Origin of the sequence: Mesorhizobium sp. M0030 (genome assembly GCF_040323695.1) — a bacterium.
Lineage (GTDB): Bacteria > Pseudomonadota > Alphaproteobacteria > Rhizobiales > Rhizobiaceae > Mesorhizobium.
Genome location: NZ_JAMYVE010000010.1, coordinates 55,451 through 107,140 on the forward strand (window position 1 = coordinate 55,451; position 51,690 = coordinate 107,140).

65 protein-coding genes (2 of these 65 only partly in view) are annotated in these 51,690 nt (G+C 63.0%); 33 read left to right on the forward strand and 32 right to left on the reverse strand.

Annotated features, from left to right (window positions below; translation table 11 throughout):
* The 3 genes in view from NKJ80_RS20075 to NKJ80_RS20085 are tightly spaced (at most 14 nt apart) and all read right to left on the reverse strand, a layout consistent with a single transcriptional unit that may run on beyond the window.
* Positions 1 to 43 carry the start of a demethoxyubiquinone hydroxylase family protein gene (locus tag NKJ80_RS20075; RefSeq protein WP_352498179.1) on the reverse strand. It extends 539 nt beyond the left edge of the window, so 43 of the gene's 582 nt are visible here — the first part of the coding sequence; its start codon is at positions 41 to 43; its stop codon lies beyond the left edge, outside the window.
* A gap of 14 nt (positions 44 to 57) precedes the next feature.
* Positions 58 to 672, reverse strand: a complete 615-nt coding sequence (locus tag NKJ80_RS20080) for a glutathione S-transferase family protein (RefSeq protein ID WP_023751448.1) — start codon at positions 670 to 672, stop codon at positions 58 to 60.
* Positions 673 to 682: 10 nt separating this feature from the next.
* Positions 683 to 1,894: an NADP-dependent isocitrate dehydrogenase gene (locus NKJ80_RS20085; protein WP_023669114.1), complete on the reverse strand. Its 1,212-nt coding sequence runs from the start codon at positions 1,892 to 1,894 to the stop codon at positions 683 to 685.
* Between the two features lie 209 nt (positions 1,895 to 2,103).
* Between NKJ80_RS20085 and NKJ80_RS20090 the strand changes: the two genes are divergently transcribed.
* The 3 genes from NKJ80_RS20090 (at position 2,104) to murI (ending at position 4,576) form a co-directional block, all read left to right on the forward strand.
* Positions 2,104 to 2,952: an RNA methyltransferase gene (locus tag NKJ80_RS20090; RefSeq protein ID WP_023716001.1), complete on the forward strand. Its 849-nt coding sequence runs from the start codon at positions 2,104 to 2,106 to the stop codon at positions 2,950 to 2,952.
* Positions 2,953 to 3,033: 81 nt separating this feature from the next.
* The gene (locus tag NKJ80_RS20095) at positions 3,034 to 3,642 is read left to right on the forward strand and encodes a DUF805 domain-containing protein (RefSeq protein ID WP_023684873.1); all 609 of its coding nucleotides are present in this window, start codon (positions 3,034 to 3,036) and stop codon (positions 3,640 to 3,642) included.
* 145 nt (positions 3,643 to 3,787) lie between these two features.
* On the forward strand, positions 3,788 to 4,576 hold the full coding sequence (gene murI / locus NKJ80_RS20100) for a glutamate racemase (RefSeq protein WP_023684874.1): 789 nt from the start codon (positions 3,788 to 3,790) through the stop codon (positions 4,574 to 4,576).
* Positions 4,577 to 4,658: 82 nt separating this feature from the next.
* On the opposite strand, the gene NKJ80_RS20105 is transcribed toward murI, so the two are convergent.
* The gene (locus NKJ80_RS20105) at positions 4,659 to 4,793 is read right to left on the reverse strand and encodes a hypothetical protein (protein WP_352498180.1); all 135 of its coding nucleotides are present in this window, start codon (positions 4,791 to 4,793) and stop codon (positions 4,659 to 4,661) included.
* Positions 4,751 to 6,040 (reverse strand): ribonuclease catalytic domain-containing protein, encoded by a 1,290-nt coding sequence (locus NKJ80_RS20110; RefSeq protein ID WP_352498181.1) that lies wholly within the window; start codon positions 6,038 to 6,040, stop codon positions 4,751 to 4,753. Before NKJ80_RS20110 ends, NKJ80_RS20105 begins: the two co-directional genes overlap by 43 nt.
* Before the next feature lie 162 nt (positions 6,041 to 6,202).
* Between NKJ80_RS20110 and NKJ80_RS20115 the strand changes: the two genes are divergently transcribed.
* Positions 6,203 to 6,391 carry a DUF3008 family protein gene (locus NKJ80_RS20115; RefSeq protein ID WP_023684876.1) on the forward strand — a complete coding sequence of 63 codons (189 nt, stop codon included), beginning with the start codon at positions 6,203 to 6,205 and terminating at the stop codon, positions 6,389 to 6,391.
* An 83-nt stretch (positions 6,392 to 6,474) separates the two neighbouring features.
* Here NKJ80_RS20115 and NKJ80_RS20120 read toward each other — a convergent pair whose 3' ends face one another.
* Positions 6,475 to 6,675 carry a hypothetical protein gene (locus tag NKJ80_RS20120; protein ID WP_023690200.1) on the reverse strand — a complete coding sequence of 67 codons (201 nt, stop codon included), beginning with the start codon at positions 6,673 to 6,675 and terminating at the stop codon, positions 6,475 to 6,477.
* Positions 6,676 to 7,061: 386 nt separating this feature from the next.
* Between NKJ80_RS20120 and rpsD the strand changes: the two genes are divergently transcribed.
* The 4 genes from rpsD to NKJ80_RS20140 all read left to right on the forward strand — a co-directional run bounded on the left by rpsD (position 7,062) and on the right by NKJ80_RS20140 (position 10,023).
* A complete protein-coding gene (rpsD, locus tag NKJ80_RS20125; RefSeq protein ID WP_023669107.1) occupies positions 7,062 to 7,679 on the forward strand; it encodes a 30S ribosomal protein S4 in 618 nt (205 codons plus the stop codon).
* Positions 7,680 to 7,786: 107 nt separating this feature from the next.
* Positions 7,787 to 8,674, forward strand: coding sequence for a tRNA 2-thiocytidine(32) synthetase TtcA (gene ttcA / locus NKJ80_RS20130; RefSeq protein ID WP_023669106.1), 888 nt, complete (start codon positions 7,787 to 7,789; stop codon positions 8,672 to 8,674).
* Entirely contained in the window at positions 8,664 to 9,491 is an 828-nt protein-coding gene (locus tag NKJ80_RS20135; protein ID WP_023684879.1) for an inositol monophosphatase family protein, read from the forward strand. Before ttcA ends, NKJ80_RS20135 begins: the two co-directional genes overlap by 11 nt.
* Before the next feature lie 85 nt (positions 9,492 to 9,576).
* Positions 9,577 to 10,023, forward strand: a complete 447-nt coding sequence (locus tag NKJ80_RS20140) for a UCP034077 family protein (RefSeq protein WP_502902211.1) — start codon at positions 9,577 to 9,579, stop codon at positions 10,021 to 10,023.
* Here the strand turns inward: NKJ80_RS20140 and NKJ80_RS20145 are convergent.
* The gene (locus NKJ80_RS20145) at positions 9,997 to 11,265 is read right to left on the reverse strand and encodes a multidrug effflux MFS transporter (RefSeq protein ID WP_023684881.1); all 1,269 of its coding nucleotides are present in this window, start codon (positions 11,263 to 11,265) and stop codon (positions 9,997 to 9,999) included. The genes NKJ80_RS20140 and NKJ80_RS20145 overlap by 27 nt on opposite strands.
* A 118-nt stretch (positions 11,266 to 11,383) precedes the next feature.
* Positions 11,384 to 11,719, reverse strand: coding sequence for a Grx4 family monothiol glutaredoxin (gene grxD / locus NKJ80_RS20150; RefSeq protein WP_023669102.1), 336 nt, complete (start codon positions 11,717 to 11,719; stop codon positions 11,384 to 11,386).
* A gap of 160 nt (positions 11,720 to 11,879) precedes the next feature.
* On the opposite strand from grxD, the gene NKJ80_RS20155 reads away from it, so the two are divergent.
* Positions 11,880 to 12,689 (forward strand): phosphodiester glycosidase family protein, encoded by an 810-nt coding sequence (locus NKJ80_RS20155; RefSeq protein ID WP_023706456.1) that lies wholly within the window; start codon positions 11,880 to 11,882, stop codon positions 12,687 to 12,689.
* 12 nt (positions 12,690 to 12,701) lie between these two features.
* On the opposite strand, the gene NKJ80_RS20160 is transcribed toward NKJ80_RS20155, so the two are convergent.
* The 3 genes from NKJ80_RS20160 to purL all read right to left on the reverse strand — a co-directional run bounded on the left by NKJ80_RS20160 (position 12,702) and on the right by purL (position 15,787).
* The gene (locus NKJ80_RS20160) at positions 12,702 to 12,935 is read right to left on the reverse strand and encodes a BolA/IbaG family iron-sulfur metabolism protein (RefSeq protein ID WP_010909092.1); all 234 of its coding nucleotides are present in this window, start codon (positions 12,933 to 12,935) and stop codon (positions 12,702 to 12,704) included.
* A 99-nt stretch (positions 12,936 to 13,034) separates the two neighbouring features.
* Entirely contained in the window at positions 13,035 to 13,559 is a 525-nt protein-coding gene (locus tag NKJ80_RS20165; protein ID WP_023706458.1) for a hypothetical protein, read from the reverse strand.
* Positions 13,556 to 15,787 carry a phosphoribosylformylglycinamidine synthase subunit PurL gene (gene purL / locus NKJ80_RS20170; protein ID WP_023706459.1) on the reverse strand — a complete coding sequence of 744 codons (2,232 nt, stop codon included), beginning with the start codon at positions 15,785 to 15,787 and terminating at the stop codon, positions 13,556 to 13,558. The genes NKJ80_RS20165 and purL overlap by 4 nt, the downstream gene beginning before the upstream one ends.
* A gap of 188 nt (positions 15,788 to 15,975) precedes the next feature.
* Between purL and NKJ80_RS20175 the strand changes: the two genes are divergently transcribed.
* Positions 15,976 to 16,140: a hypothetical protein gene (locus NKJ80_RS20175; protein ID WP_023669098.1), complete on the forward strand. Its 165-nt coding sequence runs from the start codon at positions 15,976 to 15,978 to the stop codon at positions 16,138 to 16,140.
* 30 nt (positions 16,141 to 16,170) lie between these two features.
* Here NKJ80_RS20175 and NKJ80_RS20180 read toward each other — a convergent pair whose 3' ends face one another.
* Positions 16,171 to 17,580 carry an aminotransferase-like domain-containing protein gene (locus NKJ80_RS20180; protein WP_023748567.1) on the reverse strand — a complete coding sequence of 470 codons (1,410 nt, stop codon included), beginning with the start codon at positions 17,578 to 17,580 and terminating at the stop codon, positions 16,171 to 16,173.
* A gap of 93 nt (positions 17,581 to 17,673) precedes the next feature.
* Here NKJ80_RS20180 and NKJ80_RS20185 point away from each other — a divergent pair, with 93 nt between their 5' ends.
* On the forward strand, positions 17,674 to 17,919 hold the full coding sequence (locus tag NKJ80_RS20185; RefSeq protein ID WP_023834167.1) for a DUF1127 domain-containing protein: 246 nt from the start codon (positions 17,674 to 17,676) through the stop codon (positions 17,917 to 17,919).
* 12 nt (positions 17,920 to 17,931) lie between these two features.
* Here NKJ80_RS20185 and NKJ80_RS20190 read toward each other — a convergent pair whose 3' ends face one another.
* The 6 genes from NKJ80_RS20190 to NKJ80_RS20215 form a co-directional block, all read right to left on the reverse strand.
* Entirely contained in the window at positions 17,932 to 18,576 is a 645-nt protein-coding gene (locus NKJ80_RS20190) for a Pr6Pr family membrane protein (protein ID WP_023834166.1), read from the reverse strand.
* A gap of 4 nt (positions 18,577 to 18,580) precedes the next feature.
* Entirely contained in the window at positions 18,581 to 18,991 is a 411-nt protein-coding gene (locus tag NKJ80_RS20195; RefSeq protein ID WP_023697575.1) for a hypothetical protein, read from the reverse strand.
* A 41-nt stretch (positions 18,992 to 19,032) separates the two neighbouring features.
* Entirely contained in the window at positions 19,033 to 19,701 is a 669-nt protein-coding gene (gene purQ / locus NKJ80_RS20200; RefSeq protein WP_023711489.1) for a phosphoribosylformylglycinamidine synthase subunit PurQ, read from the reverse strand.
* Position 19,702: 1 nt separating this feature from the next.
* Positions 19,703 to 19,945, reverse strand: coding sequence for a phosphoribosylformylglycinamidine synthase subunit PurS (gene purS / locus NKJ80_RS20205; protein ID WP_023669092.1), 243 nt, complete (start codon positions 19,943 to 19,945; stop codon positions 19,703 to 19,705).
* An 87-nt stretch (positions 19,946 to 20,032) separates the two neighbouring features.
* On the reverse strand, positions 20,033 to 20,827 hold the full coding sequence (gene purC / locus NKJ80_RS20210) for a phosphoribosylaminoimidazolesuccinocarboxamide synthase (protein WP_013532127.1): 795 nt from the start codon (positions 20,825 to 20,827) through the stop codon (positions 20,033 to 20,035).
* Positions 20,828 to 20,932: 105 nt separating this feature from the next.
* On the reverse strand, positions 20,933 to 21,055 hold the full coding sequence (locus NKJ80_RS20215; RefSeq protein WP_280790911.1) for a hypothetical protein: 123 nt from the start codon (positions 21,053 to 21,055) through the stop codon (positions 20,933 to 20,935).
* A 47-nt stretch (positions 21,056 to 21,102) separates the two neighbouring features.
* Between NKJ80_RS20215 and NKJ80_RS20220 the strand changes: the two genes are divergently transcribed.
* Together NKJ80_RS20220 and NKJ80_RS20225 are read left to right on the forward strand one after the other, a co-directional pair.
* On the forward strand, positions 21,103 to 21,423 hold the full coding sequence (locus tag NKJ80_RS20220; RefSeq protein WP_023669091.1) for a DUF1476 domain-containing protein: 321 nt from the start codon (positions 21,103 to 21,105) through the stop codon (positions 21,421 to 21,423).
* A 126-nt stretch (positions 21,424 to 21,549) separates the two neighbouring features.
* Positions 21,550 to 22,323, forward strand: a complete 774-nt coding sequence (locus NKJ80_RS20225) for an HpcH/HpaI aldolase family protein (RefSeq protein WP_027049516.1) — start codon at positions 21,550 to 21,552, stop codon at positions 22,321 to 22,323.
* 19 nt (positions 22,324 to 22,342) lie between these two features.
* On the opposite strand, the gene NKJ80_RS20230 is transcribed toward NKJ80_RS20225, so the two are convergent.
* Positions 22,343 to 22,897, reverse strand: a complete 555-nt coding sequence (locus tag NKJ80_RS20230; protein WP_023669089.1) for an RBBP9/YdeN family alpha/beta hydrolase — start codon at positions 22,895 to 22,897, stop codon at positions 22,343 to 22,345.
* A gap of 194 nt (positions 22,898 to 23,091) precedes the next feature.
* Between NKJ80_RS20230 and NKJ80_RS20235 the strand changes: the two genes are divergently transcribed.
* Positions 23,092 to 23,907: a VOC family protein gene (locus NKJ80_RS20235; protein WP_023694133.1), complete on the forward strand. Its 816-nt coding sequence runs from the start codon at positions 23,092 to 23,094 to the stop codon at positions 23,905 to 23,907.
* Between the two features lie 15 nt (positions 23,908 to 23,922).
* Here NKJ80_RS20235 and NKJ80_RS20240 read toward each other — a convergent pair whose 3' ends face one another.
* From NKJ80_RS20240 to NKJ80_RS20255, 4 genes are read right to left on the reverse strand one after another with little or no spacing between them, the layout of a single operon-like run.
* The gene (locus NKJ80_RS20240) at positions 23,923 to 24,651 is read right to left on the reverse strand and encodes a metallophosphoesterase family protein (RefSeq protein ID WP_023694134.1); all 729 of its coding nucleotides are present in this window, start codon (positions 24,649 to 24,651) and stop codon (positions 23,923 to 23,925) included.
* A gap of 8 nt (positions 24,652 to 24,659) precedes the next feature.
* On the reverse strand, positions 24,660 to 25,961 hold the full coding sequence (gene purB, locus NKJ80_RS20245; protein WP_352498183.1) for an adenylosuccinate lyase: 1,302 nt from the start codon (positions 25,959 to 25,961) through the stop codon (positions 24,660 to 24,662).
* A gap of 59 nt (positions 25,962 to 26,020) precedes the next feature.
* Positions 26,021 to 26,485, reverse strand: coding sequence for a hypothetical protein (locus NKJ80_RS20250; protein ID WP_023819439.1), 465 nt, complete (start codon positions 26,483 to 26,485; stop codon positions 26,021 to 26,023).
* Between the two features lie 56 nt (positions 26,486 to 26,541).
* Positions 26,542 to 27,267, reverse strand: coding sequence for a DUF2259 domain-containing protein (locus tag NKJ80_RS20255; RefSeq protein WP_352498184.1), 726 nt, complete (start codon positions 27,265 to 27,267; stop codon positions 26,542 to 26,544).
* 137 nt (positions 27,268 to 27,404) lie between these two features.
* Here NKJ80_RS20255 and NKJ80_RS20260 point away from each other — a divergent pair, with 137 nt between their 5' ends.
* The gene (locus NKJ80_RS20260; protein WP_023669083.1) at positions 27,405 to 27,659 is read left to right on the forward strand and encodes a DUF2171 domain-containing protein; all 255 of its coding nucleotides are present in this window, start codon (positions 27,405 to 27,407) and stop codon (positions 27,657 to 27,659) included.
* A gap of 7 nt (positions 27,660 to 27,666) precedes the next feature.
* Here the strand turns inward: NKJ80_RS20260 and NKJ80_RS20265 are convergent, their stop codons facing one another.
* Both NKJ80_RS20265 and NKJ80_RS20270 read right to left on the reverse strand, forming a co-directional pair.
* On the reverse strand, positions 27,667 to 28,686 hold the full coding sequence (locus tag NKJ80_RS20265; protein WP_352498185.1) for a P1 family peptidase: 1,020 nt from the start codon (positions 28,684 to 28,686) through the stop codon (positions 27,667 to 27,669).
* Positions 28,686 to 29,756: a branched-chain amino acid ABC transporter substrate-binding protein gene (locus tag NKJ80_RS20270; RefSeq protein ID WP_352498186.1), complete on the reverse strand. Its 1,071-nt coding sequence runs from the start codon at positions 29,754 to 29,756 to the stop codon at positions 28,686 to 28,688. Before NKJ80_RS20270 ends, NKJ80_RS20265 begins: the two co-directional genes overlap by 1 nt.
* A gap of 180 nt (positions 29,757 to 29,936) precedes the next feature.
* Here NKJ80_RS20270 and NKJ80_RS20275 point away from each other — a divergent pair, with 180 nt between their 5' ends.
* The 9 genes from NKJ80_RS20275 (at position 29,937) to NKJ80_RS20315 (ending at position 37,873) form a co-directional block, all read left to right on the forward strand.
* Positions 29,937 to 30,464: a flavin reductase gene (locus tag NKJ80_RS20275; RefSeq protein WP_023700848.1), complete on the forward strand. Its 528-nt coding sequence runs from the start codon at positions 29,937 to 29,939 to the stop codon at positions 30,462 to 30,464.
* Entirely contained in the window at positions 30,461 to 31,390 is a 930-nt protein-coding gene (locus tag NKJ80_RS20280; RefSeq protein ID WP_023739379.1) for an AAA family ATPase, read from the forward strand. The genes NKJ80_RS20275 and NKJ80_RS20280 overlap by 4 nt, the downstream gene beginning before the upstream one ends.
* A gap of 5 nt (positions 31,391 to 31,395) precedes the next feature.
* Positions 31,396 to 32,640 (forward strand): vWA domain-containing protein, encoded by a 1,245-nt coding sequence (locus NKJ80_RS20285; protein WP_352498187.1) that lies wholly within the window; start codon positions 31,396 to 31,398, stop codon positions 32,638 to 32,640.
* Positions 32,641 to 32,697: 57 nt separating this feature from the next.
* Positions 32,698 to 33,036: an XdhC family protein gene (locus tag NKJ80_RS20290; protein WP_023734542.1), complete on the forward strand. Its 339-nt coding sequence runs from the start codon at positions 32,698 to 32,700 to the stop codon at positions 33,034 to 33,036.
* Positions 33,037 to 33,038: 2 nt separating this feature from the next.
* The gene (locus NKJ80_RS20295) at positions 33,039 to 33,743 is read left to right on the forward strand and encodes an XdhC family protein (RefSeq protein WP_023745984.1); all 705 of its coding nucleotides are present in this window, start codon (positions 33,039 to 33,041) and stop codon (positions 33,741 to 33,743) included.
* The gene (locus NKJ80_RS20300; RefSeq protein WP_352498188.1) at positions 33,740 to 35,350 is read left to right on the forward strand and encodes an NTP transferase domain-containing protein; all 1,611 of its coding nucleotides are present in this window, start codon (positions 33,740 to 33,742) and stop codon (positions 35,348 to 35,350) included. The genes NKJ80_RS20295 and NKJ80_RS20300 overlap by 4 nt, the downstream gene beginning before the upstream one ends.
* A gap of 173 nt (positions 35,351 to 35,523) precedes the next feature.
* Entirely contained in the window at positions 35,524 to 35,694 is a 171-nt protein-coding gene (locus NKJ80_RS20305; RefSeq protein WP_352498189.1) for a hypothetical protein, read from the forward strand.
* Entirely contained in the window at positions 35,691 to 36,566 is an 876-nt protein-coding gene (locus NKJ80_RS20310; protein WP_352498190.1) for an alpha/beta hydrolase family protein, read from the forward strand. Before NKJ80_RS20305 ends, NKJ80_RS20310 begins: the two co-directional genes overlap by 4 nt.
* Before the next feature lie 74 nt (positions 36,567 to 36,640).
* Positions 36,641 to 37,873 carry an epoxide hydrolase family protein gene (locus NKJ80_RS20315; RefSeq protein WP_352498191.1) on the forward strand — a complete coding sequence of 411 codons (1,233 nt, stop codon included), beginning with the start codon at positions 36,641 to 36,643 and terminating at the stop codon, positions 37,871 to 37,873.
* 8 nt (positions 37,874 to 37,881) lie between these two features.
* Here the strand turns inward: NKJ80_RS20315 and NKJ80_RS20320 are convergent, their stop codons facing one another.
* Positions 37,882 to 38,940: a DUF1176 domain-containing protein gene (locus NKJ80_RS20320; protein WP_352498192.1), complete on the reverse strand. Its 1,059-nt coding sequence runs from the start codon at positions 38,938 to 38,940 to the stop codon at positions 37,882 to 37,884.
* A gap of 124 nt (positions 38,941 to 39,064) precedes the next feature.
* Here NKJ80_RS20320 and NKJ80_RS20325 point away from each other — a divergent pair, with 124 nt between their 5' ends.
* A complete protein-coding gene (locus NKJ80_RS20325; protein ID WP_023690171.1) occupies positions 39,065 to 39,571 on the forward strand; it encodes a DUF1993 domain-containing protein in 507 nt (168 codons plus the stop codon).
* A gap of 75 nt (positions 39,572 to 39,646) precedes the next feature.
* Here NKJ80_RS20325 and NKJ80_RS20330 read toward each other — a convergent pair whose 3' ends face one another.
* Entirely contained in the window at positions 39,647 to 39,811 is a 165-nt protein-coding gene (locus NKJ80_RS20330) for a hypothetical protein (RefSeq protein WP_023690170.1), read from the reverse strand.
* Positions 39,812 to 40,141: 330 nt separating this feature from the next.
* On the opposite strand from NKJ80_RS20330, the gene NKJ80_RS20335 reads away from it, so the two are divergent.
* The 3 genes from NKJ80_RS20335 to NKJ80_RS20345 all read left to right on the forward strand — a co-directional run bounded on the left by NKJ80_RS20335 (position 40,142) and on the right by NKJ80_RS20345 (position 43,186).
* Complete coding sequence (locus tag NKJ80_RS20335; protein WP_023706484.1) at positions 40,142 to 40,684, forward strand: hypothetical protein; 543 nt, start codon at positions 40,142 to 40,144, stop codon at positions 40,682 to 40,684.
* A 119-nt stretch (positions 40,685 to 40,803) separates the two neighbouring features.
* Positions 40,804 to 41,871: an aldo/keto reductase gene (locus NKJ80_RS20340; protein ID WP_352498193.1), complete on the forward strand. Its 1,068-nt coding sequence runs from the start codon at positions 40,804 to 40,806 to the stop codon at positions 41,869 to 41,871.
* Positions 41,872 to 41,923: 52 nt separating this feature from the next.
* Positions 41,924 to 43,186 (forward strand): cysteine desulfurase-like protein, encoded by a 1,263-nt coding sequence (locus NKJ80_RS20345; RefSeq protein WP_352498194.1) that lies wholly within the window; start codon positions 41,924 to 41,926, stop codon positions 43,184 to 43,186.
* Positions 43,187 to 43,190: 4 nt separating this feature from the next.
* Here NKJ80_RS20345 and NKJ80_RS20350 read toward each other — a convergent pair whose 3' ends face one another.
* From NKJ80_RS20350 to NKJ80_RS20370, 5 genes are all read right to left on the reverse strand, one after another.
* On the reverse strand, positions 43,191 to 44,219 hold the full coding sequence (locus tag NKJ80_RS20350; RefSeq protein WP_352498195.1) for a histone deacetylase family protein: 1,029 nt from the start codon (positions 44,217 to 44,219) through the stop codon (positions 43,191 to 43,193).
* A complete protein-coding gene (locus NKJ80_RS20355) occupies positions 44,216 to 44,719 on the reverse strand; it encodes a GNAT family N-acetyltransferase (RefSeq protein WP_027049504.1) in 504 nt (167 codons plus the stop codon). The genes NKJ80_RS20350 and NKJ80_RS20355 overlap by 4 nt, the downstream gene beginning before the upstream one ends.
* A 204-nt stretch (positions 44,720 to 44,923) precedes the next feature.
* Positions 44,924 to 45,853, reverse strand: coding sequence for a 3,5-dioxohexanoate:acetyl-CoA acetone transferase (gene kce / locus NKJ80_RS20360; protein ID WP_023711469.1), 930 nt, complete (start codon positions 45,851 to 45,853; stop codon positions 44,924 to 44,926).
* Positions 45,854 to 45,863: 10 nt separating this feature from the next.
* The gene (locus NKJ80_RS20365) at positions 45,864 to 47,237 is read right to left on the reverse strand and encodes an aminotransferase family protein (RefSeq protein WP_023684915.1); all 1,374 of its coding nucleotides are present in this window, start codon (positions 47,235 to 47,237) and stop codon (positions 45,864 to 45,866) included.
* A 1-nt stretch (position 47,238) separates the two neighbouring features.
* Positions 47,239 to 48,870, reverse strand: coding sequence for a N,N-dimethylformamidase beta subunit family domain-containing protein (locus NKJ80_RS20370; RefSeq protein WP_027049503.1), 1,632 nt, complete (start codon positions 48,868 to 48,870; stop codon positions 47,239 to 47,241).
* 169 nt (positions 48,871 to 49,039) lie between these two features.
* Here NKJ80_RS20370 and NKJ80_RS20375 point away from each other — a divergent pair, with 169 nt between their 5' ends.
* The 5 genes from NKJ80_RS20375 to NKJ80_RS20395 all read left to right on the forward strand — a co-directional run.
* Positions 49,040 to 49,288: a ParB N-terminal domain-containing protein gene (locus NKJ80_RS20375; protein ID WP_023669061.1), complete on the forward strand. Its 249-nt coding sequence runs from the start codon at positions 49,040 to 49,042 to the stop codon at positions 49,286 to 49,288.
* A 114-nt stretch (positions 49,289 to 49,402) separates the two neighbouring features.
* On the forward strand, positions 49,403 to 50,359 hold the full coding sequence (locus NKJ80_RS20380; protein ID WP_352498196.1) for an alpha/beta fold hydrolase: 957 nt from the start codon (positions 49,403 to 49,405) through the stop codon (positions 50,357 to 50,359).
* 186 nt (positions 50,360 to 50,545) lie between these two features.
* Positions 50,546 to 50,944, forward strand: coding sequence for a GFA family protein (locus NKJ80_RS20385; RefSeq protein WP_023684918.1), 399 nt, complete (start codon positions 50,546 to 50,548; stop codon positions 50,942 to 50,944).
* A 116-nt stretch (positions 50,945 to 51,060) separates the two neighbouring features.
* Positions 51,061 to 51,252 carry a hypothetical protein gene (locus NKJ80_RS20390; protein WP_023669058.1) on the forward strand — a complete coding sequence of 64 codons (192 nt, stop codon included), beginning with the start codon at positions 51,061 to 51,063 and terminating at the stop codon, positions 51,250 to 51,252.
* A 156-nt stretch (positions 51,253 to 51,408) separates the two neighbouring features.
* A protein-coding gene (locus NKJ80_RS20395; RefSeq protein ID WP_023825095.1) for a glycoside hydrolase family 25 protein crosses the window boundary here: on the forward strand, positions 51,409 to 51,690 show its 5' end (the start). The gene runs 783 nt beyond the window's last position; 282 of the gene's 1,065 nt are visible here — the first part of the coding sequence; the start codon lies at positions 51,409 to 51,411; its stop codon lies beyond the right edge, outside the window.

Consider the following 51,690-nt stretch of genomic DNA (forward strand, 5'->3'; position numbering starts at 1 on the left):
TTCTGGCGACGGTGAGCGCGTCCTGGCGAGATGGGTCAGCCATGGCCCGAACCCATATCAGCCCGCCGCCAGGCTCGGACGTTTTGCGATGCCCTCCCACCAGGCCTGGATGTCGGCGAACGCCGCAAGCAGCTTTTGCCCGTCGGCGACCTTGACGAAATAGGCGATGATGGATGCCGCATGCAGGTCGGCCAGCGTCAGCTGGTCGCCGAGCAGCCACGGCCCGGGAGGCTTGAGTGCGGTGAGCACCCGCAGCACCGTTTCCGCCTGGCGCAGCCCGTTGGCGACCAGTGCCTCGTCTGGCGCTTCCTTCTCAAGCCGCTCGACGGCGACGTCCCAGACCATCGATCTGTAGGCATAGGCGTCGAGCATGCCGATGATCTGGTTCATCGTTGCGCGGGTGCGGGCGTCTTTTGGCTGCAGTGCCGGGCCGTCGAACGCCTCGTCGACATAGCGGGCGATTGCGCTGGTTTCGAACAGGCGAAACCCGTCATGCTCGAAGGCCGGAATGCGGCCGAAAGGGTGATGCTCGAAGTACCAGGCGGGAGCGCCCTCGGCGGCAAAGACATCGACCGGCACAAGGTCGTAGTCGATGCCTTTTTCCGCCAGCACGAGGCGGACGATGCGCACATATACGCTGTAGTCCGCCCCGTAGACGACCGGCTTGGCCATGGCTGCCGGCTTACGCCATCGCCTTCTGCAAATTCTCGTCGATCTTGTCGAGGAAGCCGGTGGTCGACAGCCATGGTTGGTCGGGACCGATCAAGAGCGACAGGTCCTTGGTCATGAAGCCGCTCTCAACCGTCTGGATGCAGACCTTCTCCAGCGTGTCGGCAAACCGCTTCAACTCGGCATTGTCGTCGAGCTTGGCGCGGTGGGCGAGGCCACGCGTCCAGGCGAAGATCGAGGCGATCGAATTGGTCGAGGTTTCCTCGCCCTTCTGGTGCTGGCGATAGTGGCGCGTCACGGTGCCGTGCGCGGCCTCCGCTTCCACCGTCTTGCCGTCCGGCGTCATCAGCACGGAGGTCATCAGGCCGAGTGAGCCAAAACCTTGCGCCACCGTGTCGGACTGGACGTCGCCGTCATAATTCTTGCAGGCCCAGACATAGCCGCCGGACCATTTCAGGGCGGAGGCCACCATGTCGTCGATCAGCCGGTGCTCGTACCACAGCTTCTTCGCCTTGAACTCGGCCTCGAATTCAGCCTCGTAGACCTCCTGGAAAATGTCCTTGAAGCGGCCGTCATAGGCTTTGAGGATGGTGTTCTTGGTCGAGAGATAAACCGGATAATTGCGCAGCAGGCCGTAATTCAGCGAGGCGCGGGCGAATTCGCGGATGGAGTCGTCGAGATTGTACATCGCCATGGCAACGCCGGCGCCGGGTGCGTCGTACACGTCGTGCTCGATCACCTTGCCGTCCTCGCCGACGAACTTGATGGTCAGCTTGCCCTTGCCGGGGAAGCGGAAGTCGGTGGCGCGATACTGGTCGCCGAAAGCATGACGGCCGACGATGATGGGCTTGGTCCATCCCGGCACCAGACGCGGCACGTTCTTCATGATGATCGGTTCGCGGAAAATGGTGCCGCCGAGAATGTTACGGATGGTGCCGTTCGGCGACTTCCACATCTTCTTCAGCTTGAATTCCTCGACGCGCTGCTCGTCGGGCGTGATCGTCGCGCATTTCACACCGACGCCCCATTTCTTGATGGCATTGGCCGAATCGATGGTCACCTGGTCGTTGGTGGCGTCGCGGTGCTCGACGCCGAGGTCGTAATATTCGAGCTTCAGGTCGAGGTAAGGGTGGATCAGCTTGTCCTTGATGAACTGCCAGATGATGCGGGTCATCTCGTCGCCGTCGAGCTCGACGACCGGGTTCGCCACCTTGATCTTCGCCATGAAAAGAATGCCTCGCTTTTGGGGAACAAAACGGCCTCGCCCGCATGGCTTCGGCCGGGTATGCGGAGCGTATATCAAAGCCTATTTGGCCGCGCAAACGACGATCCGTGCAGAATGGGTCGTCCGACCGGTGTTTGCAAAAGCTTCATTTTGCCAAGCGGATGTGGCAGGGAACGCTGAAATGCCGCAAACAGCAGTTCATTGAGATCATGTCCGCCGTCGATCATCCTGAAAACGCATCCGCCGCCGCCCCGGCGATCATCCTGGTCGAGCCGCAGCTCGGCGAGAATATCGGTATGGTTGCGCGCGCCATGGCTAATTTCGGCCTTGCCGAACTGAGACTGGTCAACCCGCGTGACGGCTGGCCGAGCGAGAAGGCGCGCGCCGCCGCCAGCCGCGCCGACCATGTCATCGATGCCGTAACAGTGTTCGGCGACCTGGCGTCCGCCGTCGCCGACCTCAACTTCGTCTTCGCCACCACGGCGCGGGAGCGCGACGGCTTCAAACCCGTGCGTGGTCCGGTCGAAGCGGGCAGGGCGCTGAGGGCACGTCAGATAGCCGGCCTGCGCACCGGCATCTTGTTCGGCCGCGAGCGTTTTGGGCTCTACAATGACGAGGTCGGGCTGGCCGACGAGATCGTCACCTTCCCGGTCGATCCCGGCTTTTCGTCGCTCAACATCGCCCAGGCCGTGCTGTTGATGTCCTATGAATGGATGAAATCCGGCCTGGAGGACGAGACGGCGACTAATTTCTCCAGTCCTGAAATGAAGCCGGCGAGCAAGGAAGAGTTGCACGGCCTGTTTGCCTATCTCGAAGGCGCGCTCGAAGCGCGCGGTTATTTCCGCCCGGCGCCCAAGAAACCCAAGATGGTCGACAATCTGCGCGCCGTCTTGACGCGCGCCGGTTTCGCCGAGCCGGAACTGAAAGTGCTGCGTGGCATCATCTCGTCGCTCGACCGGTTTTCGCCGGCCATGCCGCGCGGTGACGGCTCGCCGGGAGACGATCCAAGGCGTTTGCCGGCCGCTGCGCGAAAACGCCAGGCAGACAAAGAAGATTAGAAATCGCTAAGCTTCGAACGGCTGAAGTAACCGAATTTTATTTGCCTCTCGTCCATTGTTGTCAAAACGGTGGGGTGGCAAATGTTCACGTCCAAAATCGGCCGTATGCGCTTCTTCTTCTATTCGCTCGGCGTAGCCCTGCTCGAGGCCATTCTTGCTGTGCTGTGCATCGTTGGCACGATCGGCTTTGAGGGGCTGGTCAACTCGGCGCCCGGTCCATCGAGGCAAGGCATGGCAGGCGCGGTTCTGGTCGTTTCCCTCCTGGCTGTGGTCATGCGTGCCAACATCGCCTGGCGACGCAGCCGCGACGCCAACGGCAAAGCCTGGATCCTGTGGTCCTACATCGTGTTCTGCGCCATCTACGCCTTTCTGCAGGCAGGCACGCTGCTGGTCATCGATTTCAAAAACCCGGAAAGCACGTCCAGCGGTTTGAACCTGCTGGCGCTGTCGATCTTTGGCCTTTGGTGCACGATCCTGGTGGCTAAGCCGGTGGCGGGCATCAATATCGACGAACTGACATCGGTTTTCGATTTCGATGGCGATACGCCCATGCCTGCGGGATCCGGCCGGATGGCCAGCAGCACGGCACAGTGTTCCATGCGCAACGCCACACCGGCCACGCGCTCGGTGCCGTCCGCCCAGCCTATGGGCCGCCCGCGGCCCGCCGGCTTCGGCAAGCGCGGGCTCTAGGCCGAGGCAAGGTCGTCTTCGCCGGCTTTGCATAGAACTTGCTGACATTCGCCACTTCAAGACCATGATGGTTGCAGATAGAAGAACGGCATTGGCCAATGACCGCCAAGCCTTCTGATCCAGCCTCTTTCATGGTCCGATATCAATGAGCCACCGTCCGATCCTGATGTTCGATTCCGGCGTTGGCGGATTGACCGTGCTGCGCGAAGCGCGCGTGCTGATGCCCGACCGGCGCTTCGTCTACGTCGCCGATGACAAGGCCTTTCCCTACGGCGCGTGGGAAGAGCCGGCGCTGCAGGCCCATATAGTCGAGCTCTTCGCCAAGCTGCTCGACCGTTTTGATCCGGAAATTTCGGTCGTCGCCTGCAATACCGCTTCGACGCTGGTGATCGATGCGTTGCGGGAAAAATTCCCTGGCCATCCCTTTGTCGGCACGGTGCCGGCAATCAAGCCGGCGGCCGAGCGCACCCGGTCCGGGCTGGTCTCGGTGCTGGCGACGCCGGGCACGGTGAAGCGCCAGTACACGCGCGACCTGATCGGCAAATGGGCGCAGAAATGCCATGTCCGGCTGGTCGGCAGCAACAATCTCGCCGGACTGGCCGAGGCCTACATGCGCGAGGGCTTTGTCGACGAGGAGGCCGTGCGTGCCGAGATCGCACCGTGTTTCGTCCAGCATGACGATTTGCGCACGGACATCGTCGTGCTCGCCTGCACGCACTATCCGTTCCTGGCCAATCGCATGCGCAAGACCGCGCCCTGGCCGGTCGACTGGATCGACCCGGCCGAAGCGATTGCGCGGCGTGCTCTGTCGCTGCTTCCGGCTGTCGACGGACCATTGCCGCAAAGCGAGCCCGACATCGCCGTCTTTACCTCGGGAAAGGCGGATTTCGCCATCAGCCGGCTGATGCAGGGTTTTGGATTGAGCGCGCGCTAATGCATGTCGCCCAAAAGTGCGCAGCGGTTTTGGGACAACGACATGCATAAAACGAAAAACTAAAGCGCGTCGCCGACGCGCTTTAGGCAGGCTCGAAGACAATGACGCGTCGATCCGGATCGGCCGAAACAAGCCTTAGCGTCAGGCCATCGCCCTGCCTGAACCCTGAGGCCTTCACATTCGCAACGACAGGCATGTCCGAGAGCTGAACGCGCACACGCCGATCACCGACGTCGGTGACGACGGCCTTGAATGTTTCACCCATGCGCCCCTCAGCATCACCGCCTCGGCAAGGTCGATGGCCGCGTGGTTGATCTGCGAGGCGCGGGCGCCTGCGCGGCCCATCACCTTCGGCAGTCTGGAAAACGCCTCGGTAACGGCTTGCGGCACCGGCTGGCCGTTGACGATGGCCAGCACGCATCGCACGACATAGCGATCGGCCAGCCGCCTCAGGGGTGCGGTGGCGTGGGCATAGGTCGCGGCCATCGCCTCGTGCCAGGGGACAACGCCTTCCTCATAGGGCTGGTAGGACGCACCGGAGCCGGCGCGGCGGATTTCCAGCATCAGCGCTGCCTGTTGCATGTTGGCAGGATCGAGGGTTCGCTGATAGTCGGGCAGGCTGGTCGAAGGAGGCCAGGACAGGCCTAAGGCCCGTGCCGCGCTGCGCAGTCTTTGCACTTTGGAAGCATCGGGCGGCGCCATCACCCGAAACAAGCCGGTCCGGTGTGCCAGCATGGCGTCGGCAATCGCCATGTTGGCGGCCAGCGAAAGTGCTGCGTTGTCTTGCTCGGATTGCAGCAGCGGTCTGAACGCAAGCTGGAATGTGCCATCGGCAAGCTGTTCCACCTCCTGCTCGGGCGGGTCGACGCGCGAAGCGCCGCGACGGTCTTCGGCCGCCGCCATGCGCCGCGCGATTTCGGCGAAGCCGACTGGGACGTCGGCGGCCTGCACGCTGTCATAGGCGAGCTTGGCGCGGCTTTGAATGATTGCCCGCTCCGCGCCATCCAGCCTTACCGCTCCGTCGTCGGCGATCCGGACCGTGAAGATGACAGCCGGACGCGGACCGCCGGGCAGCAAGCTCGCGGCGCCCTCGGCAATGACCCGGGGATAGAGCCCGGCCTTGCCGTCCGGCAAATACAGGGTTTCGCCCCGCGCCCAGGCTTCGCGATCCACCGCGTCGCCGTCTGCGACGAACCAGGCTACGTCGGCGATGGCATAGTGCAACAGAAGGTCGCTACCGCTCGCTTCGATCGAAAACGCTTGGTCAAGATCGGTGGAAGCCGCGGGATCGAGCGTCACGAAGGGCATCGCCGTGCGGTCGGCATGCTGGTCGGGCACGCACCTGGCCGCCGTCTGTGCCATGACCACTACATCAGGGGGAAATCCCTCCGGCACATGGAACTCGGTGCGGATTTTCGCGAGGCCGGTGGCGAGTGCCTGCGAGGGATCGTTCAACGATTTCATGGCGCCGTCCTACACCGGCGTTGCGGGCACGGGAAGGTGGTTTTGCCGGCAGTGCCGGCCGACCATGGGCAGGCATGAGCGCGGAACGGAAGTTGACCGCCAGCGCTGGAACCGTCGCCGGAGCGCAACGTTTCTTCCTCTGTCAGCAAAGGAGGTGCCGATATGCCTGCAACCTCAAAAGCACAGCAAAAGGCCGCTGGCGCAGCCCTGTCGGCCAAGCGCGGCGAGACCAGGAAGAGCGAACTTCAAGGCGCGTCGAAGTCGATGTACAATTCGATGAGCGAAAAACAGCTCGAGGAATTCGCAGAGACCAAGCGCAAAGGCCTGCCGGAGAAGAAATCGGCAGACTGAAACCTTGAACCGAGTCGATAAACAAAGCCCGTGGCCGAAACCACGGGCTTCTTCGGTTCAGGCCAAGCCCGAAACCCCTGACGTCACCAGCAGCGCTTCACCTTGTAGCGGATGACCTTCTTGTGGCCATGCCGCCAGATGACCTTCTTCTTCACCACGACATGGCAGGTCTGACGATGCTTGTGGCCCTGCCAATGCTTGGCCATCGCTGGCTCGGGCACGGCGATCGACATCGTCCCGGCCAGGACGGCTGCACCGACCAACGAGAGGAAAAACTTCTTCATGCGACTTCGGGCTCCTTTGGCTCCAGTCCCTTCCTAAATGCCGTCGGCGCAACAACCTCCCGCCGCATCCGGCACGGCACTCAACGCCAAAGACGTGATATGGTTGCCGGGCCCAGCGCCAGCGACGCGCTTGACTCTGCTCAAATCTCCGTTTAACGAGCGCACCAACACCGGGCCGCAATGCCCGGTTGTTTCTTTTGCATGGCAAGCCCGGGAAAGCAGGTTTATCGTTTCCTGGGTTTTGTCTAGACTGACGTGTCCCGTGGGTTTTCCGCCGCGTTGCGTGGGAAAACCCTGTCAGGCCTCGAAAACGGAGGCCAGAGGAGGGCGCGTTTCCTTCACCCGGACCATGAGGCTCCGGGTGGTTTGTTTTGAAAGGGAATGCGATGAGCAAGCGCGAATCCGCGAAGTACAAGATCGACCGCCGTCTCGGCGAAAACATCTGGGGCCGCCCGAAGTCCCCGGTCAACAAGCGTGAATACGGCCCCGGCCAGCACGGCCAGCGCCGCAAGGGCAAGCTTTCCGATTTCGGCCTGCAGCTGCGCGCCAAGCAGAAGCTGAAGGGTCACTATGGTGATGTCTCCGAAAAGCAGTTCCGCAAAGTCTATGAAGAGGCTGATCGCCGCAAGGGCGACACCTCCGAGAACCTGATCGGCCTGCTCGAGTCGCGTCTCGACGCGGTCGTCTACCGCTCCAAGTTCGTGCCCACCATTTTCGCGGCTCGCCAGTTCGTCAACCACGGCCACGTCAACGTCAACGGCAAGCGCGTCAACATCGGCTCGTACCGTTGCAAGCCGGGCGATGTCGTCGAAGTGCGCGAAAAGTCGAAGCAGCTGGTCATCGTGCTGGAAGCGGTCGGCCTCGCCGAGCGCGACGTGCCGGACTATATCGAAGTCGATCACAACAAGATGGTCGCGACCTTCTCGCGCATCCCCGGCCTGGCCGATGTTCCGTTCGCCGTGCAGATGGAGCCGAACCTGGTCGTCGAATTCTATTCGCGCTAAGCGATCGCTTTTCTGCGATACTGGAAAGGGCCGCCCGTCGAGGCGGCCTTTTCTTTGTCGGCCATGTCCGCTAATCCGGCACTCTCGGCTATGGAAAGCGACAAGCCATGAACATGCTGGCAGACATCGAAACAGTTGAACCGATTGCTGAAGGCGGCTTCCATCCGCTGTTTGCCGACGTGCCGTCTTCCGTCGAGTTCAACAAACTGCGTAAGCGGCTGTTGCGGTTAACCCGTCAGGCGGTCGAGGATTTCGCCATGGCGAGGCCCGGCGACCGCTGGCTGGTGGCCTTGTCCGGCGGCAAGGATTCCTACGGGCTGCTGGCCGTGCTGCTCGATCTCAAATGGCGCGGGCTGCTGCCGGTCGAGCTGCTGGCCTGCAATCTCGACCAGGGCCAGCCGAATTTTCCGAAGCACATTTTGCCCGACTACCTCGATGCGCATGGCATTGCCCATCGCATCGAGTATCAGGACACCTATTCGGTGGTCACCGACAAGCTGCCTCAGGGCAGCACCTATTGTTCGCTGTGCTCGCGGCTGCGGCGCGGCCATCTCTATCGCATCGCGCGCGAGGAGGGCTGTTCGGCGCTGGTGCTCGGCCACCACCGCGAGGACATTCTCGAAACCTTCTTCATGAATCTGTTCCATGGCGGCCGCCTTGCCGCCATGCCGCCAAAGCTGCTCAACGACGACGGCGACGTCATGGTGCTGCGGCCGCTGAGCTACTGCGCCGAGGTCGATCTGGAAAAATTCGCCGCCGCTATGAAATTCCCGATCATTCCCTGCGATCTCTGCGGCAGCCAGGAAGGCCTGCAGCGCAACGCCATGAAGGCGATGCTGGACGATATGGAAAAGCGCATGCCGGGCCGCAAGGATACGATGCTGCGCGCGCTGTCCAACACCAGGCCGTCGCATCTGCTCGACAGAAAGCTGTTCGACTTTGCCGCCCTCAATGGCAGCCTCAGCACAGGACAAGACATTTCCGATGATATTTGACGACCAAGCGATCGACTGGCTGGCCGAGCTTCTCGCCGATGCAGCCAGGGCCGAAATCATGCCACGCTTTCGCCGGCTGGGCGAGGGCGACATCAGACAGAAGACCTCGGCTGCCGACCTGGTGACCGAGGCCGACATCAACGCCGAGCGGCTGATCACGGCCAGGCTGCGCGAGCGCTATCCCACGGCGATGATCGTCGGCGAGGAAGCCTGTTCCGACAATCCGGCGCTGCTTCAGGGGCTCGGCGATGCCGACCTCGCCTTCGTCGTCGACCCGGTCGACGGCACCTTCAACTTCGCCTCCGGCGTGCCGCTCTTCGGCGTCATGCTGAGCGTCGTCGTCAAGGGCGAAACCGTCGCCGGTATCATCCATGACCCCGTAGGCCGGGACTGGCTGATCGGCGCCAAGGGCGCCGGCAGCCATATCCGCCATGCGCATGGCGCGCTGGAGACGGTGCACGTCGCCGATGCCGTGCCGATCTCGCAGATGACCGGCTCCGTCTCCTGGCAATATCTGGCGGAACCGCAACGCTCGCTCCTGGCGCGCAACCAGACCAAGACCCTGTCGCAGTTCGGCTATCGCTGCGCGGCACATGAATACCGTCTTCTGGCCAGCGGCCATGCCCATTTCGTCGTCTACAACAAACTGATGCCGTGGGACCATCTGGTCGGTGTGCTGATCCACGCCGAGGCCGGCGGCTACACCGCGCGGATCGACGGTAGCGCCTATCTGCCCTCGCATATCGACGGCGGCATTCTTGTCGCCCCGGACAAGGAAAGCTGGCAGGAGTTGCGCAGGGAACTCTGGGCGCAATAGTCGGTCCAACTGCCGGTAGACGCTTTCGTCAAGTATATTGGCTCTGTTATAGTGGTCCAATCTCTCGCGAAGCCGGAGCCGCGAAATGAAACATCGGTCCGCAATTGTCGCAACGGCACTTGCACTTGCCCTGGTCGCCTGCGCCACTGAGGCACGATCGCAGGAGCGCGCGTGTCGTAGCCCCGATCCCATCGACACCATCGACGAAATGTTCGACGCGATCTTTGCCTGTTGGCAGCCGCCGCCTGGAAGTGCTGGCCTGACCCTGACGCTGAGTTTTTCAATTCGCAAAAACGGCACGCTGATGGGCAAGCCGCGCGCCACTTTCTCCCATATGGGAGATGATGCCTCGCTCAACCGGGTCTTTGTGTCATCCGTGCTCGAAGCGCTCGACAAGGCTCTGCCGATGCCGCTGTCGGACAGCATGGGTGGCGCCATCGCAGGGCGCCCGCTGTTCCCTCGTTTCCGATGCGGTTTTGAGACCAACAATCTCAAGGCGCGTCGCTCAATGCAGGTCGGTGACGTGCCCTGAAATGGGTGGGTTGTGCGGCTGGAACATCTTGCCGCGCTCGGCGATCAGGATCATCAGCAGGGCCGCGACCGAGACGCTGCAGAAGCCGGCGGCAAGCGGCGTCACCGTGCCGTTGAAGGCCTGGCCGATCAGCGTGCCGAGGATGCCGCCGAGAAAAGTCTGCATGAAGCCCAGGATGGACGACGCGGTGCCCGCCAGTTGGCCGAGCGGTTCCATCGCGAGCGCGTTGAAATTGGCGCCGAGCGCGCCGAACGGGAGCATCGCACTGGCGAAGAAGGTGATGAACAGCCAGAGTGGCATCTTCATTTGAAGCGAAACGGTGAGCCAGGCAAGGCTGATCACCAGGAACAACAGCAGTGCGCTCTGCGACAGGCGGCGCATGCCGATGCGGCCGACCAGGCGCGAGTTGAGGTAGTTCGAAAAAGCGAGAACGCCGGCGACACCCGCGAAGATGACAGGAAACAATTCGCCGACATGAAAAATGTCGACATAGATCTGCTGTGCGGAGGCGATGAAGCCGAACATGGCGGCGAAAATGAAGGTGCTGGCAAAGGCGTAGCAAAGCGCCATGCGGTTGGTGAGCACGATGCGGAAACCACCGACGACGGATGAGACTGTCAGCGGCCGGCGGTACTCCGGATGCAGCGTCTCCGGCAGCCGCAGCAGCGACCACGCCGACACGATCAGCGCTCCGACGGCCATGGTGACGAAGATCCAGTGCCATGTTGCGAACAGCATGATGAACTGGCCGATCCCAGGCGCGATCACCGGGATGGCCATGAACACCATGAAGATCAGAGACATCACCTCGGCCATGCGCCGACCGTCGAACGTGTCGCGCACGATCGAGACGGCGATGACGCGGGTCGCCGCCGCACCGATGCCTTGCACCAGCCGGCACAGCAGCAGGACGGCGAATGACGGGGCGATGGCGGCAGCTGCCGCCGCCACGACATAAATCGCCAGCCCGGCAACGAGTGGCGCGCGGCGCCCGAACCGGTCCGAGATCGGTCCGAAGAAAAGCTGTCCGCCACCGAAGCCCAATATATAGGCGGTGATCACATACTGGCGGTGGTTTTCATTCTCAACGCCAAGCGTGGCGCCGATTTGCTGCAGTGCCGGCAGCATGATGTCGATGGCCAGCGAGTTCAACGCCATCAGTGCCGCGCAAAGCGCGATGAATTCCCAGCGCGGAATAGGCAATTTGCGTGCCTGTTGCGGCGCTTTTGCTGGCTGGTCCACGGCGGGTCCGATCTTCAAAACGAATATGCGCCGGCATGCCGGCGCATAAGTTCGTCCTCACTCCGATAGGGGGAGGTAACATTTTGCCGGGGCGGGGCTGCCCCGTCTCAACTCAGAATCAGGCTGTCGCTTTGACGCTGACGCCCTTGTCGACGAGCAACGTCTGCAGCTCGCCCGCCTGGAACATTTCGCGGATGATGTCGCAGCCGCCGACGAATTCGCCCTTGACGTAAAGCTGCGGGATCGTCGGCCAGTTCGAATATTCCTTGATGCCTTGGCGCAGTTCGGCCGAGGTCAGCACGTCGACGCCCTTGTAGTCGGCGCCGATGTAATCGAGGATCTGGACGACCTGGCCGGAAAAGCCGCACTGCGGAAAACCGGGCGTGCCCTTCATGAAAAGGACGACGTCGTTGCCCTTCACTTCGCTGTCGATGTAGTCGTTGATGCCGCTCATGAGATATCCTTTCACGCCTGTGGGAGTCAGGCTCGAAGCATAGCCATCAAATAAACCCATAGATGGGCCGAAACAAGATGTTTGCGCCGCCGTCGCGGAAATGGCGCAAAGGATCGCCTGTCTTGGGCCAAGCATCCCTGCCGATTGCAGCCTCCGGGACATGATGAAAAGACGATATGGCGCCGCCCTTCTGATCGCCATCCTGCTGGCCGCGATTGCCGTTGTCTGGTGGCCGAGACGCCCGGAGCCGCCGCCGCTGGTCATTGGCGGTGACCTGCCCGCGCCTTGCCGGAATGTCGCCTTCGAGGCGGTGACCTATGTCGTCTGCACGGTCGACCTGCGGACCTACAACCTCGCTGTCTTTCACGTCGGTGCCGACGGCAAGCCCTTCGGCTCGCTGGAGGCCTTCGGCAAGGCGGTTGCGGGCGAGGGGAGGCCGGTGCTGCTCGCCATGAATGGCGGCATGTATCACGAGGATTTGTCGCCGGTCGGCCTGCTGGTCGAGAACGGCAGCGAAAAGTCGCCGCTCAACCTTGCCGATAGCGAAGGTAATTTCTTCCTGAAGCCGAACGGCGTCTTTCTGGTCGGTAAGGACGGCAAGGCGGCTGTCATGGAAAGCAACGCCTATGCCGCCGCCAAACCCGATGTCGCCTTCGCCACGCAGTCGGGCCCGATGCTGGTGATCGATGGCCAGATTCATCCACGCTTCGAGCCGAACGGAACCTCGCGCTACGTCCGCAACGGCGTCGGCGTGCGCGATGAAAACACCGTTTTGCTGGCGATCTCGCGGTCTGAGGTAAGTTTCGGCAGCTTTGCGCGGCTGTTTCGCGACGCGCTACAATGCCGCAACGCGCTGTTCCTCGACGGCGCGGTCTCCGCGCTGTCGGATGGCGACAGGATGATTGTCGGCGGAAGATATCCGGCAGGGCCGATCATTGCCGTGTTGGCAAGCCAGCCGCCGACGCGCTAGGCCAGCCTGGCGTCAGTCCGGCACACTGGTCTGCAACGCCAGCGCGTGCAGCACGCCGCCCATATTGCCCTTCAGCGCATCATAGACCATCTGGTGCTGCTGGACGCGGCTCTTTCCGCGGAAGCTTTCGGCCACCACTTCGGCTGCATAGTGATCGCCGTCACCGGCGAGGTCGCGGATCGTCACCTTGGCGTCCGGAATGCCGTCCTTGATCAGTTTTTCGATGTCGTGGGCATCCATTGCCATGGCAAAATCCTGTTCTGGGCGGCTAGGCACGAGTGACTCGGACGGCAGCCTAAAGCCTTTCTGGTCCGGGTTGAAGCCGTTCTGTCGGCGACGCAGTGTCTAAGGGCCATCCTGCCGCGGGTGAACCACACCATCTTCTGTAATGTCGTCGCGGGTCGAGAACCCCCGGCCAAGGCTGAACACCAGGACATAGAGCGGGATGTTGAGCGCCAGGGTGATAATCGGGAGATAGCTGGTCATCTGCCACAAGGGCGAAAAGAATGGTTGGCCATAGCCGTCGCAGATCAGCGATGACCCGTATTCCCACAGCGCGCCGGTAATGACCGCAATGGCAAATAGCTTGATGCAGGTGGCGACATGCCTTGCGCGCGCCGGGTTCGGCAAAAGGCGGCTCCACAGCACCAGGCAGACGATGGGGATCGCATAGATCAGACTTTGCAAGGCCAGCATCTGCAGTGTGCCATTGGCCGCCTCAAGGAACTGGTCACGCCTTTCCAGCAGCGGACAGACCTCGCTCGAGGTCGTCGACAGCAGGAAAAAGACGAACGGCCCGAGGAACCAGAAGAAGAACAGCGACGGCCAGAAGACGACTGCGATCAGCGTCCGGGCTGCCAGGCTGGTCAACTGGACTTGTCCATGAAGTTCGGGAACCAGCCTTCGTGGGCAGCGGTCAATTCGCTGACCGGGATCGCCCTGGCATCGCCGAGCTTCACTTCGTTTCCACCGGTCGAGCCGATCCATGGCGCAAAGATGCCGAGCCTGCTCTGTTCGTCGCGGATGGCGTCCCATTCCTTGCTCTGCGGATCGACGGACAGCGTCAGGAGGTAGCGGCCCTGGTCCTCGCCGAACCAGACCGGGATCGGGTCGGTGCCGGCGAGCCCCGGAATGGTGGCGCCGATGCCGGACGCCATCGCCATTTCGGCCAGGGCTATCGCCAGGCCGCCATCGGAAAGGTCATGCGCCGCGGTCACGACGCCCGACGCGATCAGCGCGCGCACGTGGTCGCCGACGCGCTTTTCATGGGCGAGGTCGACGGGTGGCGGCGGCCCGTCGGTCCGACCGTGAATGTCTCTGAAATAGGCGGACTGGCCGAGATGGCTGCCCCAGCTTGGGGGCGCGCCGACCAGCAGGATCATCTGGCCCTCGGCGGCAAAGCCGATACGGGTCATCTTCGACCAGTCGGCAATCAGCCCCACGCCGCCGATGGTCGGCGTCGGCAGGATACCTTGGCCATTGGTTTCGTTGTAGAGCGAGACATTGCCCGACACGATCGGGAAGCCGAGCGCCCGGCAGGCATCGCCAATGCCTTTCACCGCGCCGACCAGTTGGCCCATGATCTCAGGCCGTTCCGGATTGCCGAAATTGAGGTTGTCGGTGGCCGCCAGCGGCAGCGCGCCGGTGGCGGTGAGGTTGCGCCAGCATTCGGCCACCGCCTGCTTGCCGCCTTCGTACGGGTCGGCCTCGCAATAGCGCGGCGTGACGTCGGAGGAGAAGGCGAGCGCCTTGGTCGGATGGCCTTCGACGCGCACCACGCCGGCGTCGCCGCCGGGAAGCTGCAGCGAATTGCCCTGGATCAGCGTGTCGTACTGCTCCCACACCCAGCGGCGCGACGACAGGTTCGGCCCGCCGAGCAGTTTCAACAGCGCATCGGCAACGTCGGCCTTCGGCGCATCGCCGGCTGCGAGCGCCGCCGGCTTCTTCGGCTCGACCCAGGGGCGGTCATATTCCGGCGCCTTGTCGCCAAGGTCCTTGATCGGCAGATTGGCGACCTCGTCGCCCTGATGGATGACGCGGAAACGCAGATCGTCGGTGGTCTTGCCGACGATAGCGAAGTCGAGGCCCCATTTGTGGAAGATCGCCTCGGCTTCCTTTTCCTTCTCGGGGCGCAGCACCATCAGCATGCGCTCCTGACTCTCCGACAGCATCATCTCATAGGCACTCATGCGCTCTTCGCGCACCGGCACCTGGTCGAGGTGAAGCTCGATGCCGAGGTCGCCCTTGGCGCCCATCTCGACCGCCGAACAGGTGAGGCCGGCCGCACCCATGTCCTGGATGGCGATGACGGCGCCAGACGCCATCAGCTCAAGACAGGCTTCGAGCAGGCATTTTTCGGTGAAGGGATCGCCGACCTGCACGGTCGGGCGCTTCTCGTCGATCTTGTCGTCGAACTCGGCCGAGGCCATCGTGGCGCCGCCGACGCCGTCGCGCCCGGTCTTGGCGCCGAGATAGACGACCGGCAGGCCGACGCCCTTGGCTTCCGACAGGAAGATCGCATCGGTCTTGGCGAGGCCCGCGGCAAAGGCGTTGACCAGGATGTTGCCGTTGTAGCGGGCGTCGAAATTGACCTCGCCGCCGACGGTCGGCACGCCAAAGGCGTTGCCGTATCCTCCGACGCCGGAAACCACGCCGCTGACCAGGTGCCTGGTCTTGGGATGGTCCGGTGCGCCGAAGCGCAAAGCGTTCATCGCCGCAATCGGCCGCGCGCCCATGGTGAAGACGTCGCGCAATATGCCGCCGACGCCGGTCGCCGCACCCTGGTAGGGCTCGATGTAGGAGGGATGGTTGTGGCTCTCCATCTTGAAGACGACGCAGTCGCCGTCGCCGATATCGACCACGCCGGCGTTCTCGCCCGGACCCTGGATGACCTGCGGCCCGGTGGTCGGCAGCGTGCGCAGCCATTTCTTCGAGGATTTGTAGGAGCAGTGCTCATTCCACATCGCCGAGAAGATGCCGAGTTCGGTAAAGCTCGGTTCGCGCCCGACCAGATCGAGGATGCGCTGGTATTCGTCGGGCTTCAGCCCATGCGCGGCTATGAGTTCCGGGGTGATCGGCACGGAATTGGAAATGGTCATGGGCGGCGATTGATGTCCATGGGAGAGGGGAATTTGAGTCCCCTCATATCGCAAGCTTTGGCGTGATACACCCCATTGGATGACGAAAAACGCCGGAAAACCACAGGGCGACGATGGTAGCGGGGAGCCGCTGGGGAACGCTATGGCATCCCGGCCGTTAGGCCTCAAACCAATCAGGAGATTTCGACATGGCCACCAAGCAAGGCAAGAAAGACAATCGCCTCTCCGACAAGGAGGCCATGCATATTGCCGAGACCACCGACGTTTCGCCCAAGCAGGCCAAGGACCTGGCCGAGAAGCACGGCAAGGACAAGGGCGCGAAGGAAGCCAAAAACTTCAAGGCAGAGGGCTGAACCTGAAGATCGGGATACAGGAGGATCGAGTCAGGACGAACTGTCGTAGCCGGCGCGGCCTTCCTCCAGCAGCCGCCGGATCACCGCGACGCCGCCGGTGATGTCCTCGCGCCGCCTTGGCTGCGAGACGCCGAAACGCACGCCGTGAAAAACCTGCTCGGAACGCCCCGCCTTGAACTCGTCCTCGTCGTCGAGGAGCACGCCATTTTCGAGGCATGCGCTCCTGAAAGTGCCGGACAGCCAGGGATCGGGCAGCGTCAGCCAGACGAAGGGCACGCTGCCGTGTGACTTGAAGGCGAAACCGGCCAGTGTCTCGCGCACGATGGCGATCCGGGCGGCAATTTCGGCAATGCTGCGTTTGCGGATATCGCCAGCCTGCCCTGACAGCACCAGCCGCGCATTCACCTCCGCCAGCAGGAACGGCATTCCGCCGGTCATCATCTTGTGGGCGACGCGGATGCGATGGCGATAGGCGGGCGGGCAGGAGAGCCAGCCGCCGCGAACACCTGCCGCGACCGATTTCGACAGACCGCCGGCGACAATGGTGCGCTCGGGCGCATATTCGGCGATGAGCGGCGTCGGATCTTCGGTCAGGCCGCCATAGAGATCGTCCTCGATGACGATGACATTGTACGCGCGCGCGACGCGGGCGATCGCCTCGCGGCGCGAAACCGACAGGATCGCCAGCGTCGGGTTCTGCACCGTCGGCATCAGGAAGATCATCTTCGGGTGCTTCTGCGCGCAGACGCGTTCGAAATCCTCGGGATCGAGGCCTTCTTCGTCCGATGCCACCAGTGCTATGCGCCGCCCGATCAGCCCGGCGCTGCGGGCGATCTGCGAATAGGTGAGGTGCTCGAAGACGACATAGTCGCCCGGCGTGGTCAGTGCCGCAATCGCCGCCATCACCGCGGCATGCGTGCCAAGCGTGGGAACGATGGTGTCGGCCGCCGGACGGAACGAATTGCGCGACAGCCACCGGGCGCCGGCCTCGAACCAGCGCTCCGGAAAATCCCTGGTGTAGCTCGAAATCTCGTGCGGGTGTTCCTGCACCGTGCGCGAGAGCATGTCAGCGACAATGGCGCCCTGGCCGATGTCGGGCGCGGCAGTGCTGTCGAAACGCAGTTTGCCGGGCGGCGCATCGACATAGCGCGTGCCTTGCACGGCAGGCTCGGCGAATTCGGGTGACGCTTCCGATTGCTGCGCCAGCACATAGGTCCCGCGACCGACTTCGCCGCTCACCAGGCCGCGCTCGCGCAGCAGCTGATAGGCTCGGCCGATCGTGCCGACCGTCGTGCCGATATCATAGGCGAGATCGCGCTGCGGCGGCAATTTTGCCCCGGCATCGATGACGCCCTTGTCGATGTCCGACTCGATGCTGTCGGCAAGGCGCTGGTAAAGCGGGCCGGAACCGATGGTGAGGTCAGGGAGCCAATTTGTCATGGTGACAATTCTGTATATTGCACCAGATCGGGTGTCAATGCATATCAGAACCGTACCAAGATGGGTACAATTTGCAAGGTTGGCAGAAAGACAATGGATACAATCGAGACAATTCGCTGCGCGGGCATTGAATTGGTCGGGCCTTGCCCGTCCAGCCGGCGAGGCTTTGTCGGCCGGATCGTGCATGTGGTCAGATCGCTGGCGCGATGGATCGACGTGCTGATCGAGCGCCGTCGCGGCCGCCTGGCTTTGCTCGAAATGACCGACGAGCAGCTCAGGGACATCGGTGTGTCGCGTGACGACGCTCACCGCGAAGGCATCAGGCGATTCTGGGACTAACTTGTAGTCTGGTCAGCGGCGTGTGCCCGGAGCCCTGAGGCGTGAGACGCCCTTATCGGCAAGCACGGCGAGGATGCACAGCACCAGGAAAACACCGGTGACGGCCAGCGCCGCAAGGGCGACGTTGGCCGCGCCGTTTTTCGCAACGTCGAGGAACGGGTAGGGCACTTCGCCTGCGATCGGTGCGCGCGCCAGCGCATAGGCGAGATAGGCGATCGGATAGGCCATCCACCACGAAATGTCGCTCCAGCGTGTCCTGCCGTCAGCGCCTGCAACAAGCCACCACAGCACGAACAGCACCGGCGTCACATAGTGCAGCAGCACGTCACAGAGCAGGAACAGCCCCTGCGGCTGCCAGAGCTGCGCCAGAACCGTCGCATAGACGATGAAGACAAGCGCGATGGACACGGCGACGCCGGCCCGCATCCGCGGTCCGGCAAAGGCGGGCAGCCAGGCGTAGCCCGAAGGCGACAGCAGCGAGACATGGACCAGCACCGCACCGATGTTGGTCAGGATGGTGAAGAAGCTGAACAGAAAGACGATGGAGCCGAGAAAACTGCGGCCGGCCTCCATCGATGCCGGGATGGTGATGCACGCTTGCAGGACAAGCCCGGCCAGACCTATGACCAATCCCGCAAACTGCAGGAAGCGGCCCATGGCGTCAGGCGGCCGCGTTGCAGGAGGGGTTGCCCGTTTGCCAGCGCGCAATGTCGGATCCGATGCGCGCGCCGAGCGGATCGTCCATCAGCGGACCGAACACGTCGACGCGGCTGGAATTGCCTTGCGCCTGGACGACCAGCAGCGGCTTGCCGCCATAATGCTTGGCCGGCACCAGCAGGAAGCGGGGCGTGCCGCTGAACGAATTCAGCTCATTGGCCATCTGATAGGATTTGAAGGCGGGATCCTTGCTGGCGATCCAGCATTTGTGGGCCGATATCGCTACCTGTTCCATGGCCAGCAGCGAAGCGCTCTTGCCCGTGGGGACCGGCGCGCTCTTCGGGCTGGACTGGCAGGACGCCAACGCCAAGCCGGCAGCAGCCAGGGGACCTAGGCGAACAATCATCAGTCTCATGGTCAACCGCCCCCGCGTTTTGAAAGGAATTCGAAGAGATATCAGGCGGCGATGCCGAGCGCGCCTTCGAACAGGGCGCGGCCGTCGCTTCCGCCATGCGCTGCCTCGATCAGGTTTTCGGGATGCGGCATCAGGCCGAGCACATTGCCCTTCTCGCTGACGATACCGGCAATGTCGTTCATCGAGCCATTGGGATTGCTGCCCTCGGCATAGCGAAACACCACCTGTCCTTCGCCTTCGAGACGGGCAAGCGTGTCGGCGTCGGCGAAATAATTGCCGTCGTGATGCGCCACCGGCGTGCGGATGATCTGACCCGGCTGGTAGCGGCGGGTGAACATGGTGTTGGCGTTGGCGATTTCGAGCTTCACCTCTCGGCAGACGAATTTCAGCGAGGCATTGCGCATCAGCGCGCCGGGCAAAAGGCCAGCCTCGACCAGGATCTGGAAGCCGTTGCAGACGCCGATGACCATGACGCCCTTGGCCGCCTTTTCCGCCACCGCCCGCATGACCGGCATGCGCGCGGCAATGGCGCCGCAACGCAGATAGTCGCCGAACGAGAAGCCGCCGGGAATGGCGATCAGGTCCACATCAGGGATTTCGGTGTCGGTCTGCCAGACGGTCGCCGGCGCCTGCCCGGAGATCTTGGTCAGCGCCGCAATCATGTCGCGGTCGCGGTTGAGGCCGGGGAGAAGAACGACAGCTGATTTCATATCAAGCGATCTCCACCGCGTAATTCTCGATCACTGTGTTCGCCAGCAGCTTGTCGCACATGGCTTTCAGATCGGCTTCGGCCTTGGCCTTGTCGGTCTCTGAGAGCTCGAGGTCGAAGACCTTGCCCTGCCGCACCTGGCCGACGCCGCCGAACCCCAGTCCGGACAGAGCGTGCTCTATGGCTTTTCCCTGCGGGTCGAGCACGCCGTTCTTGAGGGTGACGGTGATGCGGGCCTTGATCATGCTGGACAGGTTCCTGTTCGAAGACTTAGCAATTCCAGGAAAAGTCTGAAGCGGTTTTCGTCCGGAATCGCGTCAAGAAATGAAGACTTAGTGCGGCTTGCCTTTGAGGCCATCGGTCGAGGCGACGAGCACCGGGCCGGTCGGGCGCGGCGGCTCGTTCTCGTTCATGATGCCAAGGCGGCGGGCAACTTCCTGATAGGCTTCGACGAGGCCGCCCATATCGCGGCGGAAACGGTCCTTGTCGAGCTTGTCCTGCGTTGCCACGTCCCACAGCCGGCACGAATCCGGCGAGATCTCGTCGGCAACGACGATGCGCATCATGTCGCCCTCGAACAGGCGGCCGCATTCGATCTTGAAATCGACGAGCTGGATGCCGACACCCATGAACAGGCCGGAGAGGAAGTCGTTGACGCGGATGGCCAGCGCCATGACGTCGTCGATCTCCTGCGGGCTTGCCCAGCCGAAAGCGGTGATGTGCTCTTCCGACACCATCGGATCGTCGAGCGCATCGGCCTTGTAATAGAATTCGATGATCGAGCGCGGCAGAACGGTGCCTTCCTCGATGCCGAGGCGCTTGGACAGCGAGCCGGCGGCGACATTGCGCACCACCACTTCGAGCGGAATGATCTCGACTTCCTTGATCAGCTGCTCGCGCATGTTGAGCCGGCGGATGAAGTGGGTCGGAATGCCCATGCGGTTCAGATGGTTGAAGATGTACTCGGAAATGCGGTTGTTGAGCACACCCTTGCCGTCGATGACCTCATGTTTCTTCTTGTTGAATGCGGTCGCATCATCCTTGAAGAACTGGATAAGTGTGCCCGGTTCCGGTCCTTCATACAGGATCTTGGCCTTGCCTTCATAAATGCGGCGGCGATTTTTCATCTGATTTTTCTCTGGATTTGCGGGCAGGCGGCAAGCGACCAGTTCCTGTCCGTCTGCCTAAATTGGTGCGGCGACGGGTGGGGTTCAATGCCGGGTCTATCCCAATCACAGCGTTTGCTCAATCGGCAAATCCTTTCCATCGACCGCTTTCAGGAATGAAATGCCGCAGCGCAGCAAGTGATGTAGCATATTGACCGGCCCGCGCCCTTTTGGTTTGTGCTGCGGCAACACACATATCCATCGCCAACGCGAATCGATTTCATCGGAGGGAAGCCATGAGCAGCATGAAAGACCGCGAAGAGGGTTTTGAGCGCAAATTCGCCTTCGACGAAGAACTTCGCTTCAAGGCTTCCGCACGCCGCAACAAGGCGCTCGGTCTGTGGGCCGCCGAAAAGCTGGGCAAATCCGGCACTGACGCCGACGCCTATGCCAAGGAAGTTGTGGTTTCCGATATCGAGGAAGCCGGCGATCACGACGTATTCCGCAAGATCCGCAAGGATTTCGACGCCGCCGGCGTCGACCAGTCGGATCACCAGATCCGCCGCACCATGGACGAACTGATGGCGCAGGCGATCGAGCAGATCAAGAACACCTAGAGCGAGTAGCGCTGGACCAATCGACCGCCCGGTCCAGCCGGGCGGTTTTTCTTTGCCTTTTCAGCCTTTTCCGGCTGAAACTGTGCGTGGGCCTGTTACAAGGCTCTACCCAACGAGGAAAGCACCATGTCCCTGAAGTCACGCCTGGCGGCGGATGAAACGCTGTTCACCGCCTGGTCCGGCGTTCCGGACGCTTTGACGGTCGAAATCATCGCCAAGCAGGGTTTTGACGCCGTCACCCTCGATATGCAGCATGGCGGACACCACGAGGACTCGGTCCTGCGCGGGCTGGTGCCGGTGCTGGCCGCCAACAAGCCGGCGCTGGTGCGCATTCCGGTCGGCCGCTTCGACATGGCCAGCCGCGCCCTCGATTTCGGCGCCGAGGCGGTGATTGCGCCGATGGTGAATTCGGTGGCCGATGCAAAACTCTTTGCCGCGGCGATGAAATATCCGCCGATGGGCGAGCGCTCCTGGGGCCCGACCTATGCTTTTCCGCGCCATGGCAAAGGCGACCACGCCGAATGGCTGCGCGACACCAATCAACGCACCATGGCCTTTGCCATGGTCGAAACGCGCGCCGCACTCGATGCGCTGGACGGCATCCTCGACACGCCGGGCATTGACGGCATCTTCCTCGGCCCATCGGATTTCTCCATCGCCTGGTCGAATGGCGCCACCGTCAATTCGACGCTGGAAAGCATGATGGAAACCGTCGCCTCCATCGCCGAGCGGACGCGCAAGGCGGGCAAGCATGCGGCGATCTACGTCGTTGAGCCAATGATTGCCGGCCGCGTCGTGGCGATGGGCTACCGGCTGCTGGCGATGGGCTCGGACCATGCGCTGATTTCGCTCGGCGCAAAGACACTCATCAAAAGCATGAACGATTCGATAAAGGGCTGAGGCGTTGTGCCTTGCCCGGTCAGGCCTTGAGGTCGGTCAGGAACTTGGCGAAGGTCATCGACCCTTCCGGCCAAGGGCCGAAGCCGGCATCCTCATTGAGGTGACCGGTTTCGCCGGCATCGATGAACAGCGAACCCCAGGCGCCGGCAATGTCCTCGGCAACCTCGAAGGCGCAGAACGGATCGTTGCGGCTGGCGATGACGATGGACGGGAAGGGCAGCGGTTCGCGCGCATAGGGGCCAAAGGTCATCAGGTGACGCGGCCTTATCTCCGGGTTGGCGACGTCGGGCGGCGCGACAAAAAACGCGCCGGCGACCGGCTTCCTGAACTGCGGAATGGCCTGCACCGCGGCCGCCACACCGAGCGAATGGGCAACGATCACCACCGGCCGCTCGGCCTCGTTGACAGCGTTCGCCACGCTCGCCGTCCAGTCCTCGCGCACCGGCTTCGACCACTCCGCCTGTTCGACCCGACGCGCCGTCGATAGTTTCGACTGCCAGCGTGTCTGCCAGTGTTCGGGGCCGGAATTGGTGTAGCCCGGCACGATCAGAATATCTGCGTCTTTGACTTTCATGGCGCTGAGATAGCGAGCGGCCGTGTCTCGTGCAACCCGCGCTGACGCATGCGGTGCATCACAATCGTGAACAACCTGTTCGATTCTTTCCATCTTGTGTGAACGATCAGGATCGACGATTTGAGGCAGGAAGAGATGGACAACAGAATAGACTGGTGGCGCGGCCTGGGATAACGCGCTGAACGGAGAGTTTTATGAGCGAACTGCCTTTTGCCGCGACGACCCCCGTCAGCGTGTCACGCGTGGGCCTGAAGGCGCGCGACGCCGAAGGACTTGCCGATTACTACCGGGCTGTTGTCGGCCTGCAGGAATTGAGCCGCGCCGATGGCGCCATCACGCTGGGCGCTGCCGAGCGCCCGCTGCTGGTCATCGAGCCTGACGCAGCGGCCAAGCCCGACGATCCGCGCAGCGCCGGCCTTTTCCACACCGCTTTCCTTCTGCCCAGCCGCGCCGATCTCGGCCGTTGGATAAACCATGCCGCCGCCAACAAGATCCGCATCGAGGGCGCCTCCGACCATCTGGTCAGCGAGGCTTTGTACCTGACCGACCCCGAAGGCAACGGCATTGAAGTCTATAGGGACCGTCTGCCGCAGGAGTGGAAGTGGAACGGCGACAAGATCGCCATGGCGACCGAGCGGCTGAATCTGGCCGCCGTGGTTGGCAGCGTGCCGGCCGGTGACGCCGGCTGGCAGGGCGCGCCGCAAAACAGCATTATCGGCCATGTCCATCTGCGCGTCGGCCGGCCGGAAGATGCCGAGGCCTGGTGGCACGACGAATTTGGCTTCGACACGGTCGCTAAGTATGGAGGGCAGGCGGTGTTCCTGTCGTCGGGAGGCTACCACCATCATATCGGTGGCAATTCGTGGCACAGCGCCGGCGCCGGCCGCCGCGATCCGTCCCGCTCGGGTCTGGCCTGGGTCGAGATGCGGTCGGACAAGACAACCGCTGAAACCACGCGGGAAGATCCGTGGGGCACGGTTATCCGCACCGTGCCGGGCGCCGCCGGCTGAGCGCCCGCTCGGTTCTTACAAGGAAGTGGCGGCGTAGCCCGTCAGCAGCCCATGCGCCCAGCTGTCGAAGCCGGTGGCTGTCGCGCGGGTGGACGCCTCGGTCCAGTCATAGCTGACCGTATGATGGCTGAACGACCATTGTCTGTCCTTGCGCGTGGCAAGGGCATAGCGGGCATCCGGACTGCCGGTCACAGTCAAACCTGGGAATGCCTGGACGCCGACACTGCCGGGATTGAGGATTGTCCGGTTGTCCGACAAGCGCACAACGCGCGGCGTATGTGTATGGCCGCACAAGGTCAGCCCGGCGCCGGCGCTGCCCAGCTTGTGCCTGATCTGCTTTTCATTGGACGGGTGGAAGTGGCTGCCTCCGTCTTCCTCGAGCAGGAACACGTCGTCGTCACTGGGGCTGCCATGGCAAAGCAGGATGTCCTGGGCAGGCGACAGGGTGACCGGCAATGCGGAGAGCCAGGTCAATGACGCCTGGGACAGGCATTGGTGGGTGAAAGCATCGACGTCTTCCAACCCGGAAGCAGGCGGCTCGACCAGCACACGGTCGTGATTGCCGCGCACGGTCGGCCAATTCTGTGCCATCAGATATTGCGCGGTTTCTTCAGGCCATAGCGGCCCGGAGAGACAATCGCCCAGATTGACGATGATGTCGGGAGAAGCGTCTTTGATCTGCGCATGAACCGCCTCAAGCGCGCGCAGATTCCCATGGATGTCGGAAAGGACAGCCAGCCGCATGGAAGATCCTATCCGAAAACCCGCTTGAAGATCGTGTCGACATGCTTGGTGTGATAGCCCAGGTCGAATTTCTCGCGGATCTCGGCTTCGGGCAGCGCTGCGGTGACTTCCTTGTCGGCCAACAATTCCTCAAGGAAATCAGCGCCATGTTCCCATACCTTCATGGCGTTGCGCTGCACCAGGCGGTAGGCATCCTCGCGGCTGACGCCGGCTTGCGTCAGCGCCAAAAGCACGCGCTGCGAATGCACAAGGCCACGGAACTTGTTCATGTTCTTCAGCATGTTGTCGGGATAGACCAGCAATTTGTCGACGACGCCGGTGAGCCGCGACAGCGCGAAATCCAGCGTTACCGTGGCGTCCGGCCCTATCATGCGCTCGACCGAGGAATGCGAGATGTCGCGCTCGTGCCAGAGCGCCACATTCTCCATCGCCGGCAGCGCCATGGAGCGCACCATGCGGGCAAGGCCGGTGAGGTTTTCGGTCAGCACCGGGTTGCGCTTGTGCGGCATTGCCGACGAGCCCTTCTGGCCCGGCGAAAAATACTCTTCCGCTTCCAGCACCTCGGTGCGCTGCAGATGGCGGATCTCGGTCGCCAGCCGCTCGACCGACGAGGCGATGACGCCGAGCGTGGCAAAGAACATGGCATGGCGGTCGCGAGGGATGACCTGCGTCGACACCGGCTCCGGCTTCAGCCCAAGCTTTTTCGCCACATGCTCTTCGACATAGGGATCGATGTTGGCGAAGGTGCCGATCGCGCCCGATATGGCGCAGGTGGCAATATCCTCCCGTGCGTGCACCAGCCGCTCGCGGCAGCGTGAGAACTCGGCATAGGCCTGCGCCAGCTTGACGCCGAACGTGGTCGGCTCGGCATGAATGCCGTGGCTGCGGCCGATGGTGACGGTGTCCTTGTGCTCGAAGGCCCGGCGCTTCAGCGCGGCGAGCAGGCCGTCGAGGTCGGCCAGCAGGATATCGCTGGCGCGGCCGAGCTGCACCGCAAGGCAGGTGTCGAGAACATCCGATGAGGTCATGCCCTGGTGGATGAAACGCGCATCCGGCCCGACGAATTCGGTGAGATGGGTGAGGAAGGCGATGACGTCGTGCTTGGTGACGGCCTCGATCTCGTCGATCTTGCCGACGTCGAATTGGGCGGCGCCGCCTTTTTCCCAGATGGTTTTGGCGGCTTCTCTGGGGATGACGCCGAGCTCGGCTAGCGCATCGCAGGCATGGGCCTCGATCTCGAACCAGATGCGGAAGCGGGTTTCCGGCGACCAGATGGCGACCATTTCCGGCCGGGAATAGCGAGGGATCATCCGTCAGTCCTGATATGTCGGTGGTTAAGTGCGCCTCCTATCAGAGGCGGACCGAATGCTCAACGCTGCTGGCGTGCAAACCACACGCTGGCGGCGGCAAGCGCGATGAATCCGAGCGGAAAATAGAGCCTGATACCCAGCACCACGAACTGGTAGAGCGCCGTCAGCGAGGTGAAGACCAGTTCGAACGCCCACCGGGCGGTGAAGGCCTCCGCGTGCCATTCGGCATAATAGGAGCGGTATTGCAGCGCAAACAACCCGCCGGTGAAGGCGAGCGTCGTGGCAAGCAGGCAGACGAAGGCGGCGGCGAACGCCACCTCCCAATGCCGGTCGAGCGAGACCAGCCGCGCCGCGAACAACCCGACGGGAAAGGCCAATGCCGCGCCGGTCGCAAACAGCAGGACGACGAAGCGGATCTTTTCCGGGGTCTCCCAATTGTCGAGCCAAAGACCGGTCAGCGCGCTGGCGCCCATGGCCATCGCCCACAGCAAGGCGCCGACAAGCGCCGCGCCCGTCGATGGTATGGCGCGGCTGACGCGATTTCCGGCGCGCTTGCGCCAACTGGATTGATCGAGCGATGTCACAGGCGTCCGGTCACGGCGATCCAGCGAAAATCCGGTCCTTCGAAGCCGTATTGGCGCACTGCGATCAGCACCGCATAGGCGCTGATGCTGTCCATCGAGAACGTCTGCACCGCGCCGATCCTGTAGCCGTTCGGGCAGCCACGGCTTTTCGGGATCGATTTATCCTCATGCAGCAGATGGGTCTGGCCGCCATCCCTGGCCTCGATCCGCAGCAGGCGAAAACCGTTGACCTCGCCCTGGCTCTGGCAGCTTTCGGTGTCGTTCATGCCGATCTCGTCCAGCCGGAATTCCAGCGGCGGGTCGACCGGCGAAAAGATCGGCCGTGGGTTGACCACCATGCGGAACGGGTCGGCCGACAATTCGGTCACCGGGTTGAAGCCGGCGGTGATGCCGCGGTTGGCGGTAAGCTCGGCCTGGGCAATGATTGCTTCGCCCTTCTGCCTGGCCTGCTGACGGGCCGTATCGAGCGAGGCGGTCTCATCCTCCAGCCGGACCCGGATTGGCGTGCCCTTCAGGAACGTGTCGTCGGCGGTGTTGATGTAGTAGCGATTGGCATAGGGAAAGCCCGAACCGTCTGCCACACCGTATTCCTCGAAGGCGAAGACGCCGCCATCCTTGCTGAAGCCGAGGATTTCAAGCTCGGCGACATCGCCCGCTCGGGCGGCCATGGCGGATGCCAGATGGACCAGCAGGCAAACGCCAATCAGGACGAGATTTCGCATCGGGGTTCCGCTCCGCCTGCCGTGGTTCGATCGTTCCCTATCACGAGACAGTCAAAACATCGTGCTATTCGAAAGGCGATGCATCCAATTTCGCCTCTGTTTGTTATCGTCGATCGCTTTCAAAAGGAGAACACCCCATGACTGAGGCCAGCAAGATTCGCGAGCATATGGAAGTGGTCGGCGCCGACGGCGTTCACATCGGCACCGTCGACAGGGTCGATGGCGAGCGGATCAAGTTGACCAAGGCCGACAGCGGCGAGGGCGCCCATCAGGGGCATCACCACTACATTCCCTTGAGCCTGCTTGCCGAGGTCGAGGGCCAGAAAGTCTGGCTGTCGGCAAATTCGGATGTCGCGGTCAGCTTCGAGGAAGAAGAGTCCGACCCGACCTGACTGAAAATCAGCGCGACGACCACACCGCAAACAGGTCGCCTTCGGCCGGCGTCGCGGCATGGATGCCGCGGCTGATTGCGCGCGCCATGGTGGCGCCGGCAGTGGCAAAGAAATCGACGGCATCGTCGGCGCTGAGTTCTATGCCGCTCTTCCCCGTCGCCAGCGCGAACACCAGATCGCCGTCGGCCGGCGTGTGCACCGGCCAGATGGCGCGCACGAAGCCGTCATGCGCTGAAATGGCCAGCCGCTTGGCTGCCGCCTTGGTCAGCACGGCATCGGTGGCGATGACGGCGATGGTGGTGTTACCACCGGCCTCGACTTGTCCACCGACACGCTTGTCGCGGTATTTCAACAGGATCCGCCTGGCGTCGTCCGGCATCGGCGAGGGATAGCCGAGGCCTCCGAACTCATCGCCGATCTCGAAGGGTGCCGCCCAGAAATAGCGTGTACGCGCAATCGTCACCGAGCCGGTCGGGTTGGCGGCGGCGAGCGCGCCGATGGTGATGCCGCTGTCGAGCGCGGTCGAGGCCGAGCCGAGGCCGCCCTTCAGCCCGGAGCTTAGCGCGCCGGTTCCAGCGCCGATTGTGCCGAGCGGAAAGTCGACTGTTGCCGCCTGAGCTGCTTCGTAGCCGAGGTCGCGGTAGGGCGGATAACGCCCCCAAGCCTTGTCGCCGCCATTGCGCAGGTCAAACAGGATCGCCGCCGGCACGATCGGCACGCGAAAGCCGCCGACATCGATGCCTATGCCGTTTTCACGCAACGCTGCCTGAACGCCGGAGGCGGCGTCGAGGCCGAAGGCCGAGCCGCCCGACAGCACGACGGCATGAACCGCCTCGATGGAATTATGCGGTTCGAGCAGGTCGGTCTCGCGCGTGCCCGGCGCGCCGCCGAGGATCTGCACGCCACCGACCGCCGGTTCGTCGCACAATACGGTGGTGACGCCCGATTTCAGCCTGGCATCCGACGCGTTGCCGACGCGCAAGCCGGCGACATCGGTGATCAGATTGCGCGGCCCGGTGCGAAACATCAATTCGTCTCCGCCGGCACGAAACGCGTCCCGTCGAAGCGGAAGGCGCGATAGAGGTTTTGGCTCAGATCGCCTTTGTCGTCGAACCGTAGCGGGCCGATCGCGGTGGTGAAATCATGCCCGGTTAGCGCGTCGGCCAGCCCCTTGCCCGAGGTCTCGGGCGCGGCCGAGGCCGTCTTGGCAATCTCCACCGCCGCATAGGCCGGCAAGGCATAGCCATCCGGCGCGATGTTTTTGGCCGTAAACGCCGCCAGCACCTTGGGATCGGCGACATCGGCCCATTCCGGCGGCGCGATCATCAGCGTGCCGATGGCGTAAGGCACATCGCCGGGTGGCGTGCGCAAATTCTCGCCGCCGGCAAAGACGATGCCGGCCTCGAGCTGGCCGGCGTCGCGGCCCATAATGGCGATGTCGTCGCCGTCGCCACCGGCAAAGACATGCGTCGCGCCTGATTTCTTCAGCCGGCCGATCAGCCCGATCTGGTTGTCGAGCTGGGGCCGGAACGTGTCTGTGAAGACCGGCTTCAGCGCCGCCTGTTCGGCCGCGGCGCGCAGCGTCTCGGCGATTTCGCGGCCATAGATGGTGCCGTCGTCGACGATGGCGAACAATTCGCTTTGCCACAGCCGGGTGAGGATGGCGGCCACGGCATTGCGCTCGTCGTCGCCGCGCGGCCCCAGCCGATAGACCGGCCAGCCGGTCTTGGCGCGGCGGTCGGTCAGGCTTTCGGTGCGCACGCCGACGGTGATGACCGGTATGTTGGCATCCTTCAGGATCGGCAGCGCCGCCTGGATCGCCTCGGTGCAGAGGAAGCCGACGACGATATCGACCTTCGCAGCGGCGAATTCCCTGGCGGCGGTAGCCCCGCCATCGGCGGTGCAGGCATCGTCGACCGTCCTGATCTCGGCGCCGCTGGCTTCTGCTGCCAGGGCAGCACCCGCCTCGATCTGCTTGCCCAGGATCGCCGACGGACCGGACAGGGGTGCGGCGACGCCGACAAGCAAAGTCTGCGCGCCGGCGCTTGCCGGCAGCAGCCAGAGCAGTGCCGCTATTACAGCTGTTAGGGGTCGCATTCTGACGACGAATTCCTCCGTGCCGGTCGCATGCTTCCAGCGTCTCTTCCGCCAAGACCTAAAGGCTGCCCGCCCCAGGCGCAACACGGGAATTTGCGGATTGGCGTCAACCACTTCGCTTGTGGCCTATTGTGTGCCGCCATATATAACGCTTGGATTCCCGCTTATGGAAAATCATCGGTGTTGAAGTTGAACGACATAGGGCCTCAGGCCTATCGCGACGCGATGGCGCATTTTGCCGGCCACGTCCATGTGGTGACCACCGACGGGCCCGCCGGCAAACGCGGCACGACGGTGATTGCCGCCTGTTCGGTGTCGGACACGCCGCCGACGGTTCTAGTCTGTCTCAACCGCGAGAATGCCAAGAACGAGCTGTTCGTGCAAAACGGCCGGTTTGCGCTGAACACGCTGGCTTCGCACCAGCAGCCGCTATCGGTGGCGTTTTCAGGCCTGACCGGGCTGTCGGCCGATGAGCGTTTCGCGCTTGGCGAGTGGGATGTTATATCGACGGGCGCGCCTACCCTGAAGGGCGCTCTTGCGGTTTTCGACTGCGAATTGATGGACACCAAGGATCTCGCCACCCATCGTGTGCTTTTTGGCAAGGTGACAGGCCTGCGCATGGGCGATAATTTGCGGCCGCTGATCTACCACGCCCGCGACTACCACGTGCTGCAGAGCGGAGCAGAGGCGGCAACGGAGAAAGAATGACCGAGCTGAAACCGCGCCCCGCGCCGCGGACGATCGACGAAACGCTCGATCTCCTGACCGGCGCGGACTATGTCGCGGACCGCTCGCTCGCAACGGTGCTGTTCCTGTCGCTGCGCATGCAGCGGCCGCTCTTCCTCGAGGGCGAGGCCGGCGTCGGCAAGACCGAGATCGCCAAGGTGCTGGCGCAGGCACTCGGCCGGCGGCTGATCCGCCTGCAATGCTATGAAGGGCTCGACGTCTCCTCCGCCGTCTATGAGTGGAACTACGCCGCGCAGATGATCGAGATCCGCATGGAGGAGGCGGCAGGCTCGGTCGACCGCTCCGCCATGGAGAGCAATGTCTTTTCCGAAAAATACCTGATCCGCCGCCCGGTGCTCGATGCGCTGACGGGCAAGGCGGGTGCTGCCCCGGTGTTCCTGATCGACGAACTCGATCGCACCGACGAAGCCTTCGAGGCGTTCCTGCTCGAAATCCTGTCCGACTTCCAGGTGACGGTGCCCGAGCTTGGCACGATCAAGGCGGAGGAGCCGCCGATCGTCATCATCACCACCAACCGCACGCGGGAAATCCACGACGCGCTGAAGCGGCGCTGCCTCTATCACTGGGTCGACTATCCCAATGCCGAGCGCGAGCTGGAGATCGTGCGCCGCAAGGTGCCGCAGGCCAACAGCCGGCTTTCCGCGGAAGTGGTGTCGTTCATTCAGAAGCTGCGCCGGGTCGAGCTGTTCAAGGCGCCGGGCGTCGCCGAAACCATCGACTGGGCCGGCGCGCTGACCGAACTCGACAAGGTGGCGCTCGATCCCGAAACCGTCTCCGACACGATCGGCGTTTTGCTGAAATACCAGGACGACATTGCCCGCATCGGCGCGGGCGAGGGCCGGCGTATCCTCGACGAGGTCAAGGCCGAACTGGCGGCGGCGGAGTAGGGCAAGTGAAGGCGCCCGAACCCAGAGAGGCGACGGAAGACGGGCGCATCGCCGACAACATCGTCTATTTCGCCCGCACCTTGCGCAAATCCGGCATGCGGGTCGGGCCGGCTTCGGTCAAGGATGCGATCGAGGCGGTGCTGGCAGCCGGCATCGGTTCGCGCGACGATTTCTACTGGACGCTGCATGCCGTGCTGGTGTCGCGGCACGAGGATCACCCTGTTTTCGACGAAGCCTTCCGGCTGTTCTGGAAATCGCGCGAGCTGATCGAGAAACTTCTGGCGATGTTCTCGCCGGTGGCGCCCGACACCAGGGAGAAGCAAAAGCCGCGCGCGGCAGAAAACCGCGTCAGCCAGGCCATGTTCGAAGGCCACGAGAAGAATCGGCCGGTCAGGGAAATCCCGGAGATTGAAGTCGACGCCCGGCTAACCTTCTCTGGGAATGAAGTGCTGCGCGGCAAGGACTTTGCCCAGATGAATGCCGACGAGATGGCAGACGCCAAGAAGGCGATTGCCCGGCTGCAGCTGCCGTTCGACATGGTCCGTACCCGACGCTTCAAGGCAGACCTGCATGGCCGCCGTATCGATCCACGCGCCATGATGCGCTCGGCCGCGCGCACCGGCGGCGAACTGATCCTGCCGAAATTCCGCTCAGCCCGCGAAGTGCATCCGCCGCTGGTGGTTCTCGCCGATATCTCCGGTTCGATGAGCCAGTACACGCGCATCTTCCTGCACTTTCTGCATGCGCTGACCGAAAAACGGCGGCGCGTGCACACCTTCGTCTTCGGCACGCGGCTGACCAATCTCACGCGGCAGATGCGCCATCGCGACCCCGATGCCGCCCTTGCCGACTGCTCGGCGGCGGTGAAGGACTGGTCGGGCGGCACCCGCATCGGCGATACGCTGGCGGAGTTCAACAAGCACTGGTCACGCCGCGTGCTCGGGCAGGGTGCGGTGGTGCTGCTGATCACCGACGGGCTGGAGCGCGACGATGTCGCCGGCCTGTCGGAGGAGATGGATCGCCTGCACAAATCCTGCCGGCGGCTGATCTGGCTGAATCCCCTATTGCGCTTCGACGGTTTCGAGGCCCGCGCCCGCGGCGTCAGAGCGATGCTGCCTCATGTCGACGAGTTCCGCTCGGTACACAATCTCGATGCGCTGGCCGACCTCTGCGCCTCGCTGGACAAGAAATCCGCCGCTTCGGTCGATCCGCGTCGCTGGCTGGACGCTGGTGTCAGGCGCGCCGCATAGCCATATTGGATTCCGAAAACAGGCTCCCAGAGAAAACAGACTTTGAGGCAAGCGATCATGGACAACAGCATCTATCTCGATGAGGCCCGCGACCCCTTGATCATCGCGGAAGGTTGGATGAAGGACGGCAAGGATGTTGCCATCGCCACTGTGGTCGAGACCTGGGGTTCGGCGCCGAGGCCGGTCGGCAGTCATCTGGTCATCGACGCCGAAGGCAATTTCCACGGCTCGGTCTCGGGCGGCTGCGTCGAGGGCGCCGTGGTAAGCGAGGCGATCGACGTCATCGATAGCGGCAAGGCCAAAATGCTGGAGTTCGGCGTTGCCGACGAAACCGCCTGGCAGGTCGGCCTGTCCTGCGGCGGCCGCATCAAGGTCTATGTGGAGCGGCTTGGTTAGGCATGGATCCCTACGCTCTCAAAACGCTCAATGCCGAACGCCGGGCCCGCCGCGCCGCGATCCTGGTCACCGATCTCGGCGACGGCCGCGACCGCATCGTGCGCGAAGGCGACCAGGTTGCCGGCGATCTCGGGCAAGCGATCGCCAAGGCATTTCGCACCGGCAATTCCGGTTCGGTCGAGGCTGAAGGGCGCACCTTCTTCCTCAACGCGCATTTGCCGCAGCCGCGCCTGGTGGTAGTCGGCGCCGTCCATATCAGTCAGGCGCTGGCGCCGATGGCCAGGATCGCCGGCTATCCCCTGGAGATCGTCGATCCGCGCACCGCCTTCGCCACCCCGGACCGTTTTCCCGATGTAGCACTCCATGCCGAATGGCCGGAGGATGTGCTGAAACGCCAGCCGCTCGACAGCTATACGGCGCTCGCCGCCGTAACCCATGATCCGAAGATCGACGATTTCGCACTGAAGGCCGCGCTCGACGCCAACTGTTTCTATGTCGGCGCACTCGGCAGCCGCAAAACACACGCCAGGCGCGTCGAGCGCCTGCTGGCGCTCGGCGCCAGCGCCGACCAGATCGCCCGCATCCACGCACCGATCGGTATCGACATTGGCGCGGCGAGCCCGGCCGAGATCGCCGTCGCCATCCTCGCGCAGACGATCCACGCCTTTCGCTCGCGCGGGCTGGAATCGAAAGGCGCTGCGGCGTGAGATTCGGTCCGGTTCCAATCGACAAGGCGCAAGGCGCGGTGCTGGCGCATGCCACGACGGCGGGCGAGCGGCGTTTCCGCAAGGCGCACAGGCTGAGCACGCAGGACGTGGCGGTGCTGAAGGCGGCCGGCATTACCGAGATCGTCGTGGCGGTGCTTGCCGCCGATGACCTCAGCGAGGATGCGGCGGCCGAAAAGATTGCTGCCAGCATGGCCCACCGCAACATAGAGGCAAAACCGGCCGCGACCGGCCGCGTCAACCTCCATGCCAAGGCCGCCGGTCTCTTCACCGTCGATGCCGCCATGATCGACGCCATCAATGCGGTCGACCCGACCATCACCATCGCCACGCTGGCGCAGCACGCGCCGGTTGAGCAGGGCCAGATGGTGGCGACGGTCAAGATCATCCCGTTCGCCGTTGCCTCGGCCCTTGTCGATGCGGTGACAAAGATCTGCGCCGGCGGCGAGATCTTCGCCGTCAACGCCTACCATCCGGTGCGCATCGGCGTCATCCAGACGGTGCTGCCCGGCATCAAGGCGAGCGTGCTCGACAAGACGCTACGCGTCACCGAAGCGCGGCTGGCACGCTCCGGCGGCCGGCTGACGACGGAGCGCCGCACGCCGCACGAAATTGCGCCCGTCGCCGAGGCCGCCGCCGCGCTGGCGCGCGACAACGACATGGTGGTGATCTTCGGCGCCTCGGCGATGAGCGATTTCAACGATGTCGTTCCGGCGGCGATCGAGGCAGCAGGTGGCACGGTGATCCGCGCGGGCATGCCCGTCGATCCCGGCAATCTGCTGGTGCTGGGCACGCTCGACGGCAAGCGCGTCATCGGCGCGCCCGGTTGCGCCCGCAGCCCCAAGGAGAACGGTTTCGATTGGGTGCTCGACAGGCTGATCGCCGGTCTCGACGTCACCGCCAAGGACATCGCCGGCATGGGCGTTGGCGGCCTCTTGATGGAAATCCCGACCCGGCCGCAGCCGCGCGAGCCGCTGCCGGCGAGAGCCGGGCTGAAGGTCGAGATCGTGCTTCTGGCCGCCGGTCGCTCCAGCCGCATGGGCGGGCCGAACAAGCTTCTGGCGCTGTTCGACGGCAAACCGCTGGTGCGCCGGACAGTCGAGCGCGCACTGGCCTCGAAGGCAACCAGCACCGTTGTCGTCACCGGCCACCAGCGTGAGCGGGTGCACCAAGCCTTGACCGGCCTCGACGTGATCTTCGCCGACAATCCGGATTTTGCCGACGGCCTTTCCTCGTCTCTAAAAGCCGGCATTGCCCGCGTTGGAGCCGAGGCGGCCGGCGCCATGATCGTCCTCGGCGACATGCCGGGTATCTCATCGGCCGATCTCGACCGGTTGATCGAGGCCTTCCGTAGGGACGGCGGCCGCTCAGTGGTGCGTGCCGCCCATGACGGCCGCCGCGGCAATCCGGTGCTGCTGCCACGCGCGCTGTTTGGAGGCATCGCTCACCTCGAGGGCGACACCGGCGCCCGCCATCTGGTCGAGGCTGAGGGACTGGATGTCATCGACGTCGAGATCGGCGACGGCGCGTCGATCGATGTCGACACCCGTGAAGCAATGGAAGGAGCCGGCGGCGTGCTGCAGGATTGATGAGAGATGATAACGTCTGCAGTCACATTTTTCAGGCTGTCGTTAACGGTCTGGTGGCTCGTTACGGTGGCTTTGGCCATTCTGTTGGCGAGGCGTGTTTGGAAAAGATTTAGATCGGAAAATTTAGACGCGAACAAAATGCCTTTTTCATCCGATGGATTTTTATTCGCGCCATGAGCACGGTAAAATCGCAAATGATCCGGGAAGAAATTTCGAAATTCTTTTCGACCGGAATTGGCCGTGTTCTGCTCTTCCTCTTCATCGTTCTGTCGGTGAACACGATGTTGCTGGGGTTATTGGCGGAAGACGATTTTGTAAAAATACGTGGTGAATTGGCTCCATGATTGTTCGTACTCTAGCCATTCTTGTGGCCTGTCTCTCAACCATCGCCCCGGCACGGGCAGACGAACTAAAACCCTACAAGGATGACCTCTTCGCCTATCCGGCGACGCTTTCGTCCACGGACAAAGGCGCCTACACCGTCATCGACTATCGCGAGATGCGCGACATCAACGACCGCGACGAAGTGCCGGAAAAGCGCGTGCAGGCTAGGTATACCGACACCGGCGTGCGCAAGGTGCAGCGGGATTTGATGCTGAAAACCGATGCCGGCGATGTCAGGCATGTCGCCGTCGGTAAGACCGAAGGCGCCGGCATCATCGTGCTTTACCTGCACGGGCAGGGCGGCAGCCGCAAGCAGGGCGTCGACGACTTCACCTTCGGCGGCAATTTCAACCGCATCAAGAACCTGATGGCCGGCAATGGCGGCCTCTATCTCTCACCCGATTTCACCGATTTCGGCGACAAGGGCGCGGCCCAGGTCGCGGCGCTGATCGGCCACTATGCCGAGGCCTCGCCGGACGCGAAAATCTTCGTCGCCTGCGGCTCGATGGGTGGTGCGCTGTGCTGGAAGCTGGCCGGCCGCAACGATACGGGACGGCGCATCAACGGGCTGCTGCTGCTCGGCTCGCTATGGGATGACAGTTTCCTGTCGAGCCCGGCCTACAGGCGCCATGTGCCGGTGTTCTTCGGCCAGGGCAGCAAGGACCCGGTCTTTCCCGTGGAGAAGCAGGAGGCCTTCTTCCGCTCCATCATTGCGAACTCGAAAGCCTATCCGACCCGGTTCGTCCGGTTCGAGACCGGCACCCATGGCACGCCGATCCGCATGGTCGACTGGCGCCAAACGCTGAACTGGATGCTGTCCAAGGCGCCCTGAGGCATATCGCCCAGAGGTGCCCGTTGGTTTTGGCGATCATGGTTCGGCCGATATCCTCTTAGGTGTAGGCTGATATGATCCAACAGATCGGAAGCACAGCGATGGACGCCCACCCCTTCAAGATCCAAATTCCGAACGAACAACTTGAAGATCTCCAGCGCCGGCTTAGCGCAACACGATGGCCAATTCCGCTAAGCGAAGCGGGCTGGAACGATGGGGCCGAGCTGCCGTTCATCAAGCGCCTTGCGGATTACTGGCGAGACCGCTTCGACTGGAGAGTGCAAGAGGCGCGGCTGAACCGGCTGCCGCAGTATCTGACGAGGCTGAACAACCTAGACGTCCACTTTGTCCACCAGCCAGGCAACGGACCGGCGCCGCTGCCGCTGATCATAACGCATGGCTGGCCCGGCTCGTTCATCGAAATGGAACACGTCATTCCATTGCTGGCAGACCCAGCTGCCCATGGTGGTGACCCGGCCGACGCTTTCCACGTGGTAGTTCCCTCCTTGCCCGGATTCGGCTTTTCCCAGGCGCCGACGGAACCAGGCTTCCATTCCGGCCGCATCGCGGAGTTATGGGTACAGTTGATGCGCGGGCTCGGCTACGACCGCTTCGCTTCCCAAGGAGGTGACATCGGCGCGGGCGTTTCCGCCTGGATGGCACGGCTCCATTCCGAAAGCGTGCTTGGCGTCCACGTCAATTACATTCCCGGGAGCTATCGGCCACCCTTGGGTGCAGGTCTGCCACCTGTCACCGTTGAGGAGCAGGCCTTTCTGGAAAAGGCCGCGGCCTGGACGGCAACGGAGGGCGCCTATGCCCATCTGCAGGGCACAAAGCCTCAGACGCTTGCTTATGCTCTGACAGACTCGCCGATCGGTCTCGCAGCCTGGATGATCGAGAAGTTCCGTAGCTGGAGCGATTGCGACGGTGACGTGGAGCGCACCTTCGGCATGGACACGCTCCTTACGGATGTTTCGCTCTATTGGTTCAGCAACGCGCTCACCTCGTCCTTGCGGCTCTACAAGGAGAATCGACTGTTCCCTCTTGCGTTCGAGACGCTGGAACGCGTTTCGCCGCCATTTGGGGTAGCGCTTTTCCCTCGCGAGTTGCCGATGCCGCCTCGATCCTGGGTGGCGCGGGTCTTTGACGTTCAGCGATGGACATCGATGCCGCGAGGGGGCCATTTCGCTGCGCTGGAGGAACCGAGTCTTCTGGTCGAGGACATTCGCGCCTTCTTCCGGCCGATGCGTTCCCGCCTGAAACGAGAAGGCGAATGTGAAGGACTGCTTGAGCGCGGCGGTTCCTGATAAGATCCCTACGGCGCGGTGTTGTAGTCGACCACCGTCTGCGGGTTCTCCTCGCCATCGTAAGACGCGTCCACATCATATTGGACGAGGGAAAAATCGCCGTTACGGAACAGGTATATCCCCTTGTCCGAGGCGTCGCCGATGCCGCGCCATTTGTTGAACGTGGTCAGCGTCTTGGCGTCTTCGTCATATTCGGAATTGGCCGCCCAGCCGGATGTGCGGAAGCCGATGATATCCATGCCCAGCAGTTTGCCGTCGCTGTCATTGTTCTCGTAACGGATATCCATTTCGGGCTCGGTGAACTGCAACTGCCGCACGCCCGATACTTCGTCGGTCATGTAGTAGACCGAACTTGCGTTATAGGCTGCCGCTTGGCAGTAGAACTCGAAAAGCCGCGTTTCCTTGTCGGGATCGCTGGCAGCCGCTTCCTTTGCCTTGTATTTGATCGAAAAGATGTTCGGCTCCTCGCCGAGAAATTGCTTGTCACACTGATCGCCATAATCGGCGGCGAACAGTTTCTTCACCTGCTCGAGTGCGGTGTCCTTCTTCGGCGGCGGCGGCCCGTCACCACAGCTTGGCGGCAGCGCCTCCTCGAAATCGGCCTTGGACGGCTTCAGCGCGCCCTTGTCGATAAAGATCGGGCGGAATGGCGGGGCCTGGATCTGAGCGCTGACCTGGCGCAGCGTGTAGCAGCCGGCGAAGACCGCTTCATTGCCGTTCTTGTCGGTGGCGCGGATGGCGACCGGAACGCTGTAATAGATGCTGCCGGCTGCGCCCTCGTCGGAAACAGCACCGGTTTCGACGTCGACCCTGCCGGTGCCGTCATAGCCCTTGACGAAGGTATCGAAATCCTTTGCCGGCTTGGTATCGCCGTAGTAAGCCCAGGCGCGGGCGAATTCGTGCCGGTTGATGGCGCTGTAGAGCGAGCGGATGACGGCTGCGGCATCCGACCTGTCATCGACGTAAGGGGCTTGGTCATCGGCTGCCGGTTCATCGTCGGCGAACACAGCCTGGCCGGATGCGGCAAGGGAGCAAAAGGCGGCCGCTGCCAGAAAGACGCGTCTCATCGGAGAATCTCCACCACGAAAGGAGCCTATCATAGAGATTGCGGCGACGTGGTGACGCTTGAAGAATCGCCCGGGAAGGCGCTACGTCCCGCGGTCGGCGCTTCAGCCGCAATGGAGATTTGACGTGACACTATCGATGTATGAAGCCTCGGTGCCGGTGTTTTCGGCCAGGCTGAAGGCGCTGTCCGGCGTGCTGTCGGCCGCCGAACAGAATGCAACTGAACGCAAGATCGACCCGCAGGTGTTTTTGACCGCGAGGCTGGCGCCCGACATGTACGCACTGGTCAGGCAGGTGCAGGTTGCCACCGACCACGCCAAGGGCGCGCCATCACGGCTGGCCCGTCGCGAAGTGCCGAAATACGAAGACAATGAAGCGACCTTCGCCGAGTTGCAGGCGCGCCTGACCAAGACGCTCGATCTGCTGGCGTCATTCTCAGCCGCCGAATTCGAGGGTTCGGATGAAAGGGTGGTCGAACTGAAGTTTGGCCAGCGCGAAGCCTCGATGCCAGGCATGCAGTATCTGCTGCATGTCGCCATGCCCAACTTCTATTTCCACGTGACCACCGCCTACGACATCCTGCGCCACAATGGCGTGCCGCTGACCAAGGGCGCCTATCTCGGTAATCGTTGACGAATTGCGCGTTGCGAGGTTTCCCGGCCGCTGCCGGGAAACCTCGTATGACGCTGGTTCAGCGCCAAGGCTTACTCAACGCAGTGACATTTCGCGCGCGATGCGTGGGAAATCGGCCGGCTTGACGCCGATGTCGGCGCGGTCGGCATTGCTCATCGAGTGCAGCAGTGCCAGGGCGGAACGATAACGCTGATGCTCCTGCGGACGCGGACGGGCAAACATTTCAGTGAAGAATCCCATGATTCGGCCCCTTGTTGATCCTCCACGGCGCCGAGTATAGGAAAATTGTGAAGATTGTGCAGTGCAGCATTTGCATGGCAGCCATGCCAAGCGATTTTTTTTCGGCACAATTGCCGCGTGCGCTGAAACTTGTGGCGCATCCCCACCGTATGCATAGACGCTGGCACATGGCCGGCTTTTCCTCGCCACTCCTGGCGAATTTCCGGACTGCATGCAAATGCAGTCCGGCTTTTTGTTGGGTCTTGCGCATCGCCAACCGGGCCCGCCCAAACCTCGCAAACGCCTAAACTGGTTAAGATCAGCGGCATTCATTTTTAACGAGCCGGTTCTATGCTGCGACCGGCTCTGTTCGCACGCTTAAACGAGGGGGAGGCTGACATCGGCGCCAAGCGGGATTTCGCTTCCTTGCTCGACGATCTGTTCGTTGCCTCCGACAAGGATGAGGCGGCGGAAGAGACGAGCGCCCGGCCGTCGATCCCGTTCGACTATCTCTCCGTGGCCGACGAGCTTCATTCCGGCCGCATCAAGGTCTCGGGCGAAACATTCGCCGCCGAATACCGCGAGGCGGGAGCCGATCTGGCCGCAGAATTCGCGGCCCTTCTCGATCATGCCAAGCTGGCGCTGGCCGGCGAAGAGGCAAAGCCCGAGGAAAAGCTGCCGCCGATCGACCCTGACGCGATCGCCGTCGAGCTCGGCCTCGATCATCCCGTCAAGAACGCCGATCTCGGCCGCATGCGCCGCAGCTTCGCCTTCGCCAACCACCCCGACCGCGTCGCGCCGCATCTGCGCCAGCGCGCCATGATCCGCATGCAGGTGGCCAATATGCTGATCGATGAGGCCAAGCGGCGCGCGCTGGCCGGCGTCCGGCGCTGACTTTTCCAGGGTTCACGCAAAAGTCGGGTTCCCTGAGGGTTGGAGAGCGGCGCCGCTTTCCCTATACATGCGGCTTCCTTCCCGCGCTGTCCGCGCAAACCTCCCGCCGGAGAAACCCCATGCACAAACGCCGTCTCGGTCGGACCGATCTTCTTGTTACCCAGATCTGCCTGGGGTCGATGACCTGGGGCGAGCAGAACACCGAGGCCGAAGGCCATGCGCAGATGGATCTGGCCTTTGAGCGCGGTGTGAATTTCATCGACACCGCCGAGCTCTACCCGATCCCGCCCAAAGAGGAGACTCAAGGACGGACGGAGAAGTTCATCGGCAGCTGGATGAAGGCCAACGGCAACCGCGACAAGGTCATCCTGGCCTCGAAAGTGGTCGGCCGCACCGCCAACAGCTGGTTCCGCGGCGGCCGTCCGTCGAAGCTGGTGCGCGCCGACATCTTTGACGCCATCGACAAATCGCTGGCCAAGCTCGGCACCGACTATCTTGATCTCTATCAGATCCATTGGCCGGAACGTGACATTCCCTGGGGCGCCAATCCGACCCGCGTGGGTGCTGTGCCGCGCCGTGCCGACGCCGTTGGCGCGCCGGCCGGCGAGACGCCGATCGCCGAGACACTCGCCGTCTTCGAGGAGCTGGTGAAGGCGGGAAAGATCCGCCATCTCGGCCTGTCGAACGAGAACTCCTGGGGCGTCATGCGCTTCATTGCCGAGGCCGACAAGGGCGTCGGCCCGCGCATCGTTTCGCTGCAGAACGCCTACAATCTGGTCAACCGCACCTTTGAGGTGAACCTGGCCGAAGTCTGCGACCGCGAAGAGGTTGGCTTTCTCGCCTATTCGCCGCTGGCGCAAGGCTATCTCACCGGCAAATACGACCATGGCGCGCGACCGCAAGGCTCGCGCTCGCAGCTGTTCAACCGCGGCCAGCGCTACGAGACGCCGAATTCCGCGGAAGCGCAGCTGGCATACAACGAACTGGCGCGCTCCTTCGGCCTTGAACCTGCGCTGTTTGCCAACGCCTATGTCGCCAGCCGGCCGTTCGTCACCTCCAGCATCATCGGCGCGACGACGATTGCCCAGCTTGAGATGGCGCTGTCGTCAGCCGACGTGACCTGGACCGACGAGATGCAGAAGGGCGTGGATGCGATCCACCAGCGCGTCGGCAATCCGTGCCCATAAGCAGACTGTTTGGCCGGGATTGCCGAGCAAAGACAAGGGGAAGGGGACAGCCATGGATTTTCCGATCGAGACCGTCAGGGGAAAATTTCCGGCGCTGGACCTGACCGACAAGGGCCGCCGGCGCATCTATCTCGACAATCCGGCCGGCACCCAGGTGCCGCAAGCGGTTGCCGACGCGGTGGCGCGCTGCCTCCTCACCACCAACGCCAATCTCGGCGGCTATTTCGAAACCACGCGTGCCGCGCAAAAGGTGTTCGACGACGCCCATGCGGCGATGGCCGATTTCCTGGGTGCAGCGAGCGCGGAGGAAATAATCATCGGCGCCAACATGACGACGCTGACCTATCACATGTCGCGCACGCTCGGCCGCGGCTTCAAGCCGGGCGACGAGATCATCGTCACCCGCATGGATCATGAGGGCAACGTCTCGCCCTGGCTGCAGCTGGCCGAAGATCTTGGCCTCGTCGTGCGCTTCCTGCCCTTCGACGAAAAGAGCTGGCAGGTCGAGGAGGCGGCGCTCAGCGCCCTGCTCACCGACAAGACTCGGCTCGTGGCGCTGAACTATGCCTCGAACCTCACCGGCTCGATCAATCGGGTGAAAGCGCTGACGGCCATCGCCAAACAGGCCGGCGCGGTGGTCTATGTCGACGCCGTGCAGTTCGCGCCGCATGGGCTGGTCGACGTGCAGGACCTCGGCTGCGACTTCCTGATCTGCTCGGCCTACAAATTCTTCGGCCCGCATATGGGCATATTGTGGGGACGCCGCGACATCATCGATGCGCTGCAACCCTACAAATGCCGTTGCTCTTCCAATGGCCTGCCGGAGCGCTTCGAACTCGGTACGCCGCAGATCGAACTGATGGCCGGACTTACCGCAGCGGTCGATTACTTCGCCGAACTCGGTGCCGCGGCCGGCGAGGGCGGTTCGCGAAGGCAAAAGATCGCAAAGGCATACGAAGTGTCGATCGCCTACGAAAACCCGCTGGCGCTGAGGCTGATCGATGGGCTGTCCGCCATTGAGGGCCTGACCATCCGCGGCATCACAGATCAGAAGCGTGTCATTGAGCGCGTGCCGACCGTGTCCTTCACCGTCGACGGCATCGTGCCAGAGACGATCGTGCGGCAGATGAATGCCGAGAACATTTTTCTATGGTCGGGTCACAACTACGCCTGGGAGATCGTCCACCATCTCGGCATTCCGGCCGAGCAGGGAGTCGTGCGCATCGGTATTGCGCACTACAACACGGCGGCAGAGATCGACGAGACGTTGGAAAGCGTGCACCGGGTGATCGCCATGCTGAGGCAGCAGCGCTAGTCAGCTATCGCTGTTTGCCGCCGAAACCGGTGAGGAACGCCGTGAGATTGTCGCCGAGCGCGTCGCAGAGATAGCCGCCTTCCTGGACGATAACCGTCGGCAGGCCAAGCTTGGCAATTGCCTCGCCGATCCGCGAGAAACCGGGCGTGGTCACCGAAAGCCCGCCGAACGGATCGCCCTCGAACGCATCGAGACCGAGCGCCACGACCAGCGCGTCCGGCGAAAAGGCGCGGATACGCTGGAACGCCACTTCGAGGGCCTCCAGAAACGCCGCGTCGGCTGATTTGCGCGGCAATGGCAGGTTGAAATTATAGCCGAGGCCCGGACCTTCGCCGCGCTCATCGGCATGGCCCCAGAAGAACGGATAGAAGCGCACCGGATCGGCGTGCAGCGACACCGTCAGGACGTCGGAACGCGTATAAAAGATGCCTTGCGTGCCGTTGCCGTGATGCAGGTCGACATCGAGGATCACCACCCGCGCTGCCTGCTTGCGCAACACCTGGGCCGCGACCGCTGAATTGTTGATGAAGCAGAAGCCGCCGGCGACATCGGCAAAGGCATGATGGCCGGGCGGCCGGCAGAGCGCATAAGCGGCAGGCGCGCCCGATATCACCGCTTCGGCTGCCTCGACTGCACTCCAGGCGCTCCACAGCGCGCTGTGCCAGGTTTCGGCCGAGATCGGGCAAGCGGTGTCGGCCATGTGGTAGCCGGCCTGGCCGACCGCCGAGGCCGGATAGGACCCTGTGCGGGCCAGTGGATGGATGTTGGGGATGACTTCCGCGGATGCGCCCTCGATGCGCTGCCAGCGCGCAAAAATGTGTTCGAGGAAGGCGAGATACTCCGGCGTATGCACGGCCGCCACCGGGCCTAGGCCATGTTCCCTGGGCCGCTCGATCATCAATCCGGCGGATTTTGCGCCGGCTAACAATCGCTCTACCCGCTCCGGCTGTTCGGGATTGGGCTGCGGCGCACCGCTGGACAGAAAGGCCTTCGGGTCGTGGCGTTTCTGCTCCTCGGCAAAGAAGGCTTTCATTCCGCGTCCCCATTCTGCGCTGCATCGGCAAAGGCGAAAAAGGCATCACCGACGATCTTCTGCGTCTGCTCGTAGCTCGACCAGGCGATACCCAGCCGCTCATAAAAAGCCTTGGCGCCGTCATTATCGGTATCGACGGACAGCCTGAGATAGGCGCCGCCATCCCGGCGGCAGTCGCGCGCGACCCGGCGCAGCAGTCTTTCGCCGATCTTGCGGCCGCGAAACCGGTCCTCGACATAGAGGTCCTGGATATAGACGCCGGGCCGCCCCATCCATGTCGAGAAGATCGGGAAATGCAGGCAGAGCCCCGCAAAATCGCCGCCGATCTGGGCGATCAGGGTGGAGAAGGCGGGTTTGTCGCCAAAGCCGTAGCGGCGGAGATCGTCGGCAGTGGACGTGATCTCCTGATGCGCGCCGATATGGGTGCCGAGCTTGAGCAGCGCGGCATGGATGGTGTCGACGTCGTCGATGGTGCCGGGGCGGAGGGTGACTGTACTCACGATAGGCAAGGCGCCCAGGCACCCCCCTCTGTCCTGCCGGACATCTCCCCCTTAAGGGGGGAGATTGGACGTCGCCACGGCCTTCGCAAACTTCCAACGTTGCAGGATGGACGGCAGCGCAGAAACTGCTGATCTCCCCCCTTGAGGGGGAGATGTACGGCAGGACAGAGAGGGGTGCGACTGAGCGCCGCCATCTCAATCATCTCAAAACGCCACCCTATCGCCACCCTTCAGCGCCAGCATCTCGCGCGCCTCGGTCGGCGTTGCGACTTCCAGCGACAACCCGTCGAGAATGGCGCGTATCCTGCGCACCTGATCGGCATTGGATTTCGCCAATTGCCGTCCATCGTAGAGACTGTCCTCCAGCCCGACGCGGACATTGCCGCCCATCGCCGCCGCGATCGAGATCAGGGGCATCTGATGGCGGCCGGCGGCGAGCACCGAGAACTGGTAGCTGTCGCCGAACAGCTTGTCGGCGATGCGCTTCATATGGATGAGATTGTCGGGATCGGCGCCGATGCCGCCGAGAATGCCGAGCACGAACTGGATGAACAGCGGCCCCGAGACCAGCCCACGGTCGCGAAAATGCGCCAGCGAATAGAGATGGCCGACATCGTAGCATTCGAACTCAAAGCGCGTGCCGCAGCCCTTGCCGAGCTTTTCGAGCACGCCTTCCATATCGGCAAAGGTGTTCTTGAAGATGGTGTCGCGCGTGGCTTCGAGCAGCTTTGGTTCCCACTCGTGCTGCCACTCCCTTGGCTTGTCGAGCATCGGGAACAGCGCGAAATTCATCGAGCCCATGTTGAGCGAGCACATTTCCGGCTCGGCCCGCAGTGGTGCCGCCAGCCGCTGGTCGAGCGTCATCAGCGACGAACCGCCGGTGGTGATGTTGATCACCGCATCGGTCGCTTGCTTGATGCGCGGCAGGAACTGCATGAACACCTCAGGATCGGCGGTCGGCCGGCCGTCTTTGGGATCGCGGGCGTGGAGATGCAGGATTGAGGCGCCAGCCTCGGCCGCCGCGATGGCGTCGGTCGCGATCTGGTCCGGCGTCACCGGCAGATAGGGCGACATGGACGGGGTGTGCACCGAGCCAGTGACCGCGCAGGTGATGATGACTTTCCTCGGCGCCATTCTTTAGCCCTCAGCCTTCGACCGGCAGGTCGAGTTCGGCGGCCAGAACTTCCAGCGAATCGCCGATGATGGAAATGATCTCGCCGACCTCTTCAGCCGTGACGATCATCGGCGGCGCCACCATGAAATTGTCGCTGTCGACACCGCCCTTGACCCTGCGGCCGTAGATGATCAGCCCGCGCTCGTAGGCGAGGTCGAGCAGGCGCTGCGTGGCTTTCTTGCCCTGTTCGATCGGCCGTAGAGTTTCGGGATCGGCAACCATCTCGGCGCCGGTGAGCAGGCCTTTGCCTCGGACATCGGCGATGAACGGAAAACGCTTCGCCAGCCCTTTCAGCCCGTCCATCAGCACGTCGCCCATCGCGGCGGCATTGGCGATCAGGTCGAGGCGGTCCATCTCGCCGAGCACGGCGAGCCCGGCCGCGCAGGCGAGCGGATTGCCAGCATAGGTGTGGCCATGCTGGAAGCCGCCCGACGCCAGCAGCGGCTCGACCAGCCGCATCGGGGCGGCCAGCGCGCCGAGCGGCGCATAGCCGGAGCCAAGCCCCTTCGACAGCGCGACGATGTCGGGCTTGCAGTTCCAATGGTCGCCGCCAAGGAATTTTCCGGTGCGGCCGGCGCCGCTCATCACTTCATCATGGATGAGCAGGATGCCGTAGCGGTCGCAGATCTCGCGTATACGCGGATAATAGCTGTCCGGTGCGACGAGGGCCGAAGTCGCCGCACCGCCGATCGGCTCCATGATGAAGGCGAGCACGCTGTCCGGGCCCTCGGCCTGGATCTTCTCCTCCAGCATGTCGGCATAACGGACGCCGCGCTGCTCCATCGAAAGATTGTCGCGGTCGCGCCATGCCGTCGGCGCCGGCACGGTCGGCATCACCCGCATCATCGGTGTGAACGTTTCGGCCAGCGCATCGTCGCCGGTTATCGAAAGCGAACCCAGCGTGCCGCCATGATAGGAGGGAAAACGCGTGATAACCTTCCAGCGCTTCGGCTGGCCGGTCGCGACCGCCCATTGCCGCGCCAGCTTGATGCAGGATTCCGTCGCCTCCGAACCGCCGGAGACGAAGAAGATTCGGTCCATGCCCTCCGGCAGTTTGCCGGCGAGCTCCCGCGCCAGTTCTTCCGCCTGCTCGTTCTCGAAATGCAGCCGGTAGGCGAAGGTGGCGCGGTCCATCTGCCGCTTCATGGCGTCGAGCACGTTGCGGTTGGAATGGCCGATATTGGCGACCATCGGTCCGCTCGATCCGTCGATGAAGCGGCGGCCGTCCTGCGTCCACATATAAATGCCTTCGGCGCGGTCGATCAGCGGCCGGCGCAGGCTGGAGAGGTAGAACAGGTGCGAGGGCGCGCGCGTTTCTGAACCAGTTGATGAGGGCTTCTGCATGTCAGGACTTTCCGAGGTAGCGATCGATTACATTCCTGGTCACGCGCTCGACCATGGGATCCTGCCTGAGCAGGCCGGCGACCCATTCGCAGCTTCCGGCGTGGAAAACCTCGCCCTTGCCGCGCGGAAAATTGACGATCATGCCGTTGCCGCGTTTGACCTTTTCCAGATTGGCGTCGGTCGCCTCGCCAAACAGCGTTTCGGCCGTAAAGCGGCCATCCTCGTCGGTGAGAAACTGGTCCTCGATCGGGATATCGGCGCTTTCCTCGACCTGGCTCGCCATGCCGACGGCCAGCACCTGCAGCCCGTCAGGCGCACCGCTGTCCGGTGTCGGATAGGGCAGGCCGCCGCGGATCTCGAAATCGAGCCCGTCGACCTCATAGCCATAGACATGGCTGTCGGCGCCGAGCAGGTCGCCATAATAGATGCCGGTGCCGGCGAAGGCCCAGTGCTCGGGCCGATAGACCGGAAAGCCGCGCACGCCGCGCGGTGCGCATCCGCCCCAGCCGGCATAGACGCCGCGCGTCGCGTTGAGGCCGAAGGTCATTGCGCCGGGACGACCGATCTCAGGCGCTTCCCAGGAGTTGGTGGCCCGGGTGACGTCGCCGCTATAGGCCGGGTCTTCGGCCCGCGCCCGGTATTTGTAGCAGACCTGCCGGCGGCCTTCGTCCTCGAGCCTGGTCTGCCACATGAAATTGCCGGCAAAGCGAGCCGCATGACCGCCGCGCTCGACGTAGCTGTCGACGGCGTCCCGCATTTCCCAGGTCCAGTACTCGTCATGGCCGACGAAGACGACGCAGTCGTAGCCGTCGAGGATCTCGGGCGAGAAGTGCAAATCGTGCTGGCTGGCGAGATCGACGCCGTAGCCGGCGCGCTCGGCAAAGCGGAAGAAGTGGCTGTCATAGCTCGCCCAGCCGGAGGAGGTGTATTTCTTCGAATGTCCCGTGGCGTACGCCCATTCCATGTGCGGATAGCGCGGCACTGTTTTCGGCGGCACGGCAACCTCCAGCGGCACGCGCGGCGCGTCCTTGGGCAACACCACGAAGCCACGGCACCAAGGCCGCTGCGTCGACACCATGCGCGCATACTGGTCGCGGCCCGGGCCGGTGATGCCTTGATAGGCGTTGGAGCCGCCCCATGTGTTGTAGGACAGCCAGGTGCCGGTCGCCGCCACCTGCAGCACGCGACCGGGTTTTCTGCCGGGCAGGGGCGCGACGATGATGAGGTGATGGCAATGGATGGGCTCGCGCCCGTCCGCCGTCAGCGTCAGCCGATAGGCGCCGGATGGCCAATCCTTGCCGATGCGAAATTCGAAAGACGCCTCCCAGCCGCAGCCTTCGACCGAGCACTGGTCGGGCGTATCCTGCCAGCGCGCCGAAAGCCCCGTTTGCTCGAAGACCTTTGTCTCGCTGCCGCCGTCGCGGACAATGACAATGCTGAAGCGCGGCGCCGTCGAGCTGACATGCAGCGTCACGGTCTCGCCGGCGCGGTAGGAAAATCGATCAGAATAGCACCAGATCTCGCCCCGCTCGCCGTCCATTCCCGGCCATTCATAGTAATGGCCGCGCACTGCCTCGCGGCGCTGCTCGGGCGTCAGTCCGAAATCGGGAAATTCGGTCGGCAGTTGGGTCATGAACACCGGAAAAGTGACAGGCCGCCATTTCGGCCATCTGCCGGCCAAGCGTCAAATGGAAACGATCGGGCCAGCAATTGCATACGACACAATTGCTTGGCCGCTCTTGGCCGCACCTGGCAAACCGACTATCTCAGGCGAGGCGGCATTTTCCGCCTCGGGAGCCGGTATGCTGAGAGTGCAGAAGGTCAAGGTCGACGAAATCTACGTGCCGACGGCGCGCAAGAAGACGCTGCATCCCGAAACGGTCCGGCATCTGGCCGAAGACATACTGGAAAACGGCATGAAGACGCCGATCCAGGTTCGCCATGACGGCAAGCGCCACATCCTGGTCGAGGGCCTGCACCGGCTGGAAGCCGCCAAATGGCTCGGCGAGACCGAGATCGACGCCTATCTGGTGCAGGCCAAGCGCCACTGAGGCGCGCGACCGATCGACAACAGCCAAACCGGTCATTCTTCCGCGGATTTTTCGCAGGGCATGTCGGCACGCGGCGTGCTCGCTCGTCCTTGGGGGGAACCTGAGGAGACCGACATGTCCAGACGAATCTATTTCGCCATTCTTGCCTCGGTCGCTGCCTTGTTTGCAGCGCCCGGCCCAGCCAATGCAGAGGAGACCAAGCCCGCCATGACCACCGAGGCAACAGCCATGCCGAGGCCGGAAAAGTCCGGCTTGCTGCCGATCGACGGCCTGAATTACTACTATGCCGTCTATGGCAAGGGCGAACCGCTGCTTCTGCTGCATGGCGGCCTTGGCACGTCGGACATGTTCGCGCCGCTGCTGCCGAAGCTGGCGGAAAACCGCACCATCATTGCCGTCGACCTGCAGGGCCATGGCCGCACCGCGCTCGGCGAGCGACCCTTCAGCCTGGAGGGGATGGGCGACGACATGGCTGGTATCGTCAAGGCGCTCGGCTATGACAAGGTCGACGTGCTTGGCTATTCGCTGGGCGGCGGCGTCGCCTTCCGCATGGCCGTTCAGCATCCCGAGACGGTGCGCCGGCTGGTCCTGGTCTCGACCGGCTTCGCCGCCAATGGCTTCTATGACGAGATGCGCGGCCAGCAGGCGCAGGTGAGCGCGGCCGCCGCCGATTTCATGAAGGACACGCCGATGTACAAATCCTACGTCGCCGTCGCCCCACGTCCCGACGATTTCCCCAAACTGCTCGACGCGCTGGGCAATTTCATGCGCAAGGATTACGACTATTCCGCCGATGTGGCGAAGCTGAAGGTGCCAGTTATGCTGGCCTATGGCGACAGCGACATGTACAAGCCCGAGCACGAGATCAGGTTCTACCAGATGATCGGCGGCGGGCTGAAGGATGCCGGCTGGATGCGTGAGAACCTGTCGCAGAACCGGCTGGCCATCATTCCCAATCGCACCCACTACGACGTCTTCTTCGCACCGGAGCTGACGGCCGCGGCACTGCCCTTCCTCAATGGCGAAACCAAGGTGAAGACCTGGGACGAAGTCCTCAGCGAAACGAAATAGCTTGCCTGAGATACATGCCGGCCGTCTCGAAGAGGCGGCCGGCTTTTTTGTGCCTGCGAAACCACGAAGCCCTGGCGCAGCCATTAGTCCTATCGGCGCAATCGATGGCGCCATCAGGGCTTTTCAATTGACCGGAAGGTACCTGTCGATATCATCAAGAGACCTTCAGTGTGATGGGTTCGAATGATGACGAAATACCAGGGCGGATGCCATTGCGGGGCAGTGCGCTACGGCACCGAGGCGGCGCCGCTCAATCAGCGCGTCTGCCATTGCCGGCGCTGCCAGAAGGTGATCGGCGCGGCCTTCAACGCCCGCCTTTTGTTTCGCATCGACGATGTCACCGTCGAGGGAGAGGTGGCGACGGTCAACACCTCTCCGGACCTCAAGCGCGGCTTTTGCGCCGCTTGCGGCACCACGCTGTTTTCCCGACGCGACTCCGCCGGCATCGTCGGCATCACCACCGGCTCGCTCGACGATCCCTCGCTGTTCAAGCCGGAGATGCATATGTGGACCGCCTCGAAGCAGCCCTGGCTGCAGCTCGATGACGGCCTGCCGCACCATGAAGGCGCGCCGCCTCCGAACTGACGCCGGCCTTACCGGAAATTAATCCCGAAACCACGACATAGCCGGCAAAGCGTCATTGGCGGGCCATGATTGGCTGCCTATCTATCGTCTGCGGGCCGGTATCGAGGAGACGACCGATGAGCGACAGAATCAGCACCCTGGACGAGCTTTTGAGCGATCCGATGGTCCTCCTCGTCATGGAGCGTGACCGCGTGCGCCCCGAACAGGTTCGCCTGCTGCTCGAACGTGCCCGCCGCCCGGCGGCCGACGCCGTGCCACCGGCGCATGTGGTGGCGAAAAGCTGCATGCAGCAATGGCTGGGAAGGTAAGGGCTTCCCCTTCTCCCACAGGGGGAGAAGACAAGAGGGCCAATTCCTAACAACTTGATTCAAACTTTGTTGGTAATTTCTCGTTAGTAATCGAGGCCGGTTTGTCCGGCGGCGTCTGTTTGCCTTCGGTCTGTTGTGTTTTGCGTACAGGTCCAGATGCGGATTTCAGCCGTCGTCAGTTTCATGTTGGCATCGCTGTGGCTTGCCGGCTGTTCGTCCACAGCGGGCGTCGATGGCTTGCAACCGTCGAACGAGACGACCAGTTCGGTCGTGCGTCCGAGCGCGCCGGTCGCAGCGGCTCCGGCGGAGACCGCCGACCTCGCGCCGATGCGGTCCGACATGGTGGCCGACAACGCTGTGGCCGACAATGCGCCGCCCTTTTCCATGGTCGAGGAAGAAGAGGCCATCGTCGCGGGCACGCCGCAGGGGAGCACCAGA

What these genes read in the sequence shown, in the direction of transcription:
- NKJ80_RS20370 (WP_027049503.1), bottom strand. Translation starts at nt 48,870, where the DNA reads ATGACCCAACTGCCGACCGAATTTCCCGATTTCGGACTGACGCCCGAG.
- NKJ80_RS20095 (WP_023684873.1), top strand. Translation starts at nt 3,034, where the DNA reads ATGTTCACGTCCAAAATCGGCCGTATGCGCTTCTTCTTCTATTCGCTC.
- NKJ80_RS20295 (WP_023745984.1), top strand. Translation starts at nt 33,039, where the DNA reads ATGGATCCCTACGCTCTCAAAACGCTCAATGCCGAACGCCGGGCCCGC.
- NKJ80_RS20290 (WP_023734542.1), top strand. Translation starts at nt 32,698, where the DNA reads ATGGACAACAGCATCTATCTCGATGAGGCCCGCGACCCCTTGATCATC.
- NKJ80_RS20235 (WP_023694133.1), top strand. Translation starts at nt 23,092, where the DNA reads ATGAGCGAACTGCCTTTTGCCGCGACGACCCCCGTCAGCGTGTCACGC.
- grxD (WP_023669102.1), bottom strand. Translation starts at nt 11,719, where the DNA reads ATGAGCGGCATCAACGACTACATCGACAGCGAAGTGAAGGGCAACGAC.
- NKJ80_RS20120 (WP_023690200.1), bottom strand. Translation starts at nt 6,675, where the DNA reads ATGAAGAAGTTTTTCCTCTCGTTGGTCGGTGCAGCCGTCCTGGCCGGG.
- NKJ80_RS20115 (WP_023684876.1), top strand. Translation starts at nt 6,203, where the DNA reads ATGCCTGCAACCTCAAAAGCACAGCAAAAGGCCGCTGGCGCAGCCCTG.
- NKJ80_RS20375 (WP_023669061.1), top strand. Translation starts at nt 49,040, where the DNA reads ATGCTGAGAGTGCAGAAGGTCAAGGTCGACGAAATCTACGTGCCGACG.
- NKJ80_RS20240 (WP_023694134.1), bottom strand. Translation starts at nt 24,651, where the DNA reads ATGCGGCTGGCTGTCCTTTCCGACATCCATGGGAATCTGCGCGCGCTT.
- NKJ80_RS20190 (WP_023834166.1), bottom strand. Translation starts at nt 18,576, where the DNA reads ATGGGCCGCTTCCTGCAGTTTGCGGGATTGGTCATAGGTCTGGCCGGG.
- rpsD (WP_023669107.1), top strand. Translation starts at nt 7,062, where the DNA reads ATGAGCAAGCGCGAATCCGCGAAGTACAAGATCGACCGCCGTCTCGGC.
- NKJ80_RS20195 (WP_023697575.1), bottom strand. Translation starts at nt 18,991, where the DNA reads ATGAGACTGATGATTGTTCGCCTAGGTCCCCTGGCTGCTGCCGGCTTG.
- NKJ80_RS20320 (WP_352498192.1), bottom strand. Translation starts at nt 38,940, where the DNA reads ATGAGACGCGTCTTTCTGGCAGCGGCCGCCTTTTGCTCCCTTGCCGCA.
- NKJ80_RS20085 (WP_023669114.1), bottom strand. Translation starts at nt 1,894, where the DNA reads ATGGCGAAGATCAAGGTGGCGAACCCGGTCGTCGAGCTCGACGGCGAC.
- NKJ80_RS20380 (WP_352498196.1), top strand. Translation starts at nt 49,403, where the DNA reads ATGTCCAGACGAATCTATTTCGCCATTCTTGCCTCGGTCGCTGCCTTG.
- NKJ80_RS20185 (WP_023834167.1), top strand. Translation starts at nt 17,674, where the DNA reads ATGGATACAATCGAGACAATTCGCTGCGCGGGCATTGAATTGGTCGGG.
- NKJ80_RS20110 (WP_352498181.1), bottom strand. Translation starts at nt 6,040, where the DNA reads ATGAAATCGTTGAACGATCCCTCGCAGGCACTCGCCACCGGCCTCGCG.
- NKJ80_RS20175 (WP_023669098.1), top strand. Translation starts at nt 15,976, where the DNA reads ATGGCCACCAAGCAAGGCAAGAAAGACAATCGCCTCTCCGACAAGGAG.
- NKJ80_RS20310 (WP_352498190.1), top strand. Translation starts at nt 35,691, where the DNA reads ATGATTGTTCGTACTCTAGCCATTCTTGTGGCCTGTCTCTCAACCATC.
- NKJ80_RS20340 (WP_352498193.1), top strand. Translation starts at nt 40,804, where the DNA reads ATGCACAAACGCCGTCTCGGTCGGACCGATCTTCTTGTTACCCAGATC.
- NKJ80_RS20090 (WP_023716001.1), top strand. Translation starts at nt 2,104, where the DNA reads ATGTCCGCCGTCGATCATCCTGAAAACGCATCCGCCGCCGCCCCGGCG.
- NKJ80_RS20270 (WP_352498186.1), bottom strand. Translation starts at nt 29,756, where the DNA reads ATGCGACCCCTAACAGCTGTAATAGCGGCACTGCTCTGGCTGCTGCCG.
- NKJ80_RS20260 (WP_023669083.1), top strand. Translation starts at nt 27,405, where the DNA reads ATGACTGAGGCCAGCAAGATTCGCGAGCATATGGAAGTGGTCGGCGCC.
- NKJ80_RS20385 (WP_023684918.1), top strand. Translation starts at nt 50,546, where the DNA reads ATGACGAAATACCAGGGCGGATGCCATTGCGGGGCAGTGCGCTACGGC.
- ttcA (WP_023669106.1), top strand. Translation starts at nt 7,787, where the DNA reads ATGAACATGCTGGCAGACATCGAAACAGTTGAACCGATTGCTGAAGGC.
- NKJ80_RS20365 (WP_023684915.1), bottom strand. Translation starts at nt 47,237, where the DNA reads ATGCAGAAGCCCTCATCAACTGGTTCAGAAACGCGCGCGCCCTCGCAC.
- NKJ80_RS20265 (WP_352498185.1), bottom strand. Translation starts at nt 28,686, where the DNA reads ATGTTTCGCACCGGGCCGCGCAATCTGATCACCGATGTCGCCGGCTTG.
- purL (WP_023706459.1), bottom strand. Translation starts at nt 15,787, where the DNA reads ATGACCATTTCCAATTCCGTGCCGATCACCCCGGAACTCATAGCCGCG.
- NKJ80_RS20220 (WP_023669091.1), top strand. Translation starts at nt 21,103, where the DNA reads ATGAGCAGCATGAAAGACCGCGAAGAGGGTTTTGAGCGCAAATTCGCC.
- NKJ80_RS20080 (WP_023751448.1), bottom strand. Translation starts at nt 672, where the DNA reads ATGGCCAAGCCGGTCGTCTACGGGGCGGACTACAGCGTATATGTGCGC.
- NKJ80_RS20230 (WP_023669089.1), bottom strand. Translation starts at nt 22,897, where the DNA reads ATGAAAGTCAAAGACGCAGATATTCTGATCGTGCCGGGCTACACCAAT.
- NKJ80_RS20345 (WP_352498194.1), top strand. Translation starts at nt 41,924, where the DNA reads ATGGATTTTCCGATCGAGACCGTCAGGGGAAAATTTCCGGCGCTGGAC.
- kce (WP_023711469.1), bottom strand. Translation starts at nt 45,853, where the DNA reads ATGGCGCCGAGGAAAGTCATCATCACCTGCGCGGTCACTGGCTCGGTG.
- NKJ80_RS20225 (WP_027049516.1), top strand. Translation starts at nt 21,550, where the DNA reads ATGTCCCTGAAGTCACGCCTGGCGGCGGATGAAACGCTGTTCACCGCC.
- NKJ80_RS20280 (WP_023739379.1), top strand. Translation starts at nt 30,461, where the DNA reads ATGACCGAGCTGAAACCGCGCCCCGCGCCGCGGACGATCGACGAAACG.
- NKJ80_RS20350 (WP_352498195.1), bottom strand. Translation starts at nt 44,219, where the DNA reads ATGAAAGCCTTCTTTGCCGAGGAGCAGAAACGCCACGACCCGAAGGCC.
- purB (WP_352498183.1), bottom strand. Translation starts at nt 25,961, where the DNA reads ATGATCCCTCGCTATTCCCGGCCGGAAATGGTCGCCATCTGGTCGCCG.
- purC (WP_013532127.1), bottom strand. Translation starts at nt 20,827, where the DNA reads ATGAAAAATCGCCGCCGCATTTATGAAGGCAAGGCCAAGATCCTGTAT.
- purS (WP_023669092.1), bottom strand. Translation starts at nt 19,945, where the DNA reads ATGATCAAGGCCCGCATCACCGTCACCCTCAAGAACGGCGTGCTCGAC.
- NKJ80_RS20180 (WP_023748567.1), bottom strand. Translation starts at nt 17,580, where the DNA reads ATGACAAATTGGCTCCCTGACCTCACCATCGGTTCCGGCCCGCTTTAC.
- murI (WP_023684874.1), top strand. Translation starts at nt 3,788, where the DNA reads ATGAGCCACCGTCCGATCCTGATGTTCGATTCCGGCGTTGGCGGATTG.
- NKJ80_RS20330 (WP_023690170.1), bottom strand. Translation starts at nt 39,811, where the DNA reads ATGGGATTCTTCACTGAAATGTTTGCCCGTCCGCGTCCGCAGGAGCAT.
- NKJ80_RS20390 (WP_023669058.1), top strand. Translation starts at nt 51,061, where the DNA reads ATGAGCGACAGAATCAGCACCCTGGACGAGCTTTTGAGCGATCCGATG.
- NKJ80_RS20315 (WP_352498191.1), top strand. Translation starts at nt 36,641, where the DNA reads ATGATCCAACAGATCGGAAGCACAGCGATGGACGCCCACCCCTTCAAG.
- NKJ80_RS20335 (WP_023706484.1), top strand. Translation starts at nt 40,142, where the DNA reads ATGCTGCGACCGGCTCTGTTCGCACGCTTAAACGAGGGGGAGGCTGAC.
- NKJ80_RS20160 (WP_010909092.1), bottom strand. Translation starts at nt 12,935, where the DNA reads ATGGCAATGGATGCCCACGACATCGAAAAACTGATCAAGGACGGCATT.
- NKJ80_RS20305 (WP_352498189.1), top strand. Translation starts at nt 35,524, where the DNA reads ATGAGCACGGTAAAATCGCAAATGATCCGGGAAGAAATTTCGAAATTC.
- purQ (WP_023711489.1), bottom strand. Translation starts at nt 19,701, where the DNA reads ATGAAATCAGCTGTCGTTCTTCTCCCCGGCCTCAACCGCGACCGCGAC.
- NKJ80_RS20255 (WP_352498184.1), bottom strand. Translation starts at nt 27,267, where the DNA reads ATGCGAAATCTCGTCCTGATTGGCGTTTGCCTGCTGGTCCATCTGGCA.
- NKJ80_RS20140 (WP_502902211.1), top strand. Translation starts at nt 9,577, where the DNA reads ATGAAACATCGGTCCGCAATTGTCGCAACGGCACTTGCACTTGCCCTG.
- NKJ80_RS20135 (WP_023684879.1), top strand. Translation starts at nt 8,664, where the DNA reads ATGATATTTGACGACCAAGCGATCGACTGGCTGGCCGAGCTTCTCGCC.
- NKJ80_RS20155 (WP_023706456.1), top strand. Translation starts at nt 11,880, where the DNA reads ATGATGAAAAGACGATATGGCGCCGCCCTTCTGATCGCCATCCTGCTG.